54 protein-coding genes and 1 pseudogene (1 of these 55 cut by a window edge) are annotated in these 52,884 nt (G+C 35.6%); 40 read left to right on the forward strand and 15 right to left on the reverse strand.

Going from position 1 to position 52,884, the window contains the following annotated elements:
• On the reverse strand, positions 1–269 hold the 5' portion of the coding sequence (locus tag CD29_RS12340; RefSeq protein WP_036187235.1) for an MFS transporter. It extends 991 nt beyond the left edge of the window; 269 of the gene's 1,260 nt are visible here — the first part of the coding sequence; its start codon is at positions 267–269; its stop codon lies beyond the left edge, outside the window.
• Between the two features lie 227 nt (positions 270–496).
• Between CD29_RS12340 and CD29_RS12345 the strand changes: the two genes are divergently transcribed.
• The 6 genes from CD29_RS12345 (at position 497) to CD29_RS12370 (ending at position 5,710) form a co-directional block, all read left to right on the forward strand.
• Positions 497–934, forward strand: a complete 438-nt coding sequence (locus tag CD29_RS12345) for a MarR family winged helix-turn-helix transcriptional regulator (RefSeq protein WP_036187238.1) — start codon at positions 497–499, stop codon at positions 932–934.
• A gap of 59 nt (positions 935–993) precedes the next feature.
• Entirely contained in the window at positions 994–1,941 is a 948-nt protein-coding gene (locus CD29_RS12350) for a ring-cleaving dioxygenase (RefSeq protein ID WP_036187242.1), read from the forward strand.
• Between the two features lie 506 nt (positions 1,942–2,447).
• On the forward strand, positions 2,448–3,425 hold the full coding sequence (locus CD29_RS12355; RefSeq protein ID WP_036187245.1) for a ring-cleaving dioxygenase: 978 nt from the start codon (positions 2,448–2,450) through the stop codon (positions 3,423–3,425).
• A gap of 138 nt (positions 3,426–3,563) precedes the next feature.
• Positions 3,564–4,097, forward strand: a complete 534-nt coding sequence (locus CD29_RS12360) for a GrpB family protein (protein WP_036187247.1) — start codon at positions 3,564–3,566, stop codon at positions 4,095–4,097.
• Positions 4,098–4,146: 49 nt separating this feature from the next.
• Complete coding sequence (locus CD29_RS12365; protein ID WP_036187250.1) at positions 4,147–4,395, forward strand: DUF4190 domain-containing protein; 249 nt, start codon at positions 4,147–4,149, stop codon at positions 4,393–4,395.
• 136 nt (positions 4,396–4,531) lie between these two features.
• Complete coding sequence (locus CD29_RS12370) at positions 4,532–5,710, forward strand: M20 metallopeptidase family protein (protein ID WP_036187253.1); 1,179 nt, start codon at positions 4,532–4,534, stop codon at positions 5,708–5,710.
• A 62-nt stretch (positions 5,711–5,772) separates the two neighbouring features.
• Here CD29_RS12370 and CD29_RS12375 read toward each other — a convergent pair whose 3' ends face one another.
• Positions 5,773–6,102, reverse strand: a complete 330-nt coding sequence (locus CD29_RS12375) for a hypothetical protein (RefSeq protein WP_036187256.1) — start codon at positions 6,100–6,102, stop codon at positions 5,773–5,775.
• A gap of 152 nt (positions 6,103–6,254) precedes the next feature.
• On the opposite strand from CD29_RS12375, the gene CD29_RS12380 reads away from it, so the two are divergent.
• The 4 genes from CD29_RS12380 to CD29_RS12395 all read left to right on the forward strand — a co-directional run bounded on the left by CD29_RS12380 (position 6,255) and on the right by CD29_RS12395 (position 8,564).
• Entirely contained in the window at positions 6,255–6,851 is a 597-nt protein-coding gene (locus CD29_RS12380; RefSeq protein WP_036187259.1) for an O-methyltransferase, read from the forward strand.
• Between the two features lie 52 nt (positions 6,852–6,903).
• On the forward strand, positions 6,904–7,113 hold the full coding sequence (locus CD29_RS12385) for a hypothetical protein (RefSeq protein ID WP_036187262.1): 210 nt from the start codon (positions 6,904–6,906) through the stop codon (positions 7,111–7,113).
• A gap of 124 nt (positions 7,114–7,237) precedes the next feature.
• Positions 7,238–7,615, forward strand: coding sequence for an SLAP domain-containing protein (locus CD29_RS12390; RefSeq protein WP_036187265.1), 378 nt, complete (start codon positions 7,238–7,240; stop codon positions 7,613–7,615).
• A gap of 34 nt (positions 7,616–7,649) precedes the next feature.
• A complete protein-coding gene (locus CD29_RS12395; protein WP_036187268.1) occupies positions 7,650–8,564 on the forward strand; it encodes a VOC family protein in 915 nt (304 codons plus the stop codon).
• A 36-nt stretch (positions 8,565–8,600) separates the two neighbouring features.
• Here CD29_RS12395 and CD29_RS20945 read toward each other — a convergent pair.
• Positions 8,601–9,847: pseudogene (locus CD29_RS20945) on the reverse strand (erythromycin esterase family protein).
• A 312-nt stretch (positions 9,848–10,159) separates the two neighbouring features.
• Here CD29_RS20945 and CD29_RS12405 point away from each other — a divergent pair.
• From CD29_RS12405 to CD29_RS12420, 4 genes are all read left to right on the forward strand, one after another.
• Complete coding sequence (locus CD29_RS12405) at positions 10,160–10,963, forward strand: transporter substrate-binding domain-containing protein (RefSeq protein ID WP_036187271.1); 804 nt, start codon at positions 10,160–10,162, stop codon at positions 10,961–10,963.
• Positions 10,964–11,103: 140 nt separating this feature from the next.
• Positions 11,104–11,763, forward strand: a complete 660-nt coding sequence (locus CD29_RS12410; protein ID WP_036187274.1) for an amino acid ABC transporter permease — start codon at positions 11,104–11,106, stop codon at positions 11,761–11,763.
• A gap of 15 nt (positions 11,764–11,778) precedes the next feature.
• Positions 11,779–12,519, forward strand: a complete 741-nt coding sequence (locus CD29_RS12415) for an amino acid ABC transporter ATP-binding protein (protein WP_036187366.1) — start codon at positions 11,779–11,781, stop codon at positions 12,517–12,519.
• A gap of 12 nt (positions 12,520–12,531) precedes the next feature.
• Entirely contained in the window at positions 12,532–13,002 is a 471-nt protein-coding gene (locus tag CD29_RS12420) for an S-ribosylhomocysteine lyase (RefSeq protein ID WP_036187277.1), read from the forward strand.
• A 109-nt stretch (positions 13,003–13,111) separates the two neighbouring features.
• On the opposite strand, the gene CD29_RS12425 is transcribed toward CD29_RS12420, so the two are convergent.
• The gene (locus tag CD29_RS12425) at positions 13,112–13,504 is read right to left on the reverse strand and encodes a DoxX family protein (protein WP_036187280.1); all 393 of its coding nucleotides are present in this window, start codon (positions 13,502–13,504) and stop codon (positions 13,112–13,114) included.
• A gap of 358 nt (positions 13,505–13,862) precedes the next feature.
• Here CD29_RS12425 and CD29_RS12430 point away from each other — a divergent pair, with 358 nt between their 5' ends.
• The 8 genes from CD29_RS12430 to CD29_RS19700 all read left to right on the forward strand — a co-directional run bounded on the left by CD29_RS12430 (position 13,863) and on the right by CD29_RS19700 (position 22,911).
• Positions 13,863–15,170: a hypothetical protein gene (locus tag CD29_RS12430; protein WP_036187283.1), complete on the forward strand. Its 1,308-nt coding sequence runs from the start codon at positions 13,863–13,865 to the stop codon at positions 15,168–15,170.
• A 183-nt stretch (positions 15,171–15,353) separates the two neighbouring features.
• On the forward strand, positions 15,354–16,574 hold the full coding sequence (locus CD29_RS12435) for an MFS transporter (protein WP_036187286.1): 1,221 nt from the start codon (positions 15,354–15,356) through the stop codon (positions 16,572–16,574).
• Positions 16,571–17,974 (forward strand): M20 family metallopeptidase, encoded by a 1,404-nt coding sequence (locus CD29_RS12440; RefSeq protein WP_036187289.1) that lies wholly within the window; start codon positions 16,571–16,573, stop codon positions 17,972–17,974. Before CD29_RS12435 ends, CD29_RS12440 begins: the two co-directional genes overlap by 4 nt.
• Before the next feature lie 314 nt (positions 17,975–18,288).
• Positions 18,289–18,468, forward strand: coding sequence for a hypothetical protein (locus CD29_RS12445; RefSeq protein WP_036187293.1), 180 nt, complete (start codon positions 18,289–18,291; stop codon positions 18,466–18,468).
• Between the two features lie 300 nt (positions 18,469–18,768).
• Entirely contained in the window at positions 18,769–19,698 is a 930-nt protein-coding gene (gene glsA, locus CD29_RS12450) for a glutaminase A (RefSeq protein ID WP_036187296.1), read from the forward strand.
• Between the two features lie 212 nt (positions 19,699–19,910).
• Positions 19,911–21,095, forward strand: a complete 1,185-nt coding sequence (locus CD29_RS12455) for an MFS transporter (protein ID WP_036187299.1) — start codon at positions 19,911–19,913, stop codon at positions 21,093–21,095.
• Positions 21,096–21,278: 183 nt separating this feature from the next.
• Positions 21,279–21,800: a sigma-70 family RNA polymerase sigma factor gene (locus tag CD29_RS12460; protein WP_036187369.1), complete on the forward strand. Its 522-nt coding sequence runs from the start codon at positions 21,279–21,281 to the stop codon at positions 21,798–21,800.
• A complete protein-coding gene (locus CD29_RS19700) occupies positions 21,793–22,911 on the forward strand; it encodes a hypothetical protein (RefSeq protein WP_052124144.1) in 1,119 nt (372 codons plus the stop codon). Before CD29_RS12460 ends, CD29_RS19700 begins: the two co-directional genes overlap by 8 nt.
• A 263-nt stretch (positions 22,912–23,174) precedes the next feature.
• On the opposite strand, the gene CD29_RS12470 is transcribed toward CD29_RS19700, so the two are convergent.
• Positions 23,175–24,167: a lipoate--protein ligase gene (locus CD29_RS12470; RefSeq protein ID WP_036187302.1), complete on the reverse strand. Its 993-nt coding sequence runs from the start codon at positions 24,165–24,167 to the stop codon at positions 23,175–23,177.
• 264 nt (positions 24,168–24,431) lie between these two features.
• Here CD29_RS12470 and CD29_RS12475 point away from each other — a divergent pair, with 264 nt between their 5' ends.
• Genes CD29_RS12475 through CD29_RS12490 form a run of 4 tightly spaced genes read left to right on the forward strand, consistent with a single transcriptional unit; the run spans position 24,432 to position 28,719 of the window.
• Positions 24,432–24,632: a DUF3311 domain-containing protein gene (locus CD29_RS12475; protein WP_036187306.1), complete on the forward strand. Its 201-nt coding sequence runs from the start codon at positions 24,432–24,434 to the stop codon at positions 24,630–24,632.
• A 21-nt stretch (positions 24,633–24,653) separates the two neighbouring features.
• A complete protein-coding gene (locus CD29_RS12480; protein ID WP_036187309.1) occupies positions 24,654–26,072 on the forward strand; it encodes a sodium:solute symporter family protein in 1,419 nt (472 codons plus the stop codon).
• A 30-nt stretch (positions 26,073–26,102) separates the two neighbouring features.
• Positions 26,103–27,035, forward strand: a complete 933-nt coding sequence (locus CD29_RS12485) for an AEC family transporter (protein WP_036187312.1) — start codon at positions 26,103–26,105, stop codon at positions 27,033–27,035.
• 10 nt (positions 27,036–27,045) lie between these two features.
• Complete coding sequence (locus CD29_RS12490) at positions 27,046–28,719, forward strand: amidohydrolase (protein WP_036187314.1); 1,674 nt, start codon at positions 27,046–27,048, stop codon at positions 28,717–28,719.
• 36 nt (positions 28,720–28,755) lie between these two features.
• Here the strand turns inward: CD29_RS12490 and CD29_RS12495 are convergent, their stop codons facing one another.
• Positions 28,756–29,475, reverse strand: a complete 720-nt coding sequence (locus CD29_RS12495) for a GntR family transcriptional regulator (RefSeq protein WP_036187316.1) — start codon at positions 29,473–29,475, stop codon at positions 28,756–28,758.
• 138 nt (positions 29,476–29,613) lie between these two features.
• Here CD29_RS12495 and CD29_RS12500 point away from each other — a divergent pair, with 138 nt between their 5' ends.
• Positions 29,614–29,856 carry a hypothetical protein gene (locus tag CD29_RS12500; protein ID WP_052124145.1) on the forward strand — a complete coding sequence of 81 codons (243 nt, stop codon included), beginning with the start codon at positions 29,614–29,616 and terminating at the stop codon, positions 29,854–29,856.
• A gap of 956 nt (positions 29,857–30,812) precedes the next feature.
• Here CD29_RS12500 and CD29_RS12505 read toward each other — a convergent pair.
• From CD29_RS12505 to CD29_RS12515, 3 genes are read right to left on the reverse strand one after another with little or no spacing between them, the layout of a single operon-like run.
• Positions 30,813–31,136, reverse strand: a complete 324-nt coding sequence (locus CD29_RS12505) for a DHCW motif cupin fold protein (RefSeq protein ID WP_211277463.1) — start codon at positions 31,134–31,136, stop codon at positions 30,813–30,815.
• On the reverse strand, positions 31,123–32,328 hold the full coding sequence (locus CD29_RS12510) for a M20 family metallo-hydrolase (protein WP_036187318.1): 1,206 nt from the start codon (positions 32,326–32,328) through the stop codon (positions 31,123–31,125). Before CD29_RS12510 ends, CD29_RS12505 begins: the two co-directional genes overlap by 14 nt.
• A 23-nt stretch (positions 32,329–32,351) precedes the next feature.
• Complete coding sequence (locus CD29_RS12515) at positions 32,352–33,779, reverse strand: M20 family metallopeptidase (RefSeq protein ID WP_036187375.1); 1,428 nt, start codon at positions 33,777–33,779, stop codon at positions 32,352–32,354.
• A gap of 112 nt (positions 33,780–33,891) precedes the next feature.
• Here CD29_RS12515 and CD29_RS12520 point away from each other — a divergent pair, with 112 nt between their 5' ends.
• The 7 genes from CD29_RS12520 to CD29_RS12550 all read left to right on the forward strand — a co-directional run bounded on the left by CD29_RS12520 (position 33,892) and on the right by CD29_RS12550 (position 42,110).
• Complete coding sequence (locus tag CD29_RS12520; protein WP_036187319.1) at positions 33,892–35,508, forward strand: ABC transporter substrate-binding protein; 1,617 nt, start codon at positions 33,892–33,894, stop codon at positions 35,506–35,508.
• An 18-nt stretch (positions 35,509–35,526) separates the two neighbouring features.
• Positions 35,527–36,477, forward strand: coding sequence for an ABC transporter permease (locus CD29_RS12525; RefSeq protein ID WP_036187320.1), 951 nt, complete (start codon positions 35,527–35,529; stop codon positions 36,475–36,477).
• Positions 36,478–36,489: 12 nt separating this feature from the next.
• Positions 36,490–37,383, forward strand: a complete 894-nt coding sequence (locus CD29_RS12530) for an ABC transporter permease (RefSeq protein ID WP_036187321.1) — start codon at positions 36,490–36,492, stop codon at positions 37,381–37,383.
• Between the two features lie 12 nt (positions 37,384–37,395).
• Positions 37,396–38,418, forward strand: a complete 1,023-nt coding sequence (locus tag CD29_RS12535) for an ABC transporter ATP-binding protein (protein ID WP_036187322.1) — start codon at positions 37,396–37,398, stop codon at positions 38,416–38,418.
• Positions 38,396–39,367 carry an ABC transporter ATP-binding protein gene (locus tag CD29_RS12540; protein ID WP_036187324.1) on the forward strand — a complete coding sequence of 324 codons (972 nt, stop codon included), beginning with the start codon at positions 38,396–38,398 and terminating at the stop codon, positions 39,365–39,367. The genes CD29_RS12535 and CD29_RS12540 overlap by 23 nt, the downstream gene beginning before the upstream one ends.
• An 11-nt stretch (positions 39,368–39,378) precedes the next feature.
• Positions 39,379–40,713, forward strand: a complete 1,335-nt coding sequence (locus CD29_RS12545; RefSeq protein WP_036187325.1) for a CapA family protein — start codon at positions 39,379–39,381, stop codon at positions 40,711–40,713.
• 74 nt (positions 40,714–40,787) lie between these two features.
• Complete coding sequence (locus CD29_RS12550; RefSeq protein WP_036187327.1) at positions 40,788–42,110, forward strand: hypothetical protein; 1,323 nt, start codon at positions 40,788–40,790, stop codon at positions 42,108–42,110.
• 73 nt (positions 42,111–42,183) lie between these two features.
• Here CD29_RS12550 and CD29_RS12555 read toward each other — a convergent pair whose 3' ends face one another.
• Positions 42,184–42,696, reverse strand: a complete 513-nt coding sequence (locus CD29_RS12555; RefSeq protein ID WP_036187329.1) for a DUF3231 family protein — start codon at positions 42,694–42,696, stop codon at positions 42,184–42,186.
• A gap of 244 nt (positions 42,697–42,940) precedes the next feature.
• On the opposite strand from CD29_RS12555, the gene CD29_RS12560 reads away from it, so the two are divergent.
• The 3 genes from CD29_RS12560 (at position 42,941) to CD29_RS12570 (ending at position 45,154) form a co-directional block, all read left to right on the forward strand.
• On the forward strand, positions 42,941–43,471 hold the full coding sequence (locus CD29_RS12560; RefSeq protein WP_036187331.1) for an RNA polymerase sigma factor: 531 nt from the start codon (positions 42,941–42,943) through the stop codon (positions 43,469–43,471).
• Complete coding sequence (locus CD29_RS12565) at positions 43,464–44,804, forward strand: DUF4179 domain-containing protein (protein WP_036187333.1); 1,341 nt, start codon at positions 43,464–43,466, stop codon at positions 44,802–44,804. Before CD29_RS12560 ends, CD29_RS12565 begins: the two co-directional genes overlap by 8 nt.
• 176 nt (positions 44,805–44,980) lie before the next feature.
• On the forward strand, positions 44,981–45,154 hold the full coding sequence (locus CD29_RS12570; RefSeq protein ID WP_036187377.1) for a hypothetical protein: 174 nt from the start codon (positions 44,981–44,983) through the stop codon (positions 45,152–45,154).
• A gap of 59 nt (positions 45,155–45,213) precedes the next feature.
• Here the strand turns inward: CD29_RS12570 and CD29_RS12575 are convergent, their stop codons facing one another.
• A complete protein-coding gene (locus CD29_RS12575) occupies positions 45,214–45,792 on the reverse strand; it encodes a hypothetical protein (RefSeq protein WP_036187335.1) in 579 nt (192 codons plus the stop codon).
• A 261-nt stretch (positions 45,793–46,053) separates the two neighbouring features.
• Here CD29_RS12575 and CD29_RS20285 point away from each other — a divergent pair, with 261 nt between their 5' ends.
• Together CD29_RS20285 and CD29_RS12585 are read left to right on the forward strand one after the other, a co-directional pair.
• Positions 46,054–46,236 (forward strand): hypothetical protein, encoded by a 183-nt coding sequence (locus CD29_RS20285; RefSeq protein WP_140422908.1) that lies wholly within the window; start codon positions 46,054–46,056, stop codon positions 46,234–46,236.
• A 237-nt stretch (positions 46,237–46,473) separates the two neighbouring features.
• Positions 46,474–47,355, forward strand: a complete 882-nt coding sequence (locus CD29_RS12585; protein ID WP_235801831.1) for a DUF1259 domain-containing protein — start codon at positions 46,474–46,476, stop codon at positions 47,353–47,355.
• Positions 47,356–47,407: 52 nt separating this feature from the next.
• Here CD29_RS12585 and CD29_RS12590 read toward each other — a convergent pair whose 3' ends face one another.
• Genes CD29_RS12590 through CD29_RS12600 form a run of 3 tightly spaced genes read right to left on the reverse strand, consistent with a single transcriptional unit; the run spans position 47,408 to position 50,964 of the window.
• Complete coding sequence (locus CD29_RS12590; protein WP_052124146.1) at positions 47,408–48,529, reverse strand: Ger(x)C family spore germination protein; 1,122 nt, start codon at positions 48,527–48,529, stop codon at positions 47,408–47,410.
• Positions 48,510–49,622 (reverse strand): GerAB/ArcD/ProY family transporter, encoded by a 1,113-nt coding sequence (locus CD29_RS12595; RefSeq protein WP_036187339.1) that lies wholly within the window; start codon positions 49,620–49,622, stop codon positions 48,510–48,512. The genes CD29_RS12590 and CD29_RS12595 overlap by 20 nt, the downstream gene beginning before the upstream one ends.
• A complete protein-coding gene (locus CD29_RS12600) occupies positions 49,615–50,964 on the reverse strand; it encodes a spore germination protein (protein ID WP_036187341.1) in 1,350 nt (449 codons plus the stop codon). The genes CD29_RS12595 and CD29_RS12600 overlap by 8 nt, the downstream gene beginning before the upstream one ends.
• Positions 50,965–51,114: 150 nt before the next feature.
• Between CD29_RS12600 and CD29_RS12605 the strand changes: the two genes are divergently transcribed.
• Positions 51,115–51,549 (forward strand): WapI family immunity protein, encoded by a 435-nt coding sequence (locus CD29_RS12605; RefSeq protein ID WP_036187343.1) that lies wholly within the window; start codon positions 51,115–51,117, stop codon positions 51,547–51,549.
• Positions 51,550–51,565: 16 nt separating this feature from the next.
• Here CD29_RS12605 and CD29_RS12610 read toward each other — a convergent pair whose 3' ends face one another.
• A complete protein-coding gene (locus CD29_RS12610) occupies positions 51,566–52,276 on the reverse strand; it encodes a YwaF family protein (RefSeq protein ID WP_052124147.1) in 711 nt (236 codons plus the stop codon).
• Positions 52,277–52,884: the final 608 nt, after the last annotated feature.

Below are 52,884 nucleotides of genomic sequence, written 5' to 3' on the forward strand. Positions count from 1 at the left end.
AATAGAAGCCCAGTCATCAAGGTAGCCATTGATGCAAGCATCATTTTCTTTAGCCCTAATTTTTCTAATAAGGCCGCCATGAACGGACCAGCCAATCCAAAGAAAAACAAGCAAATCCCAAAGGCTACGGAAATCTCTGGCCGTTGCCAGCCAAATTCCTTTTCAAAAGGAGTTAAAAAGACTCCAGACGATGCCACCACGATTCCCGCTACAATGATGGAGAAAAATGTAACAATCAGTATAAACCAGCTATAGTGAATTTGTTTCAAGACAAACCTTCTCTCTCTATCTATGATTCTTAATTGTAACTAGTTGTGTGGTAGGTGTAAAATTGAATTTCTGATTACGGAACTCTGCTTAATGCTTTCGGGGATTAATACCTTCAATAAAGCATGATATGAATGAGTTTCACAAATTTATTTCGAATTCGAGATATTTTCCTTGCGTTTCTTTCACTTGAGATGTAAAGTGATAGTAACGAAAGGAAGTGAGCATATTGAGAAGAAATACACTAGGAACACTTATTTGGTTACGTATTGCTCGTTTTACACATCAAAGTAATTTGTTATCGAATGATTTCTTAAAACCGTTTGGAATTACAGCTGCACAGTTTGATGTATTAAATCAGATTGCAACTTATCAGCCAATTAAGCAAAGTGAGCTTGCTGTGAAAGCAACCTTATCGGAAGGTGGAATTTCACGAATGCTCACTCGCCTCGAACAAGATGGGTATATACAACGTAAGCAGGAATGGAAGACGAAATGGATTTCATTGACTTCAAGCGGGGAGGCAAAAATGCAGGAAGTCTTTCAACACCAGCTTACTTTCCAAACGACCATGGTTGATGAATGTTTGACAGAGGAAGAACAGAAAACACTTTATAAGCTCATGACGAAATTACAAAAGAATACGGAAAATAAATTGGGATGCTAGAAATCCTATTTATTTTTAACCAATCACTTGACTAGTAAACTGAAAAAGGAGAGCTAACTATGTATAAAATTCCAGGACATCATCACATTTCAATGATCACCAAAAATGCTAGTGAAAATAACCATTTTTATCGAAAAATACTTGGGTTGCGCCGAGCGAAAGTAACCGTTAACCAAGATGATCCTTCTATGTATCATCTATTCTTCGGAGATCGAACTGGGAGCCCAGGTACAGAACTTTCTTTCTTTGAAATTCCGATGGTTGGAAGAACGCATCGTGGCACGAATGCCATTACAAGAATCGGGTTACTTGTCCCAACTGTAGATAGTTTACTGTATTGGCAACAACGCTTGGAGGATTTTGGTGTCCAAACTAGCCATTTTACGAAATTCGCTAATCATACATCGATTCTTTTTGAAGATCCAGAAGGGTTACGTTTGGCTCTGATTGTTTCAAATGGGGCGAAGGTGGAACACTGGGAAACTTGGGAAAAATCAGAAGTCCCTGAAGAACATCAAATTCAAGGAATGGGTGCTGTGGAAATAACGGTAAGAAGACTTGATAAGCTAGCAAACACATTGACAGAGATTTTTGGCTACGTAGAAGTCAGCCGTACTGAGGAAGAAGCAATTTTCCAATCAGTTGAGGGCGAGCTTTTTGGAGAAATCGTCGTGAAGTATTTAGATGGTGAATCTGAAAGACCTGGGCGAGGAAGTATTCATCATTTAGCAATCCGAGTAAAAAATGATGAAGAACTAGAATACTGGGATCAACAAGTTCGTGCTCGTGGCTTCCATTCATCAGGTATTGTGGATCGATTCTACTTCAAGAGCTTATACTTCCGCGAATCAAATGGCATTCTTTTTGAAATCGCAACGGATGGCCCAGGCTTCACTGCTGATGGAGATAATATCGAAACACTAGGTGAAAAATTAGTTTTACCACCATTTTTAGAAAACCGCCGTGCGGAAATTGAAGCAATTTTAAAGCCGATTGAGGAATATTAATAAAATCAATTTTATTGGACAAAAGAGGCGGAAAAAGCGGTTGACCTGTCTAATAAAAGGGCTCTAATGGACAAATGCAGCGGAAAAGTGATCGAGTTGTCCAATAACCGGACTTTATTGGACAACAGAGGCGTAAAAAGCGAGTGAGTTGTCCAATAACTAGGCTTTATTGGACAGAAGAAGCAGAAAAAGCGAGTGAGTTGTCCAATAACTAGGCTTTATTGGACAGAAGAAGCAGAAAAAGCGAGTGAGTTGTCCAATAACCAGGCTTTATTGGACAACAGAGGCGTAAAAAGTGAGTGAGTTGTCCAATAACCAGGTTTTATTGGACAGAAGAAGCAGAAAAAGTGAGTGAGTTGTCCAATAACCAGACTTTATTGGACAACAGAGGCGTAAAAAGCTAGTGAGCTGTCCAATAGACGAGCACCAGTGGACAAAACAAGTCGAATACGAAGCAGAGCTGTTCAAAACAGCCCAGTTCCCTAAAAACCAAGGAGGAAAATAAAATGAACCATTTAAAAGGTATTCACCACGTAACAGCAATTACAAGCAGTGCAGAAAAGAACTATGAATTTTTCACATACGTTTTAGGAATGCGATTAGTGAAAAAAACAGTGAACCAAGATAGCATTCAAACTTATCATTTATTCTTCGCGGATGATAAAGGTAGCGCGGGAACAGACATGACGTTCTTTGACTTCCAAGGCATTCCGAAAGGCGTGCATGGTACAAATGAGATTTCGAAAACTTCATTCCGTGTTCCAAGTGATGCAGCATTAGATTATTGGGTAAAACGTTTTGATCGCCTTGAAGTGAATCATACGGGTATAAAAGAGCAATTTGGTAAGAAAACTCTTTCATTCGTTGACTTTGACGATCAACAATACCAACTAATTTCAGATGAATTCAATACAGGAGTGGAATCTGGTACACCTTGGCAAAAAGGTCCAATTCCATTAGAGTATGCGATTACTGGTTTAGGTCCGGTTTTTGTTCGAATTGCTAACTTTGATTACTTAAAAGAAATGCTTGAAAAAGTCCTACTATTTAAAGAGACAGCACAAGAGGGTTCATTCCACTTATTCGAAGTAGGAGAAGGGGGCAACGGTGCTTCTGTCATTGTGGAATATAACACGGTTCTTCCTCAAGCACGACAAGGATACGGAACAGTACACCATGCTGCATTCCGTGTGGAGGATACGGCAGTATTAAATGAATGGACGGAGCGTCTGAATAAATTTGGACTTCCAAATTCAGGATATATCGATCGCTTCTTCTTTGAGTCATTATACGCAAGAGTGTCACCACATATCTTATTTGAATTTGCGACAGATGGGCCTGGATTTATGGGGGATGAACCTTACGAAACACTTGGGGAAAAATTATCTTTACCTCCATTCCTAGAGCCAAAACGTGAACAAATCGAAAAAGTTGTTCGTCCTATTGATACAGTGAGAAGTACAATCGAATTTGTAAAAGAATAAATCGATAAACCGCTAGAGAGCAACGCGATATTCTCTAGCGGTTTTATATATAAAGAAGGGAATCCGCTCTACATAGCGAAGTAAGGGATAGGTCAGCAAAACTGGTTTGATTATGTCTGAAATAAAGGGGACGTTTGTATGAAACTAGGGTTAAAAAATAACGAAGTAAGAATTGTACCGTTTGATGAGGAATGGAAAGTTGAATTTTCAAATGTAAAGAAAGAAATTCAATTAACCTTAGACATCGATGAAAGTCGCATAGAGCATATTGGAAGTACAGCAATCGAGGGGATGAGTGCAAAGCCGATTATTGATATTATCCTTGGTGTTGATGATCTTAAAAAAATCGATCAAGAGATGGAAAGAAAGCTTCGAACAATCGGTTTTTACCGTCTGCGTGTAGAAAGACCGAATGAAGTAGTTTTTGCAAAATTTAAAGATGACACTTTCGAAACCAAAACACATTTTATTCATACCGTAGTTTTTAAAGAGGAATTGTGGGAAAATCTAGTCTTTTTCAGAGATTACTTAAATTCAAATGATGAAGAAAAAATTGCTTATGCTAAACTTAAAGAAGATTACTTGCGACAAGCTCACGCAATAAGTATTGCTGAATATACAGATTATAAAGAGGGATTTGTTAAGAGGATTTTTTCTAAAAGGAAACTGTAAAATTAGATGAGACTATCGAGGATCAAATTACTTAATAAAGGGTGTTTTTATGAGTAATCAAGAGCAAAATTTATCAACTAATGGTTTTGCTATTGGATCTTTAATAATAGGATGCTTATCAATTATCGGACTAATATTTAGTCAAGACGGAAGACTATTATCTATCATGGGTATACTTCTGGGGATTATTGGTTTGAAAGAAGTTAAACAGTTCAAACAAAAGGGAACAAAATTAGCTTTGGTAGGCATTATCTTAAATTGCATTGGGTTAGTAGGCGGCATTGCAATGAAATTATAGCATGCGATTGTTAAATGAGAACAATCGCTTTTTTAATTGGTAATGGAAGCGGTGACCAAAAATCCCATAACAATCCAATGAGTATTTGTATATACTATGGTGAATAAGCTTTTACCAATTAAAAGGAAGTGTTCGATTGCTTACCGAATGGCTTCAAGAGGTTGAAGATGTGTACGATCAAATGGTTGCTTGGCGAAGACACTTGCATGAGAATCCGGAATTACCCTTTGAAGAAGAAAATACAGCGAGAATGGTCGGTGATATTTTAGCTGGATATGGTATAGAGGTTCGGCGGAATGTCGGTGGTTATGGAGTCGTTGGAACTTTAAAAGGTGCAAATACTGGACCGACAATCGGACTTCGTGCAGATATGGATGCATTACCAATTCAAGAAGAAAATGAAGTCTCCTATAAATCACAAGTCCCAGGTGTCATGCATGCTTGTGGTCATGACGCACATACCGCAACATTGTTAGGTGTGGCAAAAATTTTAAGTAGACATCGTGATGAACTGGACGGAACGGTAGTATTTATTTTCCAACCTGCTGAAGAACAATCACCTGGTGGAGCAATAAAAATGATTGAAGACGGCGCACTAGAAGGGATAGATTTTATTTTTGGCAATCATGTACTATCTTCTATTGAATTAGGAAACTTTGCAGTGCCAAAAGGGAATGCAACAACTTCACTTGATACATTTACATTAACAATTCAAGGAGTTGGGGGGCATTCATCCGCTCCACATACGGCGTCAAATCCCATCGTAATTGGGTCTATCATGGTTAATCAAAGTCTTATTTTTTTAAATCAAAGATTAAATCCTGCGGAGCCTATAGTTGCTGCCTATACAAATTTCAACTCTGGAGTTGCGCAAAATGTAATTCCTTCTGAGGCGATCCTTTCTGGTACGATCCGCACCTTTAATCAAGCACAAAGGGAAAGAGTAGAGCAATATTTCAAAGAAATTATTGATTATGTTACAAAATCATATGGAGCAACCTATAAAATAGATTACAATAAAGGCTACCCAGCGTTGTTTAATACAGAGAAGGAAGTTGAAATTGTTAGAGAAGCATTGCACATTAATGGATTAAACTTAATCGAAGTTCCGCCAGTCATGGCAAGTGAGGATTTTGCTTACTACGTTCAAAAAATTCCAGGAGTTTATTTTTTCACAGGATCAGCTACGGAAGATCCAAACACTCGATTTCCGCATCACCATCCACGCTTTAATGTTGATGAACGCGCGATGAAAAACTCAGCAAAAGCATTCTTAAGTATTGTTGATCATTATTTAGTTAAAAAACTTACTTGAAATTTAACACAAGGCAAGTAAACATGTTAGCTGTATACTTGCCATAATTATTGTCACTCAAATCAGTTCTGTCTTTCTTTAATCTGATTACGAATCCTCTGAAGCTCCTCAATAGATAACTCACCTAGAGATTCTTTGATTTCATCTTCAATTAATTGTCTATTTTTTTCCTTGTATTCGTTCCACCAATCACGCAGTCCATCGGTATTATCAATGATAAATTCAACATCAATGACCTCATTTTCATCATCCGACATATAGTTTAATACGGCTGCTAACATGCGAGATAAATCATCGACTGAATGTCCTTGTTGCTCTTGTTGGTGCGAATTAGGTATTATTATTCCTTGCTCCATATCTGCATCATCAGGTTGACTAGACTTTCGTGGCATTTTTACTCTCCTCGTTTTTTCTCATAGTTTCTTTATTATTCCCGTTAAAATCAAAGACAACCCTACGAATTCTTATATTTCCACTTTCCAAGAGGAAATATGGTGAAAGTATGGAATTTGAACAATAGAAATAAGGAAAGGGGATATTATTAATGGTAAAAACAAAATATCGCTCAAATACATATATTCCAGAGCTAGTTCAAGCTACCAAAAAATTAGCTAAAAGCAATGGATTTGAACATTCTTGTTCAGATGAAGCAGGAAGATTATTAGCTGTCCTTGTGGGGCAAGTAGCGAAAGGGAAAATACTTGAGATTGGAACAGGTTTTGGAGTAGGAAGTTCTTGGATTCTTTCAGCCATTTCTCAAGCAGTACAGTTCATCTCTGTAGATTATTCTAAAGAAAAAATTGACATTGTTGCTAACTCAATCAACCATTCTCAAGTGGAATTTGTGTATGGAGATTGGAAAGATGTCATTCCAAAAGGTCCGTTTCAATTTATATTTGCTGATGCACAAGCTGCAAAAGTGACAGAAGCGCAAGTTTTGATTGACACATTAAATGTCGGAGGAATGATATTTATGGACGATTTTACTCCTGAAGAACACTTTCCGGATGAGTGGAAAGGGAAACCTGATAAAGTTAGGGAGTTCTGGTTAAATCATCAGGAACTAATCGTCACAGAAATTTATTTAACACCTAAAACATCTGCTATACTCGCAACAAAAATAAAACCACACGGAAATTAATGGCCATTATATGATCCACCTTTTCGCACATATTACTAGTGAGGTGATCACAGTGACTAAGAAACGAGACAAACAAAGAATTAATGTGGAATTAGGTGGTATGGATTTATTCGGGACAACTTCTAATGCACCAGTTGGAGGATACCAAGCTTCTGGAGATATTGAAAATGCTGGGCGATTAGATAAGGGCTTCAAAAAAGTTGAAGACGAAGACCGAACACCAAAAGCTTCACTCAAAGAAGGTAACCAAGAAGGATATTAGTGTAAACATAATTATTGCTTAGTGAGCTTTCCCACAGGGGTGGGAAGGCTCTTTTTTGCTATTCAACGCAGTTTCAACTCGAACAACTTTACATATGATACACTTACCTTAAGGGGTGAGATCTATGCAAAAATTACAATTTGAAACTTCTTGGGATAAGGCATTAGCTGCCGAGGACAGACAGCAAATCGAAAAGCTTTTTCATAATACAAAGAAATTGAACAGTTCGGAAATTTTATTCTCTCGAATACGCGTTGCAATCAATCATAAGGATGAGCTTCTTGTGACAGTACTCGTTCATAATTTTTCAGATCGTCCGCTAGATTTTATTAACAAACGATTAATTTACAGTATTCAAGGAGAAGTTATTGGAGACAGCAAATTTACACTTCCAGCCCTTGTAATCCAACCTCGTGTAAGCATACCTTGGACGTTTATCTTCCCAAAAGAAACCTACACAGAACAACCTTCATATGAAACAGGTCAGATTACAATACAATAATCTAATAAAAACATAAGTTAAGGTGGAATCACGGATGCCAGAAGCAAACAAAATCGTCCCTCATTTATGGTTTGACAAAGAAGCAAAAAAAGCAGCGGAGTTTTACACTTCATTGTTCCCAAATTCAAAAATTACAAATGAAATAACACTAAACGATACACCGTCAGGAGATGCCAATATCGTTTCGTTTGAACTGTGGGGACAGGAGTTTATGTCCATTAGCGCGGGTCCATACTTTAAGTTCAATCCTTCGCTTTCTTTTACGGTGAATGTAAATCCGGAGAAAGTACCAAACGCGAAAGAGTTCATTCAAAACATTTGGAATAAATTATTGGAAGGTGGCGAAGTGTTAATGCCACTACAAAAATATCCATTCAATGAGCTGTATGGATGGGTTCAAGATAAGTATGGATTGTCATGGCAATTATCACTGGCCAATCGAATAGGAGAACGAAGACCTCCGATTATGCAGTCCCTCATGTTCGTAGGTGAAGTGTGCGGTAAAGCAGAGGAAGCAATGAATTTTTATTTATCCGTATTTAAAAATTCAGAGCAAGGTTTTTTTGCACGCTATCCAAAAGGTATGGAACCAGACAAGGAAGGTACCTTGATGTACTCTGATTTCCGATTAGAAGATCAATGGTTTATCGGGATGGATAGTGCCCATGAGCATGCTTTTAGCTTTAATGAAGCAGTCTCTTTTATCGTTAACTGTGATACTCAAGAGGAGATTGACTACTACTGGGACAAACTCTCTGCAGTCCCTGAAGCGGAGCAATGCGGTTGGGTAAAAGATCAGTTTGGCATCTCGTGGCAGATTGTCCCAAGCAACATGAACGACATCATGAGTTCATCCACACCAGAACAGCTTGCGCGTGTAAATCAAGTCGTTTTGAAAATGAAAAAACTTAATATAGCTGAAATTCAGAGAGCTTTTGAAGGGAATTAAAGCATTAAAAAGAGGCCAATCTTCTTGATCTGGCCTCTACTCTTTTAACGGCTTTAACGCATGTGAATGGTCGATGAAAATAAAAGCATCATATCTACTGCCTACTCGAGAAGGCACATAATTACCATAAGCCTCATATGCGGGATGATAAACAACACCAATCGCCCGGTGGCCAATCCAGTCATTAAACAGTTCTCTATTTTCATCGATAAAAAGTAAAATCTTGTCTTCCTGACCTGCAGCATGAAGCTGTCCTTCCCACATACTTAGTTTGGAAGGGGGTACGTTAATTACTTCTAAAGGGTCTCCCCATCGATCTGCAGCAATTACCGTTCCTTCATACGTACCAAATCCAATAGCAAATGTATTAGCCTTCCCATATTGCTCTCTAATAATTTGCCCGACGTTTATCATTCCATCGTCTTTCATATCTGTTTCGGAAGCATCACCAATATGTGTGTTATGCTCCCAAATGATGATTTTGGCATCTTCTCCGTGATATTTCAATATTTCATTAATTGCTTCAACCATGTGGTAATCTCGCGTATTCCAAGATTTTGCATCCTGCATCATTTCCCGATAATAGGCTTCTGCATTTTTTGCGACTAGTGCATTCATAATTACATTTAAATCTTCCTCATGTTCGTCGGAGTACCGTTCTTCATTATTTCTCAAAGAACTTAACAAGCTCGATACCTCACTGATACATTCATCTGTAAAATGCGCAGTTGAGAGTGCATAGTGTTCTGGCATTCTATTGTAAGGCTCAAAACAGGTAAAAGCTTTCTTTGCGTACTCTAAGTCCACATTGTATTTTGGATTTTCTGATAAAAAATTTAACACTTCATCGATCGATTCAAAAAGGCTTAGAGGTCAATTCCATAAAATCCTACTTTGTTATCCAAGGTCATATTTTTCATTTTTAGCCACTCTGTAAACGATTCAATTTCTTCGTTTGCCCACATCCAGGTTGGCCAGCGATGAAAAGACTTCATGAGCACACTCCTTGCAGAATCACCCTCATGTCCAAAGCCCTTTACATAGCGATTTACAGCTTGTACAGACGGCCAATCTCCTTCAACGGCAATGATTGTAAACCCTTTTTCTTCAATCAGTTTTTTAGAAAGTTCAGCACGGATTGTATAAAATTCCGATGTTCCATGGGATGCTTCACCAATCATCACAATTCGGGTATCGCCGATTGATTCTACGATTTTTTCCAAGCTTTCGTCGTTCAATGGAAGGGAGTTGTCTTTAATTGCATCGATTAACTTTCTAGGCATATAATATCTCCTCTCGAAATTAGCTTACCCAATTTTCCAGAGTAGAATATTGGGAAATTTCAGGAAAATAATAGGTGGTTCAAGCAAGAGAAAATGAATTCTAAAAAGATAAAAGAAGTTGAGCATTTTAATAGACTCTTGATTCATGATATTTATTAATTTTGTTGATCATTTAGTCACTTTGCAAAACTTAGTATAACTAATATTCAATTTATAAAGATTATTTAAAATTATTGTTGAAAAATAATATTACATGTAATAATATAAATCTTATAAAAAAACTAGGTTTTAGATTTAGGGAGGAAATTTATTTTGAAGAAATGGTTATCGGCAATTCTACTTACACTTTCTGTAGGAGCATTAGCAGCGTGCGGGAATAATGAAACAACAACTGAAACAGATAGTAGTAGTACAAACAAATTAGAACAAATCCAAGAATCAGGAGTAATTACAATTGGGTTAGAAGGAACGTTCCCTCCTTTTAGTTATCATGATGAAACTGGTGCTTTAACTGGTTTTGAATATGAAATTGCAGCTCAAATTGCTGAAGATCTTGGCGTAGAAGCAAAATACGTAGAAACAAAATGGGATTCTTTAATTGCAGGTCTTGATACAGATAAATATGATTTTGTTATTAACAACATCTCGATTACAGATGAGCGTAAACAAAAATATGAATTCACTATTCCTTATATGGAATCAGTTGCGACTTTAGCAGTTCACTCTGATTCTGAAATTAGTAGTTTAGAAGACTTTGCAGGGAAAAAAGCAGCACAAACAGTTACAAGTAACTTTGCACAAGATGCTCGTGATTTAGGAGCGGAAATTGTTCCTACAGAAAACTTAACCAACTCAATTGAACTAGTTTTACAAAAACGAGCTGACGGAACAATCCATGACCGTGTTACGTTCCTAACTTATTTAAAACAGCAACCAGATGCACCAATCAAACTAATTGATGGTAAAACAAGTTCTTCCGAAATTGCTTTAATCTTAAATCAAGATAATGAAGAATTCCGTGAGGCGTTAAATGATATCATCAAAAAACGAATTGAAGATGGTACATTTGCAAAAATCTCAGAAAAATATTTCGGTGAAAATGTAATGTATCAATAATATCGGGTCAATCGGCTCTTCATAGGCCGATTGATTTTTCTCTTTTTTCTTCAATCTCATTTTGTAACGATAACAAAGTGGCAAAATGCTAGGCTTTTAGTTGCGAAGGCGAAATCTTAAATTAGAAAGGAAGATTTAAAATGAGCCGTGAACTTGAAATCGTATTAAATTCAATTTGGCCCGTTTTAAAAGCTGGTCTTGCTGTAACAATTCCATTGTCACTTATTTCTTTTGCGATAGCATTAGTGATCGCCGTTATTACGGCTCTAGTCAAATTATCGAATTTCAAAATTTTAAAGTTAATTTTCAGTACATATGTATGGATATTTAGAGGGACACCTTTACTCGTACAATTATTTCTTGTCTTTTACGGATTACCAAAGGCGGGAGTTACATTAGATCCTTGGACGGCGGCAATTATTACTTTCTCATTAAATACAGGGGCGTATGCTTCCGAATCGATTCGCGCGTCGATTTTATCCATTCCCAAAGGTCAATGGGAAGCTGCCGAATCACTTGGGATGACTTATTGGCAAGTACTAAGAAGAGTTATCGCTCCACAGACAGTTCGAATTTCATTACCACCAGTTACGAATGATTTTATCGATCTTGTAAAGGGAACTTCCCTAGCTGCAAGTATTACAATTGCAGAGATGTTTATGATTGGTCAACAAATTGTGGCATTTACATATGAGCCTTTAGCTATTTATGCTCTTGTTGCGGTAATTTACTTAATGTTTGTTTCAATTTTAACGTTCATTCAAGGTAGATTAGAAAAGGTTGCTTCTAAGTATATTTAAAGAGGGGTGGACAACATCGTTACGTTTAAAAAAATGAATAAGTCTTTTAGTAATCATCACGCTTTAAAAGACATCAATATACAATTCAATAAGGGAGAAACAACGGTTATCCTAGGTCCATCCGGCTCCGGAAAATCAACCCTTTTAAGATGTATCAATTTGCTAGAAATCCCTCAAACTGGTACTCTAGAAATAGATTCATTTAAAATTGATTTCACTCAAAAACTATCTCAAAAAGATAAGTTATTAATTCGCCAAAATACAGCTATGGTGTTTCAATCCTTTAATTTGTTTCCACATATGACAGTGCTCGAAAACGTCATTGAAGGTCCGATTACGGTATTAAAAAAGGACAAATCGAGCATGATTCACATTGGCGAGCAATTGCTTGAGAAAGTCGGATTGTTACACAAAAAAGATAGTTACCCATCCCAATTATCCGGAGGTCAACAGCAGCGAGTGGCGATTGCTCGTGCACTAGCCATGGAACCTAAGTTTCTTCTGTTTGACGAACCGACAAGTGCACTCGATCCAGAATTAGAAGGGGAAGTATTAAAGGTGTTAAAAGCATTGGCAGAAGAACAGAAGTCGATGATTATTGTGACGCATAATTTAAACTTTGCCCGGGTTGCTGCAGACCGGATTTTATTCCTTGAAAACGGAGAAATCCTTTTTGATGGAAGAACAGACGAATTCTTTAATAATACAGAGAATGAACGGATCATATCATTCATCCAGTCAATGCAATTTATATAGGAGGAGATTTAAATGACAAAAGAAAAAACAAATGTTGAAAGCTTTGATTTAGATCATACAAAAGTTGTTGCACCGTATGTACGACTTGCTGGTGTGATTGAGGGAGAAAACGGCGATGCTGTTACGAAATATGATCTTCGTTTTAAACAGCCAAACAAAGGGCATATGGAAATGCCAGCTCTACACTCTTTAGAACACTTAATGGCTGACCGTATTCGAAACCATTCTAAAAAAGTGGTTGACCTATCACCAATGGGTTGCCAAACTGGCTTTTACTTATCATTTATTAATCACAATGATTACGAGGATGTATTAAATATTCTAGAAAAAACGTTACAAGACGTATTAGAAGCAACTTCAGTACCAGCGTGCAATGAAGTACAATGTGGGTGGGCAGCTAGTCACAATTTAGAAGGTGCGCAAAGCTTAGCTAAAGAATTTTTAGAAAAAAGTGCGGAATGGCATATTGTATTTTCAGAGTAAACCGCAAAGGAAAAACGAACTATTTATGAAACTCTAGTGTTTCCTAATAGTTCGTTTTTATATTTATGGACAACCCTTGCTCAAAAAATCTAGGTAGTTCTTTTCATTTTTATTTTGCTAATTTTTCATCAACTGAAATTGGTGAACGATCTGCTATCATGAAGTAAATACCTAGTGCTACGTATACAACCTCTAATTCATATCCAGCATAAGTTCCATCGCCGAATAATCCTAGTGATAATTTTGCTGTGAAAATTGCACCAATCATGATGATTACAAAGATTGCTCCAATGATACGAGTTCCAAGTCCAAGAATTAATAATAATCCTCCAACTAATTCAACGATAGCAATAACATAAGCAAGACCACCCATTAAACCAAGTGATTCAAAGTATCCTACTATATATTCAATCCCACCTTGGAATTTAACAACCCCGTGATAAAAGAACATAAAACCAAATACAACCCTAACAATTAGAGATGCCCATTGTTGTTTTGTCATAATAAAAATCCTCCTAAAATTTATCTTTTGTAATTTAGTTGTAAAAAGTAAGTGTTGGGCGAATAATAAAGTGATCTACCGATGAAGTAGGTCACTTAATATAATTACTTTTCGTAACTTAGTTTATTAAAGTAATCTAACAAATTCTATAACTCGTACGAAAATAAAGAGAAAGATAACAATTTCGACAAAAAAATGTTACTAATGTACATAAGACCGATGTGATAAATTTAATATATTTGGGACAGGGTGTCCTGCCCCCTTTCCCGGAAAAGAGGTTAGCGCATTTTATATTGGCATGCTAGTATGGTTTTATGGGGACTTGTCCTTTTGTCCCATACTAAAAGAAGGTGAGATTATGTATAAAGTTGGCGTTGTTGGGCCGAAACGGTCTGTTGATAGAATAGTATACTACGTTGAACAAATGAATACCGACTTAACTTTTCTGGAGTTTCCTTATAATATAGTCCACGAAACAATTGATATATTAGAAAAACATCATCAAGAAGTTGATTTTTGGTTATTCTCAGGGAATATACCTTATACTATTGCTCAACAATCTGAGCATTTTTCAAGGGAACGCATGCATTATATTCATATAACGGTAAATTCTTTTTATAGAGGGATGTTAGAGCTTAGCCATAGCATTGGAAAATTGGCAAAACGTGCAAGTATTGATACGCTAAGTGTTCTTGAACAGGATTTTCAAAAAGAAATTGACCAATTAGAGAACTTCTTAAATGACCTCTATATTAAGCATTTTGAACCGAAAACGTCTATTAATGAAATTATTGAATACCATGCAGATCTTTGGGAGAAAAAGAAGATTGATATTGTATTAACTGCGTATCCTACTGTAGAACAAGCATTACAGGAAAAAGGGATACCAGTTTATTGGATTGGGCCTTTGCAACAGGATATTTATCATACGTTACAACTGTTCAATGAAAAAATCCGTACCTTTTATTATAAAGAAACACAAACGACGGCATTAATATTACTCGTGAAAAACTTTGAGTCCATCAAAACTTCCAATGATAATGGATATGCCATTCATTTTTTACAATTGAATTTAATGAAATGGGTATTGCAAATTTGTGAGAAAATAGATGGGTATTTCATAGATGAAGGAAATGGCAGGTTTATCATTTTTAGCTCACGTGGAATCGTTGAGCGGAATATAAATACCATCTATGAAATGCTCCACTTAATAGAAATTGAGACAGAACAACCTGTATTCGTTGGCATAGGCCATGCAACTACAGTTTTCTATGCAGAAAATGCAGCGAAAAAGGCGATGCAACATGTCTTGGAAAAGGGAACAAAGGAAATTATCATTATGGGTGAGGATGGAATAATTACGGAATACAATAAAAATTCACCTCAAATTACATATACGAGCCGTTCCCAAAGTTTGGAGATAATTGAGAAACTGAAACAGGCAACAATTAGCCCGAAAATGTATAACAAAATAGAGGCAAAATTAAGTGAATTAAAAATTGATTCTTTTAGCGCCAAAACATTAGCAAAGGAATTACATATGACAGACCGTAATGCCCAGCGAATCCTATCGGAATTATATGCTGCTGGTTTAGTTGAATATTGTGGAGTTGAGAACCGAAATACGAGAGGTCGTTCAGCAAAAATTTATAAATTAATTGGCTGAATAGGGAAGAATATTTTATTATATATCGGTTAAATTAAACTTGAAATTAAGAGCATTTTCATAATCAATATGAAAATGCTTTTTAGTTTCTCATTGTAAGTGAAAAAAATCTTGTGTATCAGAATTTTTCAAAATATAATAAGTGAATATATTGCGAAATTTTCGTTAAAAGGAGGCTGTTACATGACTGAAGCAATATTGCAGAAAAAAACAAGAAATACATTGTTAATATTACTATTTTTAGGGTGGGCATTAGGTAATCTTGACCGTTATGTTATGAACTATGCCATTGTACATATTGGAAAGGATTTATCATTAACCAATACTGAAACAGGTTTAGTATTAAGTTCTTTTTTCCTCGGGTATGCCTTAATGCAATTACCTGGTGGGATATTGGCAGATCGATTTGGGGCAAAGCGTGTATTGTTAATTGCTGTTATTGTCTGGTCGATCTTTACAGGTCTAACTGCTATCGCATGGGGCTTAGGGATTATGGTAGTTATTCGGTTTTTATTTGGTATTGGAGAAGGAGGATTCCAACCTTCTGCTTCCAAATTAATAACGACCTATTATCCAAAAAATGAGCGTAGTAAAGTAATGTCCATAATGCTTTCTTCAAGTGCTATTATGGCGATGTTAGTGCCAATAATTTCCGCAGTTCTATTAATATCAATTGGTTGGCGAGCATTTTTTGTCATTGCAGGTGCGCTTGGTGCAATTATTGCAATTTTATACTGGAAAGTTATCCCGAAAGATCCTGTGGCTGTAAAAACGGAAGATACTCCAAATATAAAAGGTATTTTAGGTAAATTGTTAAGGATGCCATTTATGTGGAGTTTAGTCATTTCCTATTTTACAATTTACGCTGTGAACTGGGGATTGAATTCTTGGTTACCAAAGTATTTAACGGATGTCCGTGGCCTCGATTTACTGTCCATTGGTTCTTTACAACTGATTCCAGGTTTTATAATGATAGTATCTATGATTCTAAGTGGATATATCATTGATAAAATTGATTTAAGAATTTCAAAATATATTGGTGCATTTTTTGCGCTGTTATTAGCAGTATTTTTACTTCTTATGTTTAATGCAAATTCTATTACGCTATTCATCGTCTATCAATGTATTGTAACGTTTGTAATGACGTTTGTTGTATTACTACTTCCATCCTTTATTCTAAAAAACATTCCTGCAGAGTATTCAGGGTCCGCCATGGGGATGGCCAATACAGGAGGTCAGTTAGCTGGGTTTGTAACACCTGCATTAATCGGTGCAATGGTTGATGCATTTGACGGTTCTTATAATGCTGCTGTTTGGTTGCTTGTTTCGATTTCTGTAATTTGTGTGCTTGCCATTTTATCCATTGTTAAAAAAGATGAAAATATAGAGGGGAACATAGCATGAGTACAAAGAAAGAATTTGATGTAAAAGTATTACTTGATGAAAAGAAACAATTCTTTACTTCAATTAGTGATCAAATTTGGGAACACCCTGAATTACATTTCCAAGAAAAATTTGCGGTTGGAAAAATGGAGGAAGCGCTACTAACTGAGGGTTTTAAAGTGGAAAAAAATATCTCAAACTTGGAGACCGCTATTATGGGTAGCTATGGTGACGGTCCGACAGTCATTGCATTTTTAGGCGAGTATGATGCACTACCTTACTTAAGTCAGGAAGGTGGTAAAGCCGAGCATAGTCCTATTCAAGAAGGTGGGGCTGGTCACGGTTGTGGGCATAACCTACTTGGTGTAGGTGCGTTCGCTGCTGCAGTTGCAGCGAAGGCATACGTAGAACAAACAAATGCCCCATTTACTATTCGTTTTTATGGATGTCCTGCAGAGGAAAATGGATCGGGAAAAGCGCATATGGCAACACAAGGGGTATTTGATGATGTCGATTTAGCGATTTCTTGGCATCCGAACTTCTTTAATTCAACTATGCATTTGAGATCGTTAGCAAACTATGCTGCTGTATTCAAATTTAAAGGAAGAAGTGCCCATGCTGCAGCGGCCCCGCATCTTGGAAGAAGTGCTTTAGATGCTGTAGAGCTTATGAATGTTGGTGTGAACTATTTACGTGAGCATATTATTCAAGAAGCAAGAGTTCATTATGCAGTGACTCACACAGGCGGTACATCACCAAACGTTGTTCAACCTTATGCCGAGGTTTCTTATTTAATCCGAGCGCCAAAAAAAGAACAAGTCGTTCAAATCCATCAGCGTATTCAAAAGATTGCTGAAGGTGCAGCGTTAATGACGGAGACGACTGTTGAAGAACAGTTCCAAGGGACGGCATCTGATTTAATTCCAAATGAGACTCTTGCTAGAGTGATGCAATCGCAATTAGATGATGCTGCCCCAATTGAATTTAATGAGGATGAACTAGGATTTGCTGAAAAAATTTATGAAACTTTAGATTCGGAAAGTAAAGCAGCTGCTCACAGGATTTTTACACCAGAACAGGTGCAAGAATTAGGGGATAAGCGTTTATCTAATGTTGTAACTCCAATGGCTCCGGAGGCGATGTTATACGGCTCAACAGATGTTGGTGATGTGAGCTGGATTACGCCAACTGTGCAATGTACAACAGCTTGTTTAGTAATAGGTACGCCACTACATACATGGCAAGTCGTTTCTGTTGGAAAAACTTCAATAGGGCATAAAGGGATGCTGTATGCAGCGGAAATTATGGCTACGACTGCAATTCATTGTATAGAAAATCCTTCAGTGATTGAAGAAGCGAAGGATGAGTTGAAAAAGCGCTTGAATGGTGAAAAATATACTTCATTAATCCCTACGAAATAGCATTAATAAAGAGATGTTCCGAACGATGGGACATCTCTTTTTATAGCAAGACAATTCAGGTATGATTTGGGTGATGAAGGACATTTGCGCCAGGAAATCCAATGGAAATGTCTTCATAAGGGTGATGAAAGACATTTGCGCCAGGAAATCCAAAGGAAATGTCGTTCATAAGCGTGATGAAGGACATTTACGCCAGGAAATCCAAAGGAAATGTCGTTCATAAGGATGATGAAAGACATTTGCGCCAGGAAATCCAAAAGAAATGACGTTCATAAGGGTGATGAAGGACAGTTGCGTAAGGAAATACAGTAGAAATGACGTTCATAAGGGGAATGAAGGACATTTGTGTAAGGAAATACAGTAAAAATGTCGTTCATAAGGTGGATGAAGGACATTTGCGCTTGGAAAAGGTCATCATAAGGCAGATGAAGACCGTTTGCGGTAGAAAATCCACTAGAAAAGGTCATCATAAGGCAGATGAAGACCGTTTGTGATAGAAAATCCACTAGAAAAGGTCATCGTAAGGCAGATGAAGACCGTTTGTGATAGAAAATCCGCAAGAAAAGGTCATCATAAGGCAGATGAAGAGCGTTTGCGGTAGAAAATCCGCAAGAAAAGGTAATCATAAGGCAAATGAAGACCGTTTGCGGTAGAAAATCCGCTTCAAAGTGTCTTTATAAAGACAATTACACCAAAAATTCCACTAGAAATGCATAGCTAAAGTTACCACAATCTAATAATATTGGCTTAATAGAGAATAAATAGATATCAGAAAACATATAAGAGGTGAAACAATGATCCAAACAATTTTTGAAAATGTGAAAAGTGCTCCCGATTCCGGACATTTAGCGTCTTATATTCCTGCTTTAGCAAACCAGTCAAAGGATCTGTTTGCTGCATGCTTGGTGGATGGAAAAGGCGAGGTATTAGAATTTGGGGATATAGATTATTTATTTACACTACAAAGTATCTCAAAAGTAATGAGTTTTATTGTGGCAGCAGAGCATCTAGGGGTGGATCGAATCCTTGAGAAAGTGGATGTTGAGCCAACAGGTGACCCTTTTAATTCCATTGTACGTCTAGAGGTTGCTGAAAAAGGGAAACCATTTAACCCGATGATTAATGCCGGGGCAATTACGGTCGCATCTCTACTACCTGGTGAAACGGTTGAACTTCGTGTAAATGCGGTTCGTGAGTATTTATCGAAGATTACAGGACATGAACATTACGTTAACCAAGAAGTATACAAATCTGAGCTCGAAACAGCTTACCGAAATCGAGCAATAGCTAATTATTTAAAAGCAAACGATTATCTTGTTGGTACCGTAGAGGAAGCACTAGAAACGTATCTTCAGCTTTGTTCTCTTGAAGTATCAACACAAGATTTGTCGAAATTCGGCTTATTCTTATCCAGTGACGGGAAATTTGCAAATGATAATAAAAATCTAATATCCCGCAAAACTGCCCAGTTTTCAAAAGCGCTTATGATGACTTGTGGATTGTACAATGCTTCTGGTAAATATGCTGCAACCATTGGATTTCCTATGAAAAGCGGTGTATCAGGAGGTGTTTTATGTACCGTACATAACGGAGAGCTAGAAAACTTAAACGGCCATATCGGAATAGCTGTCTTTAGCCCAATGATTGATGAAATCGGTAATAGTGTAAAAGGAATGGATTTCTTAAAAAAGCTATCAGACCAATATAAATTGAGTGTTTTCTAATAACCAACATTGGGACAGCATAAGTCGCTGTCCTTTTATTATTTCTTCTCGGCCAAATTACGCATTGACATCTCTAAAAATAGCGTTATGCTATACATACATTTCTTAAAAGATTGTAAACTTAGCAGATTAATATATTTTTCAATACTGTTAAAAAATAATCTTAAGTACTATAAATCATAAACGAAATTAATGAAAAAGAAGGGAATACCGTGGATAAGCCAAAATTATGGACGAAGGACTTTATCATTGTAACCACAGTCAATTTTTTCATAACTCTAGTGTTTTATTTATTAATTGTTATTATGGGTATATATGTTGTAGAGCATTATAATGCCTCGACAAGTCAGGCAGGGCTAGTAACTGGGATTTGCATCGTAGGAGCACTTATTGGCAGAATTTTTATAGGAAGTCAAATTGAAAAAATTGGACGTAAGAAAACACTATATATTGGATTAGCTTTATATACGATCACAACTGCAATGTATTTTATTCAAATAGATATTAACTTCCTACTTGTAATTCGTTTACTGCAAGGGATCGTGTTAGGTGTTGCTTCTACAGCAACAGGAACAATTGTTGCACAAATTATTCCAAGGACTAGAAAAGGAGAAGGTATTGGCTATTATAGTATGAGCTCACCCCTAGCAACCGCTATTGGTCCTTTCATTGGATTCCTGATGATTCAACATGCAAGCTTTAATATGATTTTTGCACTTTGTGTTGTAGTTACTATTATTAGTCTTGTTACAGCATTTTTCTTATATGTTCCGAAATTAGAAGACTTCTCAACAACAGAAAAAGAACTCAAACGATTTAGCGTATCGAACTTCATTGAAATAAAAGCAATACCAATTGCCATCATTACTCTCGTAGTGGCATTCTGTTATTCGAGCATACTATCATATATTAACTTCTATGCAATTGAGATTGATCAAGTAGCCACAGCAAGCTTCTTCTTCCTTGTATATTCACTCGCAGTACTACTCTCTCGACCTTTTACCGGTCGTTTGTTGGACATGAAAGGTGCAAACTATGTAATGTACCCAGCATTTATCCTCTTTACTATTGGATTATTTCTTTTAAGTATAGGAAACAATGCGATAGCACTATTAACCGCTGGAGCACTAATCGGTTTGGGGTTTGGGAATTTGCAATCTTGTACACAAGCAATTGCTGTGAAGATTACTCCGCCTCATAGAATGGGGTTAGCCACATCAACGTTCTTCATTTTCCTTGATGCGGGACTTGGCTTTGGACCCTATTTACTCGGATTCTTCATTACATTCATGACCTACGGAAACTTATATGGGTTATTAAGTGGGGTCGTATTGTTGTCTTCGATTCTATATTTCTTCCTGTATGGAAAGAAAGAAAAGCAGTTGGCAAATGAATAGCCCTATACAAAAATAAAGTGCCCGAAATTAAACGGGCATTTTTTTTATGGTCGTTCAATATGTCATAACGCTTATTACACAAAACAATGAAAACACAACTCCATGAAATTTTTTTATCTTTTTTAAAGCCAAATAATCAACTTAATTGTCTAATAGATAGATCAACAAAAGAGGGTGAAACTCATAAATCGTTTAGTGAAAAAAGCGCAAAAAGGTGACGATCAAGCCTTTCTAAAGATTTTTCAGCATTTTCAAGAAGATGTATATCGGATGGCTTATGTATACATGAAAAATCAAGAGGATGCCTTAGACGTCGTACAAGATGTAGCCTATCAATCATTTAAAGATATTCACACATTAAAGAATCCAGAGTATTTGAAAACTTGGTTGATTAGAATTACCATCAACTGCGCAATCAATAACATCAACAAAAGGAAGAAAGTCGTTCTTTTAAATACGCAACATGAGGAATTCTTGGATTCTGGGGTGGATGAAGATTTACCGCTTACCCTGACGCTGCAAGATGTCATTGAATTACTACAAGAGGACGAGAAAAGTGTTGTTATGCTTCGATTCTATCAAAATTATACTTTTAAAGAGATTTCACAAGCATTGGAGATTCCACTGGGTACAGCGAAGTCGATTCTTTATAGGGCCTTACAAAAACTTCGCCATAAGTTAAAGGAGGTTGATTTTTATGAGTAATCGTTTTAAAAAGGAAATTGAGAAAATAGACATTCCAAAGAATTTACATGAAAGTGTACAAAAAGGTATACAAAGAGCAAAACAAGAAAACCAAAATTCAGAGCCTCAAACGATTACTTCAAAACGTCAATTCAAACCTTACTTTGTCTCACTTATTGCAGTTGCATTGATTGGTATTTTACTGTTTCCAGCATTTCAATCATTAAATTCTGAGAAAGAGCCATCCCACGGGTCAATTGTTAAAGAGCAATTCACTGATGGCGACTACGAGCTAACTAAAGACATGCATGAAATGATTTCAGATTACATTATTGAACAAAGTCAACATCAATATGAGTCTACTGATGCACAATTTGAAGTTCATAAGGTTTATGGTACTTTGCAAGAAGGGGACACACTTACTGTGTTTTTATGGTCTTTTTATAATCGGTTCAATCTGGAAACAAGGGATGAAGTAGTATCAGGTGCATCTCGTCCAGTGACCATTACATTAGAACGAGAAGGTGGCGAATATAAAGTAATTGATTATAAAGAACCAGAAGATGGCAGTCTCTTTGTGGAATCAATTGAAAATATGTTTCCTGATCGATACGTAGAAGAAGCACTAAAGCAACCAAGTAATATGGAACAATTATTTGAACAAATGAAAGAGAAAGTGAATGTTTGGTTAGAAGATGAGGAAAGTGGAAGTAATCAAAATACTACCAATCCCGAATCTGAATCCACCATTTTTGATTTGAGATCAGAAGAAGCGAAGGCTTATTACGAATTTCAACAGGACCTTAATACAGATCATCTTTATGGACTAAGCCCAATAAACATAGCCAGATTATATATTTTTGCAGGATATGAGAAAAAATACGATGTACAATATGCATTATATACAGATAGGGAAGAATACATTATGTGGTCAAAAGAAGAACATATAGAGATTCCAGAATCTGAACGGGGCTCTTTTGAATTATATAGAAATATCGAAGAAGGAACATTCATCGAAACAAGTGACCATACAGGATATATTAAATTCTTTATAGAAGGAGAACTTATGGGCTTCCAAATGATAAAAAATGAAGATGGCATTTGGCAAGTGTCATTTATGCCGCTTCAATAAATAATAATAGGTTGGTTGCTCTTTCTGAATTATAGGGAGCACCTACTTTTTTAGTTCTAGTATTTCGTTTTTTGCTGCAAATTGAAAAGTGCACTTCCGATAATCACTGAAATCACGATACGACATAATCGGAAATATGCGCAAAGTGCACATAATATTGAATATGTCGTGTCCTGATTTTGTCAGGGGAAGAAATGGGATAGAAGAATCGTAACCAAAAAAATCGACCCAAGCCAAAATAAATTGCTTGGGTCTTTTATTCATTAATATATCAACTTCAAGAATTCTTCTTTTGTGATGCCGCCGAAATAATGTGCAACGTCAATGCTACCTAGTTTTTCAGCTAGGCTATCGCGGCTATACTGAACGCCAGTTAATAATTCTTCGATTTCAGATACCTCGCCAACACCGAAGAAGTCTCCGTAGATTTTGATTTCCTCAATGATCCCTTTATTCACCTCTAAACGAATATCAATTCCGCCAGAAGGGAAGCGTTCGGTCTTTTGGATATTAAAGCGCGGTGATTTCCCGTAGTTCCATTCCCAAGTTTGGTAGCGTGTGCGAGAAATTTCGTGGATTTTTTCCCAGTCTTCCTCTGTTAACTCATAATAATTAATTTGTTCTTCGCCACCAAATATTGATTTTAAAATTTCCAGTTTAAAATCCTCAATCGTAATGTCTTCTTTTAAGAAAGGCTTAATATTCGTTACGCGAGAGCGAACCGATTTAATACCTTTAGATTCGATTTTATCTTGCTTCACTTTTAATGAGTCAACAACCGAGTCAATATTCAGGTCGAACATTAAAGTACCGTGGCTAAACATACGGCCCTTTGTTGCATATTGGGCATTTCCTGAAACTTTACGGCCTTCTGCTAAAATATCATTTCGGCCAGATAGTTCAGCTTGTACACCTAATTTTGCTAAAGCATCTACAACAGGTTGCGTGAACTTTTTATAGTTATGGAAAGACTCACCGTCATCTTTTGTGATAAAGCTAAAATTTAAATTCCCCAAATCATGGTAAACCGCACCACCACCAGATAATCGGCGTACTACGATGACACCATTATCCTCTACGTAATCTGTATTAATTTCTTCGATTGTGTTTTGATTTCTACCGATGATAATAGAAGGTTGATTAATATAAAAAAGTAAATACGAATCCTTATCTACATCTAAATTCCTCAAAATATATTCTTCAATTGCTAAATTCACTCGTGGGTCTGTAATGCCTTTATTATCAATAAAATACATAAAAATTTCTTCCTTTCTAAATTGAATCACTTTGAATAACACAACTCTGACTCAAGATTACCACAATCAGCTAAAATCATGTACCAAGAAGTAGATGGTGCTATAATTTCTCTTTGAATAATATTTAATGCTAATTAATTCAAAAATCTTGTTGACTAATCAAAATAAGATTTATATAATTCTAGTTAATTATAAATCTTTAGAAAATTGACTAACAACTGGTACGGACATCATAACAAGTGCGTAGAGAGGAGGGGGAACGTCGTGAATCAATTCTTAAACATTTTCATTGGCTTAATCATTCCTGTTGTAGGTTTACTTAGCGGAATCATTGCTTTTAGCAACTCAGATTTCTTTGTTTTTGGATTTCCAATATTATATTTCTGGGTGTTCATCTGGTTTGTTTTAACGTCGGTTTGTATTTCTATATCATGGCATTTCTTTGATTCAAAAACTATTGAATAAATCGGTTGGGTGGGATGATTAATGGCAACAGCGATATTTATAGGAATTATTATTTTCTCGATAGTATTAGCACTTGGTTCACGAGGTAAGTCCAAAAAAGGGGATGCGGGCGATTATCTAGTTGGTGGTCGTTCATTTGGTGGTATTATTCTTTTCTTCTTAGCAGTAGGTGAAGTTTATAGTATAGGAACAATCATTGGTTTCCCAGGTGGAATCTATGCAAATGGGGTAACTTACGGGCTTTGGTTCTTAGGTTATATCTTGCTAGCGTATCCAATTGGTTACTTTTTATCTCCTTTAATTTGGAGAGCAGGTAAAAACTATAATGCCATGACAGCACCAGATTTATTTAAAAGTCATTTTTCAAGTAGGTCATTAGAATTAATCGTTGCTGGAACGTATTTAATCTTTTTAATTCCATGGGCACAGCTACAATTTGAGGGGTTAATTGTTGCACTAAATGCTCTAGGATATGAATTGCATCCTGCATTAGCGGTGTTTATAGCAGGTTCCATTGCTTATATTTATATCTCCATTTCAGGTATAAAAGCACCCGCAGTCATTTCAATTTTAAAAGATATTTTATTATTTGCAGCAATAGTCATTGTTGGATGGGCAGCATTTTCATCATTAGGTGGGGTAAATAACTTATTCACAGCAGCTAAAGATCAAGGTGCATCCATTACATTTGGTACAACGGGGCAAGTTACATTCTCCGTGACAACAATTATTTTCCAAGCAGTGGCGTTTTACTGTTTACCATTCATCATTAACGTTGTATTTACCAGTAAATCAGAAAAAACGATTAAACGTGCACAAAGATTTATGCCTTTATACATGTTAATGTATCCGTTCTTAATCGCAACATCTTATTATGCATTAGTTGCATTACCAAATATTGAAAAACCAAACCATGCATTTATTGCAACCGCTATTGAATTATTACCATCATGGGTTGTTGGATTAGTAGCTGCAGGTGCGGCATTATCAGGATTACTTGTACTATCTGTTACTGCATTAGTAGTAGGCGGAATCTTTACTCGAAATATTTTAACGGGTATACCAGAAAAGTCTCAGAAAAAATGGTCTCAAGGTGTTATCTTAGTTTACTTATTACTTTCGATGGTACTTACAGTGTCATTCCCAAGTTTAATGTTAAATCTTATTAACACTGCGTATTTTGGCTTTGGACAAATTTTACCAGGTATCCTTGCGATTTTATTCTCGAAACGTGCTACTGCAGCAGGTGTGAGCGCAGGTATTATCACAGGTGTCGTAGTTGCATTAAGTTTACACTTTGGACAAATCAGCATCTTCTCAATTAATAACGGATTAGTCGCATTATTCTTTAATATTACGGTTACAGTTGTTGTCAGCCTTGCAACATCTAAAAAAGTAAACTTACTTACACCAATGGCAACAATGCGTACGCCAAAATAGCGGAGGAATCAGCTTTAGGATGTGGATTAAATGGAGTTTTCCGTAGTTTTTGAATCAATCATATTGATTGGTTTAATGATCTTAATAGGGGTCGTTTTAGCAAATTTTACCCCTATTAATGACCATACAAAGAAACTATATACAATGATCATTGTCAATGTGGCAATGCCCTGTATTATTCTCTCTAGCATATTTAAAGTAGAGATTGATCAGGAAATCTTAAAAAATATTGTTATTGTTTTTATATTTTCATTGCTTATTAATATCCTAGGCATTGCAGTAGGATGGTTTGGTGCCTCGTTTTCAAAGAAATATAAGCCCTATCGTAGAGAAATTGCATTATTATCTGGACTTGGAAATACCGGTTTTATCGGAATCCCTTTATGTGCCACGATTTTAGGTCCAGAAGGCGCATTATACGCAGCCATTTTTGATGCAGGTGTAGATTTAGTTATTTGGACAGTAGGGGTTATGATTCTTCAAAAGTCTACCTCGTTTTCTTTCTCTACATTAAAAACGATGGTCAATATACCAACAATTGCTATCGTTTTAGGTCTTTGTTTTGCCTTTGTAAACTTCAGACCACCAGAGCTTTTTGTTAACTTGTCCAACCATTTAGCTGCTTTAGCTTCACCACTTGCAATGTTTTATATTGGATTGTTGATCAGGTCGATTAAAAAGGAACAATTTATCGAGTCTAGAAATAAAGTTAGTTTTCCTACAATTATAAAACTCGTTGGGTTACCTTTAATCGTTTTCGTGCTATTACAAGTCATTGACATGGACTTAACGATTTCACAAACGATTTTAATTCAAGCGATGATGCCTGTGCTAACATTAGCATCTATTCTATTTACAAAATATGGTGCGAACGATAAGTATGGGGCCATTACGACGGTGACTTCTACAATTATTTCACTTATATCAATACCAGTTTTAATCTATTTACTAACTGGATTTTAGGGGGGACAGTATGGTGAAGGTTGATTTACTACTTAAAAATGCAAATGTCCTAACATTAGATGAACAAAATTCTCGTGCTAATGTTATAGGTTCATATGATGGGAAAATAACTGGGGTTTGGAGCTCTGAAGAATTTCAACAAATTAAGGAAACGTTAGATTATGCTGAACAATTCGAAGAAAAAGATCTTAATGGTGCAACTGTGCTACCTGGTTTCATCGATACACATAACCACATATTAATGTATGGAATCACTAAATCTCAGGTGGACTGTTCGCCAAATACAAGTAAAAACATTTCTGAACTCATCACGAACTTAAAAAAGTGGGATAATGAACACCCAGGTTCTGATTGGATTTTAGGTTTTGGCTACGATGATACATTATTAGAAGAAAATAGACATCCGACGCGTGAAGATTTAGACAAGGTAAGTACGACTCGTCCAATTTACGTGAAGCATATTTCAAGCCACTTTGCCGCTGCCAACACGTTCGCACTTAAACTAGCAATGCTTGATGCAACGATTGTTGATCCAGAAGGGGGTTTCTTTGGACGTGACGAAAATAATGAATTAAACGGCGTCCTGTATGAGCCAGCCGCTATGAATATGGTATTCAAACATGCACCTGTTCCATCGAAAGAGGAACTAATTAAGCTGATTGAACTTGCCGCAAAAGACTACGTTGCTCAAGGGATTACAACAAGTTCTGAGGCTGGAATTGGATTTACCTACGGGGCAGATGAATATGATATTCACATGGAAGCGATAGAGAAAAAGTCAAACCCATTAAAAATGAGATTAATGATTTTAAATAGTCTTTTGTTGAAAGATGGAATATTTGAAAACTATTCAGCGAAAGAATTAAATGAAAAAATCATTGAAGACTCCAAGGGGATGGCAAAACTTGATAGCGCGAAACTATTTCAAGATGGCTCCATCCAAGGATATACAGGTGCTTTACGTAAAGGCTATTATAGTAATGAAAGTGAATATGGTGAACTCATTTTCAGTCAAGAAACTTTAAACGAGATGGTTATTGATTTCCATAATCGAGGTTTCCGTATTGCAACGCATGGGAATGGAGATCGTGCAATCGATTCTATTATTCAAGCGTATCAAAAAGCGATTAATTTAAATCCTCGCCAAGATCATCGCCATCGTATTGAGCATGTTCAAACTGCTACAACTGAAGATTTAAATGAAATGAAAAAATACGATATTGCAGCATCTTTCTTTATCAATCATGTTTACTATTGGGGCGACCGTCACAAAAACATCTTCTTAGGACCAGAAAGAGCAGAAAGAATGAATCCGTTAAAAGAAGCAGATGATTTAGAGCTATTGTATACGTTACACTCAGACTGCCCAATTACAGCAATTTCACCATTGTTCTCAGTGTGGGCTGCAGTGAACCGCGTAACGAAAGCTGGGATTATTTTAGGGGAAGATCAAAAAATAGATGTCATCTCCGCGCTAAAGTCCATGACCATCTTCGGAGCAAAACTTAATTTTGAAGAAGATGAAATCGGATCAATTGAAGTAGGCAAATTTGCTGATTTTGTTGTGCTAGAGGAAGATCCAGTATCTATAGATCCAATGAAGATTAAAGACATTCGTATTCTAAATACAATCATCAATGGTAAAGTCGTTTATCAAAATAGCGAAGCCAATATTTTAGTGTAGTGAAAAAACCACCGTTATCAAAGGATAACGGTGGTTTCATTTTCTAATTCGTTTCGACCTAAAATGTAGCGAATACATATTTGGGTTATAGTCAGAAATACAATATTCAACTATGTTTCCATCTACGTCGTAAACAAAACGTTCTAGTTGGAGTGTACTTTGGCCGTTTTCTAAGTTTAATAAGTTTGCATCTTCTGGGGTTGGAACATTGCTAGTAACAATTTCCTCAGAGTCATGGAGTTCTATATTTAATACATTTTCTAATAAATCATAAATTGTTCCTTCATTTATATCTAGCTTTGCTAGTTGTTCACCAATTTCAATAGGGTAGTATTGAGTTTCTATCGCAAGAGGGACTCCATCTGCATATCGGATCCGTTTAATTAGATAGGCCTCGACTATTCCAATTGCATCTTTAAGCTCGCCTGAAACCATAATGCTTCGGTTCTCTATTAGTTTAGTACTAGGTTTCATTCCCATACTTTTAATAATGTCGGTAGTACTCATTAGATTTCCATACCAAAAATGTATAGGTTTTTTGGAGATGAATGTCCCTTTACCATGAATTTTTTCAACAATGCCATCAATAACTAATTGAGAAATTGCTTCTCGAACAGTACTTCTACTAACATCATATTCTTCCATTAATTCTCGTTCGCTAGGTATTTTTTCTTTGAAATGCCCTTGTTGTATTTTCTTTTCAATAATTTTCCGAAGTTGAATGTGTAATGGGATTGGGCTACTTGGATTAATCATAGTTGCATTCCTCTCTAAAAAATAATGATGATCTATAAAGAAAGTAATACTTATATAGATATTACCATTTTTATGAAAATACTACTATAGATAACAAAAGTGAAAATTATGCCATGGTAATACTGCTTTTAAACTGTAATGCATCTTCTAGATGATTGGGAAACACGTGTAATCAGTCATGCAGACGCGGAAGAAATGGGCTTTTACCAAGAAAAAGCGAAGCAAAATGAAGCTTTTGCAAAAGCTGTTATCCTTTTAAAGCGTGTCCATGAAATTTTAAGAATCATCGTAAAGGATATTAAAGAAACGTTGAAAACAGAGGATGTCAGTGAAAAAGTAATTCAGCAGTTTCCTACTGTTAACAATAAACGAAATTCATAGTAGGGAAGAGGAACGATTACCTTTTTAATGGATAAGGAACATATGAAAAGAGGTAGGTGCATAATTAAAATCATATTTTAAAAACAAAAGATGCTAGAAACGGTACCTAATCGAAGTAATAATGGTAGTTTGAGTAAGATGTTACCAGGATCAGTTTTTCGTAGAGGCGGATGAAGACCATTTGAGCTGGATAATCTTTCGGAAAAGGTCTTCATAAGGTGGATGAAGACCATTTGAGCCAGAAAATCTTTCGGAAAAGGTCTTCATAAGGTGGATGAAGACCATTTGAGTCAGAAAATTGCCTGGAAAAGGTCTTCATAAGGTAAATGAAGACCGTTTGAGCCAGAAAATTGCCTGGAAAAGGTCTTCATAAGGTAAATGAAGACCATTTGAGCTAGAAAATCTTTCGAAAAAGGTCTTCATAAGGTGGATGAAGACCATTTGAGTCAGAAAATTGCCTGGAAAAGGTCTTCATAAGGTAAATGAAGACCGTTTGAGCCAGAAAATTGCCTGGAAAAGGTCTTCATAAGGTAAATGAAGACCATTTGAGCTAGAAAATCTTTCGAAAAAGGTCTTCATAAGGTGGATGAAGACCATTTGAGTCAGAAAATTGCCTGGAAAAGGTCTTCATAAGGTAAATGAAGACCGTTTGAACCAGAAAATTGCCTGGAAAAGGTCTTCATAAGGTAAATGAAGACCATTTGAGCCAGAAAATCGCCCGGAAAAGGTCTTCATAAGGTAAATGAAGACCGTTTGAGCCAGAAAATCTTTCGGAAAAGGTCTTCATAAGGTGGATAAAAGATCTTCATTAACCAGATAAAAACAAGCATAAGTATAAATGCATTCATAAACACTTAAACCCCGAATGATTCTGAAAACGAATTAGTGTTTTCATAAATCGCTCGGGGTTTTATGTGATGGGAAATCCATCCAATCCTTATAATACAAAGAAGTTACTAATCTACAATAAATAATAATGCGCCAGTAGTTGTAGAAGAACGGTGTGGATCGGCATTGTCACCTACTTGGTAACTTTGGTTACTCTTTAATGTAAATACTCTACCATCTTGTAATTCTGTTTGTAGTTCGCCTTTTAAAACAAATAATATATGGCCCTTACTGCACCAATGGTCGGCAATATAGCCTGGAGTGTATTCCACTAACCTAACTCGAATTGAACCATGATTAATAGTTTGCCAGATTGCTTCGCCTGTTAATCCTTTATGAATCGTTTTTTCAACCTTATCCCAATCTGTTGTTGAGAAATTAAGCATTTCCATATTCATAGAATATATCTTCTTTCATCAATGATAGTTTTTGTATGACTTCTTTTAGTAGGGTAGAGCCTTTTTCGATATCCTTCCATTCAGAAAATTCATCCGGATGATGACTAATTCCATTTTTACTAGGAATAAAAATCATTCCTGAAGGGCAGATGTTCGACATAGACTTTGCATCATGAGTAGCACCGCTATACATAATCAAGTTACTAAAACCTAATTGATCACAAGATTCTTTAATAACTTGTTGTAGAGTCGTGTTCATCTCATTTGGAATTTTTGTAACAGTTCGTTCAAAGTCAAAGTGAAGATTATTATGAGAAAGATACTTCTGAAGCCTGTTTTCTGCTTCAACCATATTTTCGTAACGATCTCCTCGAATTTCAACGACCATTTCAATTTCCCCCGGAACAACACTAGGTAAGTTAGGCTTAACGTGTAATTCCCCGATAGTACAAACTATTCCTGAGATAGAGTTTGGTAACTGATTAGCAAACTGTATAAAAGGGGACGCCTTGACTAATGCATCATTTCGTTTATTCATAGGGGTTGTTCCTGCATGCCTTGCATCACCGTAAATATTAATCTTTGTTCTAATAATTCCAGCTATGGCATTAACGATACCTATCTCAATCTGTTGATCTTCTAATATATTTCCTTGTTCAATATGAAGTTCAATGAATGCTTCGTAGGCTTTTGTATTACGGGCATTTGCTATTTGTTCACTAGTCAACCCTACTTGAGATAGTATCTCCTCATTTTGTGGAATACTGTACTCCCCAGTGAAAACACGACTACCAAACGTTCCGCCAAGTGGATTTGCTTCTTCAGCGACAAAAATAATTAGTTCAATGGACTTTTCTGGTTTGAAGTCTTCTTCAATCCAACTTTCTAAGCATTCTAACGCCGCTAATACTCCTAGTGCTCCATCTAATAATCCACCATTTTTCACTGTGTCCATATGAGATCCAAAAGCAATTGTTTGATCGGTTTTCCCTTTATAGCGAATGAAACAATTTCCAATAGAATCCCTGTGAACTTCTACAGGATACTTCGAAACTAATTCGATAATCCAATCAATCGCAGCTTTTTCTTCAGATGAAAAAGCGAGACGATTAAAACCATGACTGTCAGCTGTTTGGAAATTTTGTTTTAAATATTCGAATCTATCATTTAATCGTTGAAAATTCATAGTTTCACATCCTAACTAAACTATTAAAAATAAGGTTTTACTTCTTTTGGAATAGGGTTTTGATATGGATATTTACTGATATGATTTTTAAATTCTTCTTGAATTGGTTTCAATAATTCAGGATCCTGGAAGATTTTTATTGCCGTATCAGCCATAACTGCTCCCGCACTGATCATTCCTTTAAAGGCAAACGTAGAGTTACTTTGAGAAACCATTTGCCATGAATGGAAAGGGGTACCGTTTGCAAAGCAAGCAGTTGTTAATTGTGCTGTAGGGACTGTCCAGCTGACATCTCCAACATCCGTTGAGCCAAACATAATATCATTACCACCTCCACTATATGGAGAGATAAAATCACAAATTGGCTTTTCATTGAATTCGTCTTCATTTCCTTCAAAGCCAAAACTTTGGTTAGTAATATGTGCATTATCTTTTTGTTCTTCAGTAAGACTATTCCAAATTTCAGTCGCAAATTTAGTTTCTTCTTCGCTAGGTATTGGTGCACCTACCTTTTCAAGTGATTGATGTAATAATTTCTCTAATGCGCGGTTAGGTAGAAAATTTGAACATGCCTTTTGGAAATTTAATTCAACTGTAGTATCTGTCATATAAGTTGCACCAGTTGCAATACGTTTAACTCTTTCAAATATCTCTTTACATTCCTTCATTTGTGGCGCACGTACTAAGTATAATATTTCAGCTTCTGATTGAACAATATTTGGCGAAGTTCCGCCAGTATTTAAATACGCATAATGGATTCTTGCATTAGATGTAACATGTTCTCTTAAATAGTTCGCCCCCACATTCATAAGCTCTACGGCATCTAATGCACTTCTCCCTAAATGAGGTGATATTGCTGCGTGAGATGAAGTACCGCGGAATTTAAAGGAAGCTTGAATATTTGCCAATGAAGGTTTGCTCATAATTCCATTAATAGATGATGGATGCCATGTTAATGCAAGATCAAGTTCATTGAATACACCCGCACGTTGCATAAACGTCTTTCCTGAACCGCCTTCTTCTGCAGGGCAGCCATAGTAAATAATTGTTCCACTAATTCTATTTTCTTCTAAATAGTTTTTAAGAGTAATAGCAGAAACTATGCCTCCAACGCCCAGTAAATTGTGGCCACATCCGTGACCATTCTCCATGTCAGGGTGGGGTTCTTTATAACTAATACTTTCTTTTTGACTTAAATTAGAAAGGGCATCGAATTCCCCTAAAATACCAATAATCGGACTTCCGTTACCGAAACTTGCTTTAAAAGCTGTCGGGATATCAGCTAAATTATTGGTAATAGTAAATCCGTTTTCCTCTAAAAAGTCTTGCTGCACTTTACTTGAATAATGCTCTTGGAATCGCAATTCTGGATGAAACCAAATTTTTTTTGAAAGTGAAATAAACTCTTGTTCTTTCTTTGTAATTAAATCAATTGTCTTCAAAAATCGCACCTCCAATATTTAGAATTGTCAAAACATATTGACAATTGAGACAATAATACAATATATTTTACTAAATAGCGAATTATTTGTGTAAATTGTCGCTAATAAAAGGGGGAAGCAAATGAGAAACTTAAAGTCTATTTTATTGTTAGTAGTCTTATCGGTTATTGCGTTAATTATTGTCGGATGTTCAGGTCAAGAGAACGGTAGTACGAATACGGATTCGAATTCGAATCCTAATCCTTCAAATAATTCAGGCGAAACTGATACTACTGCACGAACTGAAGGTGGGGTATTAGAGTTTGCATTTAACGCACAACCACCAACATTAGATCCTTTAGCTACAACAGCTACTGCAACTCGAGATTTTGCTAGAACAATGTTTGAGGGATTAGTAACGTTTGATAGTAATTATCAAATTCAACCGTTATTAGCAGAAAGTTTCGAAGTTAACCAAGAAGAAAATCAGGTAATCTTTAAAATTCGTAAGGGTGTGAAGTTCCATAACGGGAAAGACCTTACTGTAGATGATGTTGTTGCATCAATGGAAAGATGGGCAACAAAATCAGCACAAGCAAAATCTTTCTTACCTGGAATCACATTCTCTGCTCCAGATGATGAAACAGTTGTCGCTCAATTAGAAAAAACAGGATTTGTTGATATGTACATTTTTGCAGACCAAACACAAATTGCTGCAATTATGCCTAAGGAAATCGCACAGCAAGAGGAAGTAAAAGAGTATATCGGTACAGGTCCTTATAAATTTGTTGAATGGAAACAAGATCAATATATTTTAGTTGAGAAATTCGATGAGTATGTATCGCCAGAAGGGGAACCAGATGGCCTTGCTGGGAAACGTGAGGTCTTTGTTGACCAAATTAAGTTTAATATTGTTCCAGATTCAATTACAAGAGTAACAGGTTTACAAACAGGGGAATATCACGTAGGAAACTTCATCCCTTATGATAGTTTCCAAATGCTTGATAGTGACCCAAATGTTGAAATGAAGATCGTAGAATCAAGCATGGGTGGACTAGTATTCAACAAAGCTAAAGGAGTATTTAGCGATATTAAAATGCGACAAGCAGTTGCGGCCGCATTAGATATTGATGCAATTAACTTTGCAGCTTACGGGGATGAAAAGTTCTTTAGTAAGTCACCACAATTAATGCTAGAGTCTCAAATTGATTGGTATACAGATGCTGGTTCTGAAAACTATAACCAAAAAAATATTGAAAAAGCTAAACAACTAATTGAAGAAGCTGGATACAATGGCGAAGTGATCCGCATTATAACTTCTCGTGAATATGAAGACTATTATGCGTTCTGTGTTGTTGCACATGAGCAACTAAAAGCTATTGGTTTAAATGTAGAGTTAGAGGTTTATGACTGGGCAACAGTATTAGAAAAACGTCAAAATCCAGATATTTATGAGATTTTCGCAAGTGGTTGGGCATTACGACCAACTCCAGTACAATACCCGTTCTTAGATTCAGCTGGAGCATGGCCAGGTTGGACAAATAGCGAAGAAATTGATTCTGCAATTTTCAACATTCGTAACGCACAGTCAGCTGAAGAAGCAAAAGAGCATACTGTAAAATTACAAACAGCATTCTGGGATTACGTACCGATTATTAAAATGGGTAACAGTATGGAAATCTCTAGTTATAGAAGTAATGTCCAAGGATTTGACTATTTCATTGGGCCAGTTTTATGGAATGTAAGCATTGAAAAATAAAAGTAGAGAGGTGTTAGAATGATAAATTACGTATTTAAGAGAATTTTATCAGTAATACCTGTATTACTTATCGTAGCCGTAGTTGTTTTTTCTATCACCTATTTAACGCCTGGAGATCCAGCGCGAGTAATTTTAGGGGCAGATGCAACGGAAACTGAAGTGATTGAACTCCAAGAGAAAATGGGTTTAAATGATTCGCCTATCGAACAATTCACTCGTTGGTTCGGAAACTTACTACAAGGTGATTTGGGCGATTCATACTTTATGAATAAAAGTGTAATGGCAGCATTCGCTGATCATTTTATGCCTACACTGTCTCTTGCTTTAATGGCTCAATTGATTGCGATCCTAATCGCTTTACCTCTAGGGATATTTGCAGCGGTTCGAAGAGGTAGCGTTCTCGATCAAACAGTAATGGGTATATCATTAATCGGTATTTCAGTACCAAGCTTTTTATTGGCGCTTATTTTAGTATTAATCTTTTCGGTGAATTTAGGATTATTACCAGTAGCTGGATATCAGCCATTAACAGCCGGGCTAGATATGCATTTAAGGTATTTACTGATGCCTGCCGTAGCTCTAGGGGCTATGCAGGCAGCCCTTATTACACGGATGACAAGGTCAGCAATGCTTGAGGTATTTAATAATAACTATATAAAAACAGCCCATTCCAAAGGTGTTAAAGAGAAAAAAGTATTATTCAAACATGCTCTACGAAATGCAGCATTACCTATCCTAACGGTTATAGGTCAAACGTTTGGAGTTTTAATAACTGGAGCAGCAGTAGTTGAAACGGTGTTTAACATTCCGGGAATAGGACAGTTAATTATTAACTCGGTTGAGCGACGAGATTTCCCTGTAATACAAGGTGTTGTTTTATTAATTTCAATTACGTACGTTTTACTAAATCTTATTATTGATCTTTTATACGGAGTATTAGATCCAAGAATTAGACTAGATAAAAAGTAGAGGAGGGAGAGAATGCAACAAGTATCAATCAATACAAAGGATCTTAAAAAGAGAATGTACGCTGAACAAAGGAGTTTGTGGATCAAGCGTTTTTTCTATAACAAAATGCTTGTTTTTGGAAGCCTCCTCCTTATCTTATTAGGGTTTCTAGTGTTAATTTTACCCTTTTTCATAAAGAGTGATCCGTTAGTAATGGATACAGTGAATCGTTTTAAAGCTCCAAGTTCAGAGCATTGGTTCGGTACGGATAGCTATGGCCGAGACGTATTTTCTCGTGTGATTTATGGAGGAAGAGTTTCGATTATTATCGGTTTAGCTGTCACGTTAATTTCAGGCTTTTTTGGATTAGTAATCGGTGTTTGTTCGGCTTACTATAGATCCTTAGATCATATTTTAATGCGTTTTTGTGATGGATTAATGGCATTTCCGGCGATTTTACTTGCAATTGCGATTATGGCAACAATGGGGCCGAACAGTTTCAACGTAGTTATTGCCTTAAGTATCGTATTTACACCTTATGTAGCTCGTGTTGTAAGGTCATCAGCTATCGTCATAAAAGAACAGACATATATTGAAGCTTTGAAATCTCAAGGAGCAAGTGCGTGGAGAATATTAGCATTACATATTGCTCCTAACACAATCTCTCCACTAATTATTCAGTGTACGTTTATCTTTGCGGATACAATTTTAACTGAAGCAGCCTTAAGTTTCTTAGGGGCGGGAATACCAGCACCGGAACCAAGTTGGGGCAATATTTTGTATGATGGAAAACTAGCGATTTTTAATGCTTGGTGGATGACTGCATTTCCAGGTGTCGCACTATTGTTAACAGTTTTGGGACTGAATCTTTTTGGTGATGGTTTAAGAGATCTTCTTGACCCTCATACGAATAAGGCGAAGAAGTAGAGGAGGGGTTAGATGGAGAATGATATTTTGTTAGAAGTAAAAAATCTATGTACCTATTTTTCTACCGAAAAAGGAAAGCTTAGAGCGGTCGACCATATTTCATTTTCCGTAAAGGAGAAAGAAATTGTTGGAATCGTTGGAGAATCAGGCTGCGGAAAAAGTGTTACTGCGGAATCGATTATGCGTTTATTAGATGAAAAAAATCTCGTTTCTTATGAGGGTGAGATTTTGTATAAAGGAAATAATCTACTTTCGTTAAAGAAAAATGAAATGCAAGAAGTTCGAGGAAAAGAAATAGCGATGATATTTCAAGACCCAATGACTTCTTTAAATCCAGTTTATACAATTGGAAACCAGATAGTAGAAGGTATACTTACACACCAAAAGATTAGTAAAAAAGAGGCAAAACAAAAGGCAATTGACTTACTTCGCTTCACAGAAATCCCATCACCTGAAAAGCGATTTGACCAATACCCCCACGAATTATCTGGGGGTATGAGACAACGAGTAATGATTGCCTTAGCCCTTGCATGTAATCCAAAACTATTAATTGCTGACGAGCCGACAACAGCTTTGGACGTAACAACTCAATCTCAAATACTTGATTTACTAAATAAATTAAAAGATGAGTTGAACATGAGTACAATTATGATTACTCACGACTTAGGCGTTGTAGCTGAGCTATGTTCTCGTGTAATTGTAATGTACTTAGGACAAATTATTGAAATTGCAAATGTAGAAGACATTTTCGATTCTGCTCAACATCCATATACAGAAGGCTTATTAAATTCCATTCCACATATCGATGGGGATCGGAGTAAAAAGCTAAATGTAATTCAAGGTACGGTCCCGACTTTAGACAAAGTTCCAGTAGGTTGTAATTTTGCTGGTAGATGTCAATATGCAACAGATAAGTGTAGAGAAGTTGAGCCAGAGCTAAAAGAAGTAATGGATAATCACTTCGTCAAATGTTGGAACTATGAGCTAATAAGAAAAACTAATAAGGAGGAGAATGAAATTGCAACCCCTTATTGAAGTAAAAAACCTTAAAAAATATTTTGAAATTAACAACGGGATTGGAAAGAAAAAGAATGTTGTTAAAGCGATAGATGATGTAAGTTTTACCATTTTTAAAGGAGAAACTTATGGTCTAGTTGGTGAGTCAGGTTGCGGGAAAAGTACTACAGGCCGTACTTTATTAAAATTAATAGAAGCGACTAGTGGAGAATGTATTTATAACGGAAAAAATATTCTGCAAATGAAAAATAGGGAAATGGCAGAGGTTCGTAGAGATTTTCAAATGGTTTTCCAAGATCCCTATTCTTCTTTAAATCCTAAAAAAAGAATTGGCCAAATATTAGAAGAATCATTGATTATTCATAAAATTGGCGATAAAAATTCACGTACAGAAATGACCTTGGAAATTTTAAAGAAGGTAGGATTTCAAGAAGAACATTACTTTAGATATCCGCACGAATTTTCCGGTGGTCAAAGACAGAGGATTGGACTTGCTAGAGCCTTAATCTTAAATCCACAACTAATTATTTGTGACGAGCCTGTCTCTGCATTGGATGTATCAATACAGTCACAAGTTATTAATCTATTACAAGAAGTGCAAAAAAGCTTTGATTTAACTTATTTATTTATTGCCCATGATTTAAGCGTTGTACGACATATTTCTGATCGGATTGGTGTGATGTACTTAGGGAATATAGTTGAAGAAGCTCAAACCGATGAGTTATTTGAGCGTCCACTACATCCATACACACAAGCATTAATCTCAGCAGTGCCAATTTCTCATCCAAAACAAGCAAGAGAGAAAATAAAGTTAAAAGGTGAGATTCCGTCTCCATTAAATCCACCTTCTGGATGTGTTTTTCATACGAGATGTCCATATGCTACAGAAATCTGTCAATCACAAAAACCAGATATGAGAACATTTTCTTCCGGTAGAAGAGTTGCATGTCATTTGGTAGAAGAATAAGGGGGATCTAAATGGGATACACAATTGCGTTAACAGGGGATAGTATTATTGCACGTCCAGTTTCACAATATCAAGATGAGCCTACTCAAAAGTTATACTCTTTAATAAGAGAGTCGGATGTATCATTTACAAACATAGAAGTGGTAGCAAGTGATTTTGTAGGAGATCCAGCAGCAAGAAGTGACGGTGCACATTTTGGCGTTGCAAGTAGTAATCTAGACGAACTACAAGAAATTGGCTTTAACTTATTTAGTAGTGCTAATAATCATGCATTAGATTATGGTGTTAAAGGTTTACTAACAGCTATAGATAATATGAAGCAACGAAAAATGCATTTTTCTGGTGTGGGTAAAAACTTAGCTGAAGCTAGAATGCCAGTCTATTTAACAACAGATAATGTTACGGTTGCACTAATATCTTGTAGTTCAACATTCTTTGATGAACAAGCTGCAGGGGAACAAAGAAATCATCTTCAAGGAAGACCTGGTTTAAACCCGCTTCGTTTTGAAGTTGAGTATATTGTGAAGCCTAGCCAATTTGAGGTGTTAAAAGAAATTCATGAAGAACTTGGATTAAAAGGACAACAAGAGAAATTTGCAAAATTAGGATTTGACCGTGAAGTAATTAAAGAAGGTGTCCTAAAATTCAGCGATAGTAATCATCGTGTCATAGGATCGCTTAATGCAAAGTTCAAGGAAGGGCCAAAAACAACAATTCAATCGAGAGCAAACCCAAAAGATTTAGCAGAAATCAATGCATGGGTTGCAGAAGCAAAAGAACGAGCAGATATAGTGATTGTTAGTATCCATGCCCATGAAGAATTCGAAGTAAGAGAAAAAGCAGACCATTATATACATGAGTTTAGCCGTTCTGTTATCGATCATGGAGCAGATATTGTAGTAGGACATGGACCGCACTTATTAAGAGGAATTGAACTATACAATAACAAACCAATATTTTATAGTTTAGGTAATTTTATCGGTCAAAATGAATTGATTGAACAGCTCCCTGAAGATTCTTATAGACGATTTAATGTACCTTCAAATATACTACCTAGTGAATTATTTAATATTCGTTGTGACTACGGCAAAAAAGGTTTCCCAGGGGATCCGGTATTTTGGATAAGTGTTATGCCGTATCTTGTATATGAAGAAAATCAAATTAAGGAAATTCGCTTGTATCCATTAGAGTTAACAAAAGGAGAAAAGGGATATCAACGGGGAAGACCGATGTTAGCTAGTGAAGGGAAATCGGAAGTAGTATATAAAATATTAAGTGAGTTATCGCTAGATTACGGAACGAAAATAATTAAAGAAAATAGCGAATTTTTTACTATCAGATTATAATATTCAAGAACGAAGATTGAATTTTATCAATTTTCGTTTTTATTTTATAACGAGATTAGAGGTAGTTTATTGGAATGTCAAATATCATTGCCGTAATTGGCTCTCCTACTTTAATAGAAAAAATAAAAGCATTATCAAATACTGTGCCGGAAATAGAGTTTCAATACTTTTCTTACGGTTCTATTTTTGAGACAAAAACAATTATTGAAGAAGTAAGTACTTATATTGATACTTTCTTATTTACTGGAATAATTCCTTATAAATTAGCACAAGAGCAGCTCAAACGACTAAATAAAACAGGCTATTTCCTAGACTTAGATGAATATTCAATTGCTTTGGGAATATTTAAGGCGATTCAAGAAAAACAAGATATTCGTTTTTCTATCGATTACACATCTAATGTGAATCTTGATACCATTTTCGCAGACTTGAATATTGATCCAGAAAAGGTTTATAAAGTCGATGGGTTTTTATTCTTCGAGGATGAAGGAGATGATTATGGAATTGAAATAGCAAAATTCCATGAACGTCTGTTAAAAGAGAACAAGATACAAAAAATTATAACTTGTTTAAGTAGTGTTAGTAATTATCTTAAGGAAAGAGGAATTGAACATATTCGAATAACTCATTCTACTACGGTTATTTTGAACATGCTTAATATAATCAATACACAGAGTAGATTAGAGGAAACTCGTGCGGCACAAACAATTATTGCTAAATTTAAGATTCAAAATTATGAATCGGAAGTATCAGAAAAGGGTACTTATTATGTTGAAAGTAATATTTTGGAGCTAAATCGCATTTTGCTTGAAATAGCTAACAATACATTTTCTACCTTACAACGTAATAATAGTGATGAGTTTACACTATATGGAACTTACGGTTCATTCATTAATTTTACGAGAAATATGACTGATTTTTCATTCATAGATGAAATCGAAAAACTAGTTAATATACCTATTGGAATCGGATTTGGTACAGGTTATACAACGAAAGATGCTGAGAATAACGCAATGCAAGCGCTAGGTATTTCTATTAAAACTGATGAATTACAAGGCTATTTGATTACTCAAAAAGGTGAGATTATTGGACCATTAGAAAAAGGAATGTACAATCCAGATCAAACAAACAACGATAGTCAAAACAACTGGATCATACGAGCATCTGAAAGTGGTATTAATAAGCAAACATTAAAAAGAATTTACCAATTTGATAAGCTTAACGAATTTAAAGGATTTACTTCCGCTGAACTATCAGAGTATATATTAACGAGTAAACGAAGTGCAGAACGGTTTATAAAAGTATTGTTAGAAGAAGGTTTCATACAGGAAACAGGACATGAAATAACAAATGGAAGAGGTAGACCCTCTAAAATATATAAATTAAAATACGAATGATTCATGAAAAAAAGAGTTAGTTATCCATCACTAGATGGGTAACTTAACTCTTTCTTTGTATAAAGGATATACTTTATGCTTGATGACTAACATGTAAAGGTGGAGGAATTAGCCAACCCTTTGTTTTATTTAAACGAAGTAATTTACCGCCTAGCTGTGCTTTTGCCATATGGAACTGTCCATACATGAATGCAATATCTTCGCGAGTACTCATACCCATTGCAGTGCTACAAGCAACTAATCCGGCAGCAATATCTGCAGAAAGTTTAGCGCTGATTTCTGGGTCCATAAATTTTGCGCCAGCTGGAATATCCTCAATTCGAGCAACTGGACGTTCAGGTGGAGCAGGCGGTAATGCAACCCCATTGATCTTAAGAATATCTTTTAAAACTTGATTTTCTTGTTCCGCACCCATAATTGCTTCTTCCAGTAATTTTGCTAAATCCTGGTCTCCTGTGTGATTATATAAAGTTTGATAAGCCGCGATTAAACCATTGTTACCTAAGACATGAGTCCATATTGCGAAAATTTCTCCATAATGTAGTGGTTCGTCTTTTGGATTGTTATTACTTCTTAAAATACCCATATTTGCACTCCTCGTCCAAGTAATTTTCTTAACAAAACTAGGTTGACCAACTGGGCAGAATTTATTCACAACAAAAGTTTTATTTCAATTTAACTATTGCCAATAACAGGGAATGAATTAATAATCATATGCTAAGGGAATATTCCTTTAGTTTTTTTATGGAAAAAAATTTTTAACTACTGTGAACCAATTGCCATGGAATTCTCTCTAATAGGTGTGTAAAAAGATAAAGGAGGATTTAAGCGTGAATGCTGAAATGTTAGTAAAACGTGCACAACTAGGCGACAAAGAAGCATTTGTACAATTAATAAAAGACATGGAATCGTCGCTCTATAAAGTGTCGAAAGCCATTCTTTTATCGGATTCCGAATGTTTAGATGCTGTGCAAGAAACCATTTTAATTGCTTATACAAACTTACACCAAGTAAGAGAACCGAAATTTTTTAAAACCTGGATTACTCGTATTTTGATTAATGAATGCAATAAAATTCGTAAAGTCCAAACCAAAGTTGTAAAAATGGATGTCTACCTCGAACCTTCCATCAGTGAGCAACGAGAAATTTTTGTGGATCTTCAAACAGCCATTGACAGTTTAGAACCAGATTTAAGAACGGTCATTACTCTGTATTATTACGAGGATTTGTCTATCAAAGAGATTGGTACAATTTTAAATATAGCTGTGGGTACTGTTAAGTCTCGTTTGAATCGTGCGAGAGCAAAACTAAGTAGTTTAATCGAAGGACATAAGGTGGAAGGGAGATTACTTCATGAATAAGAGAGTAGAAGAACTGCTTCAATCTTGGGGAAATGACAAGGAACAGGTACCAGATTTCTTTTCAAAAGGCATTGATGATGTATTAAATAGTCTACCTGGTTCTAATATTAAAGTCGATGAAAAACCTAAAAGAATTAAATGGTTAGGCAAAGGTTTAATTGCTGCTTCAGTTCTTACATTCGGTGTAATCGGATCTGGATTTGTCTCTCCAGCGATGGCGCAAGTGTTGAAGGAAATCCCAATTATCGGTTCCATCTTTGGAGGCTCATCTGATACGTCATTACAAATTATCGAAGAACAAGGCCTTGCCTCCCAGTTAAATGAAACGATTACTTATAACGGTATCTCTCTTACAATTACTGAAGCATTTATAGGTGGCGGTCGTATTGCAATAGCCTACACAATTGAATCTGACGACATAGTATTACAAAACATTAACAATGAACAAGGAGTACCGTTATCCTTTGATGCAAAATTAAACGGACAACAATTTGATTATATTTCGGAATTTGAGCAAAGTGTAAACAATGGAATCGTCACAGGTATTATTAATATGAACTACGGCCTTAGTTACAGCTTAATTGACCAACCTACTTTATTTTTAAATGTGAATGAGATTGCTGGTGTACAAGGTTCATGGAATTTTGAATTGTTATTAGGAAATGAGGCAACATCAGAGGTAACAGAAGGCTTTGCTCCATTAGTATCTGCAACTTGGGATGATGCAACTTTTGTTGTAGAAAGAGTTGAATTTACGCCGGTGCAATCGCAAGTGATTTTTGACAGTACTATGCCAAGACAAGAGATGGGGCTCTATTCCTTTAATATTTTCGATGAAAATGGTACCTCTCTTGGATTTGGCGGTGGCTCTGGTGGAGCAGTAAATGAACTTGAAAATGGCATGGTTAATTTTAGAGAAACTGTTTTACTTCCAGGGTATGAGGAAGCACCGAATGGAATAATCATTGAAATTACAAAAAACAAAGGTGGTTTGGCAGATCCTTCAAATTATTTAGAAGTTAAAGTACCATTGCATGAAACTGAACTTCCTCACTCAATTAGTTATTCAGATGGTAGTAAATTAATAATCACAGGCTATGAACAATTGGAGGATAAAACAATCGTCCATTACGATATTGAAGGGAAGCTAAGCTTACAAAATACATTCCTTATGCTTACTAATAGTAAAGGTGAAGGTATCATTGAACTTGTGGAGCCTGAACGAACAAGTTTAGAAAAACTTTCTTTCAAACGAGAATTTGAAAAATCAGAAGGTCCGGTCACACTTAGCACCTCAATGGAAAAAGTAAATACAATTCAATGCAACTACTAGAAGTTGAGTTAGACAATCAATGACGTTTCATGTAACAGGTGGAGGTATCTCCATCTGTTTTTATGTAGAACCAAGTTAGAAATTCACTTGTATTTATAGATGAATAACGTACAGATTTTTAGGAACAATAATGAATGGCAACAATTCGCCAACTAACAATGATGGAGGGATATCGAATGAGTGTACGTGAAGGTTTGATCCCAACTATATTAGGTACTGCGGTAACAGCTGCTGGATTTGCTATGACAAAAAGTACGGTTGCCAATAAAAAATATGCTAATACGGTTTTAGGTTTTGGATTGGCCCATATCGTGTTAGGAGCAATTGACCTAGTAGAACATCGTCGTTAGTGAAAAAAGAGCACACTTTGTGCTCTTTTTTCATTGAAAGGGCTCTTGGCCGTGCCAACTTAAGTACCTGCCTGAATTTGGCTAAGGGCTTCATTCATTTGAGCTTCATTTGCCTTAACAGTATCGCTTTCTTTATCTTCTTCACCACGATATGTTACTTTTATATTCTCATGCATATAAGATGCAAAATTGCCTAAAGGTGTACCTTCGTTGTTCTTCTCTATTACGTAAGTTTTTAATAGCATGGCTAACATATATTCATGATTTTGTGGATCACCTAAATATCTTGTTGATTCATAATCAGAAATGATATCATTCTTGAATTGCTCAACTTCTTCAGGGGATACTTCATAATTCTCCATAAAAGATTCTACTTTCGATATCTTTTCTGATGCTGTGCCTTCGCTTGAAACTATCAGCCCGATTTCATTTTGCCATGAAACAGCACCTTGACTAGTTTCACTTGTCGTTTCACCGTCAGTACTACCACCTGTTTTTGAGTCAGTATTAGTACCAACATTCGTATTCGTCTCGGTTTCCACGTCATTTGTTGTTGTATTAGTATCATCATTTCCACCACAACCTGCGAGGCCAAAAATAAATAAGAATGCTGTACTAAATAGAAGCTTTTTCATCATATCAATAATCCTTTCATCTATGAATTTTCATAGTTTTAGTGTGTTTCAATGATGAAAAATGATACATCAGTTTAGTTTTTTATCTTCATGAAACGATTATCTGGAGATTCTATTCTTTAAAACTCTATAAACCCCCAACTGTATAGGCTAAAATCTTACTATTATCAACTCATCGAACATATTAATTTAACTAATTAGGATAAATGCGCAGTCTATTATTCTCCTTTTGCATACTATACAGGAACGAAAGGAGGGATTTTAATGCAATATTACAGATATAATGACTACGACGACTATGATTATGACGGTTATGGAAGACGCCGAAGACGTAGAAGAAGACAGCATTATCCGTTTTACCCATTCTTCCCGATCCAAATTTACCCTTATCCTTATCGCCCATATCGTCCGTACTATCGACCTTACAACCGTCCATACGGCTACTAATATAAGAAGGGCACCATCAACAAAAGCCTACGAGTTGGTGCCTTTTTCATTTTTATTACAGGGTATTAGTATAGCAATCCGAGGTATTAATCCAACTTTTGTTATTAATAAAGAATAATTTCAAATTTAGACAACTATCTAAAATGAAAGTTTGCACATTCTCAATTTACATTACTGCCTAAAGGGGAAATTAGCCTAAAAAATATAAGGAAGGGAAATCACAATAATATGTATAACATGCACGATCATTCAATGAACCACGCAGAAAACGTTCGGCCAAGTGATCTTTGTGTAAGATTTGCAAGAATTTTAGATTCGACTCCTTCGGTTATTAACGGTGTATGCACAGCAACTCGCTCAAGGACAAACATCCGTCCTACAGTTTTAGGTAGAGCTGCAGAATCGTTCATGTTTGTTCCGCAAGCTTATTCGTTTGAAAATATGGATAAGAAGGGGAGAGCTTTATGTCTTGGAGAAACTGTTCTACTTGAGGAAGAAGTTAACCCATTTATGTCACGCTTAAGAGAATGTGGTATTAAGGTGACTGCTTTACACAATCACTGGATATTTGAAAAACCTAGACTAATGTACATGCACTTTCAATCCATTGATGAACCGTTAGAATTTGCTCGTAAAGTACGCAATGCAAATAAAGTATTAACAGATTTGAAAGTAGGGGGTTCAAATCACGGATATTCTCCTAAGAGCGATCGAGCAAAAGAAATTTGTAATCGATTCAATCAAATTCTTGGAGGAATGGAAACGTTTGAAGATGGCGTTTGTATGGTAATGGATTCCCGTTTAAACATTATCTCCCGCATTATGGGGATTCGAAGTCGTTCGTTCCTAACACTCCCACAAATGTTCAATTTCGAATCCTTTACTCCAGACGGTAAAGCGCTTTGTAGTGGGGAGACAGTAATTCTTCAGGAAGAAATCAATCCATTTATTTCAAAACTTCGAGAAAGTAATATTAAAGTAACAGGATTCCACAATCACTGGTTATTTGAAGATCCAAGGTTGATGTATATTCACTTTGTTAAAATTGACAATCCAATTCGATTTGCAAAAGATGTAAGGGATGCATTAGATGTATTGACGGACCGAATCGTTAAATAGCAGAAGAAAACCTAAGTCAACAATTATGACTTAGGTTTTTCATTGATAAATACTAACCAAGTTGTCCGGTTCCCATCAAATTAAAGTGGATCTTAATTTCGATTTTTGCATTTTTGTATGCTTTTTTCCAGTCCTCATAGTCCATTAATTGATTGTGCAGTTTCGTTCCTTTATAATTCAATCCAAAACCAATTGGGTCAAAACCACCTTCTGTAAGTTTCGATAAGAACTCTTTCCCGTCCTCAGTTGCTTTTGCTTCTGCCCATTGAGTGTATTGATCCAAGTTTTCGATGTCCAATGGATTTTTAGACTCCGTAATTAATCCCTTTGCATCAAAATCAATTTTAATAGTAACTGTCCCATCCGTATTCTCAATGACTTCGTAGTCCATGTTAAATCTATCTAATTCAATCATGAATAACTCATCTTCATGTTCTACAATTAAGTCGGCTTTGACCGCTCTATTTAACAGTATGTTAAAAATTTTCGTATCCATCGAGTCCAATTCTAGAAATGTTTTATTCTCGCCAATGACAATTGCTTTGTCAATTAAAAATTGACCTTGTTCAATTTCAATAATTGGAAGAACAGGTTCAACCCCTTTTTCTGAAAACTGTCGCCTAAATTCAAATAAATAAGTGGTGATTATATAAGGACTTTCATTCGCATTTAAATCAAAGTAATTATAAAGCGATGGGTAAGCAGCTGTTTCTGTTTTAGGGACCATTTGTAATACCTTTTCAGCTGACGGTCTACCAACCATAACCCATGAAATCAGTTGAATGTCTGGACGCCTCATAAGAAAGTCTAACATATCTGTTATATGTAGTTCTTTTATGGCATCTTCCCCGAGAACGATAACTTTGAGGTGACCAAATTCTAATCTTTTATCGACTTTTGTCTCTAACAACCGGATCGCATCTGTAATTGATTTACCTTCCTCAGAAACATAAATATAGCTTGGCTCAGGGTTATCTTTTACTGTGCCAGTTGGATTGAAAATTTTAAGTGACACTTTGTATGGCTTCTCAGAATTCTCGGAGGAATCTATGCCGATTCCAGCAATAAAAGCACTTTTCTCAATTTCTTTAAATGAACATCCGGACAGAAAACAAAGAGCCAAAATGAACAAAATAAACTGATATTTTTCTAAACTAGGATGTTTTCTTCTCATGATGCTTGAATCTCCTTTTTACAATCCATAAGACAAGCATTAAACAAGGAACTAAAAACAAAAATGAAACGAAAAAATAGGTTGTAAAGAAATATAAATTTAATTCATTAATGAGCTGTACAGCGATAATAGTAATAATTGAGAAAATAGAGATAACTATAAATGGAATAAATTGGATACCCCTGATTTTAAGTTTGTTAAAGTTAAAGACTGACTTTAGTAATTCAATGGTTACGTGCCAATGGATTAAAAGACTGATGACCGAAAAAGCTAGGTAAAACAGTAGAAAAATAAAAACGACACGCTCAATGACACCATATTTCAATCTCATTGAATCAGCGGTTGAAATCCACGGATACATCATCGTGTCAATATTTTCAAAACCTTGAAAGCCGATGGGTATAAAATAGGTAGTAAATAATACACCAGCACCAATTATTGTAATTATGAAAAGTTGTTTCCATCCAAAGGTCTGTTTAACAGTGAAGAATTGGTTGAAAATGATCAGGTTCATAACACCTAAAAATAAATATAATGCCGCAGCAAAAGGGAATATTTGTGGAAAAGTATTAATAAAAGTATAGGCAACTTTTATATATTGCCATTCTATATGGGTATTAAAATAACCTATTAAAAAAATAAACAAAATGAGAGGCATGGTAATGACAAATATAATTTCAATTGTATAAAGAACCTTCTCTGCCTTCATAAAACAGCCAAAAGTAACAAATAGCAAAATCGTGATAGTGCCCATGATTAAAGAAGTTTCAGGTGTTAAGAATCGAATTAATAGAATTGTATACGTAATAAGAGTGATTAACCCAGCTACAAACCAGACAATGACAAGAACAAATGTAAATATGATTGAAAACCATTTGGGCATTGTTTGTTTTAACATATCTGGCAATGTTTTTCCGGGAAAGGAATTAAAAAAATTCGTAAAAAAGTAAATACAACATACCCCTACAATAAGAGCTAACACCATTGATAAAATTGCACCATCTTTTCGATTTTGAAAAAGAACAACAGGGACTGATGTAATAATATTTGCGAACATATTTATAAGTACTAAATAATAATAATATCTACTCATTTAGAACGTCTCCTCGTTCGTTCTTTTTCCTATAATTGTAGAATCTCAAATATGGTTCACCGAAACTGTTTAAGTTTACTAAATACATAAGGAAGCCAATTGCAGCAAGAACGACACCGGCTAACCCAAAAATAGAAGCAAAAATGATTAAAGCTAATCGTACAGTTCTAACCGCAAAGGACATTTCGTTGATTGGAATAACAAAAGTCGAGATAGCTACTGCAGAAATGATAATAATCATGATGTTTGAAGTAAGGTTCGCTTCAGTAGCCGCTGTCCCTAAAATTAAACCTCCTACGGTTGTAGCAGTTGCAGACATAGCCTTAGGAAGACGAATACTTGCTTCTACTAACAGTTCCATAAAAAAGAGCATAAATAATACTTCGATGTATGGCGGATAAGGTACACCTACACGACTACCTGCAATGGTCAGTGCTAGCTCAACCCGCAGAATCTCAGGGCTGTAAGAAGTTACTGCTACATAAAGCCCAGGTAAAAGAATGCAAACTAGTAGTCCTACATAACGGAGAGCTCTTAAAAAATTTGATATCCAAAACGAGTGGTAATTATCCTCCATAGATACCATAAAATCGAAAAAGACTGCTGGAGCTACTATAGCGAGAGTAGAACCTTCCATTAAAACGATAATTTTTCCTCCGGCAATGTTATAAATAGTTCGATCTGAACGCTCAGTTAATAATGTTGTTGGAAAATAAGAAATCAATTTCGCTCTGTTGTTTATATGGCTAATCAATTGTGAAGAAGACTGTATTAATTCCTTATCAACAGATGAAATTCTCTCTCTAAACTTTTTCAAGACAGTTTTGTTTACTTTCTCTTTGTCATAGAGAAGGGCGTACTTTTGCTTATTTAGCTTCCCTACTGAAGATAGTTCGACTGTAAGTGAAGACTGTTTATATTGATTTCGAATAATATTAATATTGGTTGTTAGATCTTCGCTAAAGCCTAATTGTGATCCGTGAATGGTTGGTTCTATGTTTACTTGTTGAACTTGGTCTACATGAGTTTTACTTAGATTTAGAATGAGAAACTTATCCTTGAGGGCGACTAAGACGCTTCCGGAAAGAAGGTTAGTAAGAATTTCTTCTTGTTTTTGAAAATCTAGTTGCTGTGGTAGCGATTTTAAATAGGCTTCAAAGTGATCTTCAGTAGGCATTTCAAAGAAAGGTTTAATTATTACCTTTTGAATCATTTCAACATCAACAAGAGAGCTGATGTAATAAATAAAGGAGAGTTTATCTTCAATCTCTAATGTCTTTTGAGCTAGTTCATTCGTATTGTTAAGCTCTTGTTTGAGCCAAGTGATTGTTTCATTAAACATGCCATAACTCCCCTTAAAGAACTAATAATAAAATGGTTACCAATAAAGGTGATTTTTATAAGGAAGTTCCATGTTGTTTATTGGAATTCAAGATTTTGGGCAATAATATTTTGGAAGGCAATATAAATAAATTTGGGCCGAGGTATATATATGAAATTTTATCTTTTAGGTGAAGACAATGAGAAAGTAGAAATCGAGGTATTATCAAGAACGCATCCCAAAAGTACAGACTTTTGGGATGGAAATTGGATTGATTCAAACATACACGTGGAAATTCCAGGATATACTGTTCAATTTATGGCTTGTTTAAGAACAGATGAACTAAGTTACTTTCTTGATGGACTGAATACAATGCATAAGATGCTAAAAGGTAAAGCAATACTCGAGAATCTAGAAGAATATATACATTTTGAATGTGAGATGAACAACCTAGGCCACATAGAGTGGAAAGGGAAAACCTGTTATCCCAATGGTTTCGGTGCGGAATTAACGTTTGAATTTAAATCAAATCAAAGTTATCTAGAACAGATTATCCGGGATTTGAATAGGATTTTAGCCGTATTCCCTGTAATCGGAAAGCCTTAATTATTTATTCTTGTAATCATTTTTTTCTTTTTGAGTGTTTGATGAAAGGTAAATACAAAATGAAAAACAATATTACTGCTATTGCTTCTAAAGATAAAATATACCAAGGGTAGTCTCCTAGAAAGTCCAATGCAGAACTTGTTTTTGGTTTTCCAGCTAAGAACATATAATTTCCGCCTGTTACTATGTTTGCAATAAACGCTATAAATGCAACAATTTGCAAAAATACTAGTGATTTAAAAATAGAAGACAATTGAATACTGTACTTCATTGTCCAAACATAGAAAAGACAAGTCCAAATGATTAACATGTGGTTTATAAAGAAGTGGAAAAATCGTAAATGTGGAAAGTTATAAAATAACTCTGGTGTAAGAAGTGCTTGGATGGCTCCAGCTATCCCTATGAAATATACTATCTCAAATATTGTCTTATGATTTGTCAGCAGTAACAAAATACAAAGAATCAGACTGACCGAACACAACTGCAATGGAAGTGCGTGTGATGGGTTCCAAAGCCCATGTGAAACAAGCCATGTGTGATACCCAATTTCAAAAAATAAAATAACTGACACGAAGACCCAACGTACGATCTTCTCGTTTAATTCATTTCTAAACAAGTGCAACACAATAATACCAATAAAGAAAATAATAATTACAAGAATATGAACTAAGGAATACGAGTTAAATGGATTATCGATTGGCGTGCTTTCGAAAAATGCATTTATCATTTAATCACCTCATATTATTCCTATGTATTTGCACAAGTAATTACTTCAACATAGAACAAAAATATGCCTTCAAGTTAAAGTAAGTTTTATCTATTATATAAGTAGAAGGTGAAATGCTTTGTTTATTTTAGACTGTGTGGAAGAAGTGTTATAAAAAAGCGTGATGGTTAGTGCAAGTGGTTATTAATCTGCAAATATATTATTCCAATCACTCTAATGTATAACGAAAATGTAGAATAGTCATTATATAGTGTGAAATAGAAAATAACGTATAAAACTATATTTGAATTAAGATAAAAAATATTTTCAAGTTTTTATTGACTATCTTGTATTAACTTGATATTATTTTATAGCAGTCGCAAATGACGGATGTTATGTTAAAATATTAGAATCAAAAAAATCTTGACCTAGAATTTTATTATGATATAATAAAATTCCTGTCGTTGATAACGACGGTGAGATTGGTAAGTGACAGTGAATAAAGTTTTTCAAAATAAGTGTTGACATTCAAGTTAATATTTGTTAACATGATAAATGTCGCTCAAACGACATATGTAATAATGAACCTTGAAAACTGAACAACAAAACGTTAATGAATTAAACGTTTC

The sequence above is a fragment of the Ureibacillus manganicus DSM 26584 genome (assembly GCF_000772945.1).
Classification (GTDB): Bacteria; Bacillota; Bacilli; order Bacillales_A; family Planococcaceae; genus Ureibacillus; species Ureibacillus manganicus.

Excerpts from the sequence above, each read along its gene's own strand:
- CD29_RS12350 (WP_036187242.1), top strand. The coding sequence starts at position 994 with ATGTATAAAATTCCAGGACATCATCACATTTCAATGATCACCAAAAAT.
- CD29_RS12355 (WP_036187245.1), top strand. The coding sequence starts at position 2,448 with ATGAACCATTTAAAAGGTATTCACCACGTAACAGCAATTACAAGCAGT.
- CD29_RS12360 (WP_036187247.1), top strand. The coding sequence starts at position 3,564 with ATGAAACTAGGGTTAAAAAATAACGAAGTAAGAATTGTACCGTTTGAT.
- CD29_RS12365 (WP_036187250.1), top strand. The coding sequence starts at position 4,147 with ATGAGTAATCAAGAGCAAAATTTATCAACTAATGGTTTTGCTATTGGA.
- CD29_RS12375 (WP_036187256.1), bottom strand. The coding sequence starts at position 6,102 with ATGCCACGAAAGTCTAGTCAACCTGATGATGCAGATATGGAGCAAGGA.
- CD29_RS12380 (WP_036187259.1), top strand. The coding sequence starts at position 6,255 with ATGGTAAAAACAAAATATCGCTCAAATACATATATTCCAGAGCTAGTT.
- CD29_RS12390 (WP_036187265.1), top strand. The coding sequence starts at position 7,238 with ATGCAAAAATTACAATTTGAAACTTCTTGGGATAAGGCATTAGCTGCC.
- CD29_RS12395 (WP_036187268.1), top strand. The coding sequence starts at position 7,650 with ATGCCAGAAGCAAACAAAATCGTCCCTCATTTATGGTTTGACAAAGAA.
- CD29_RS12410 (WP_036187274.1), top strand. The coding sequence starts at position 11,104 with ATGAGCCGTGAACTTGAAATCGTATTAAATTCAATTTGGCCCGTTTTA.
- CD29_RS12420 (WP_036187277.1), top strand. The coding sequence starts at position 12,532 with ATGACAAAAGAAAAAACAAATGTTGAAAGCTTTGATTTAGATCATACA.
- CD29_RS12425 (WP_036187280.1), bottom strand. The coding sequence starts at position 13,504 with ATGACAAAACAACAATGGGCATCTCTAATTGTTAGGGTTGTATTTGGT.
- CD29_RS12430 (WP_036187283.1), top strand. The coding sequence starts at position 13,863 with ATGTATAAAGTTGGCGTTGTTGGGCCGAAACGGTCTGTTGATAGAATA.
- CD29_RS12435 (WP_036187286.1), top strand. The coding sequence starts at position 15,354 with ATGACTGAAGCAATATTGCAGAAAAAAACAAGAAATACATTGTTAATA.
- CD29_RS12440 (WP_036187289.1), top strand. The coding sequence starts at position 16,571 with ATGAGTACAAAGAAAGAATTTGATGTAAAAGTATTACTTGATGAAAAG.
- CD29_RS12445 (WP_036187293.1), top strand. The coding sequence starts at position 18,289 with ATGACGTTCATAAGGGGAATGAAGGACATTTGTGTAAGGAAATACAGT.
- glsA (WP_036187296.1), top strand. The coding sequence starts at position 18,769 with ATGATCCAAACAATTTTTGAAAATGTGAAAAGTGCTCCCGATTCCGGA.
- CD29_RS19700 (WP_052124144.1), top strand. The coding sequence starts at position 21,793 with ATGAGTAATCGTTTTAAAAAGGAAATTGAGAAAATAGACATTCCAAAG.
- CD29_RS12470 (WP_036187302.1), bottom strand. The coding sequence starts at position 24,167 with ATGTATTTTATTGATAATAAAGGCATTACAGACCCACGAGTGAATTTA.
- CD29_RS12480 (WP_036187309.1), top strand. The coding sequence starts at position 24,654 with ATGGCAACAGCGATATTTATAGGAATTATTATTTTCTCGATAGTATTA.
- CD29_RS12485 (WP_036187312.1), top strand. The coding sequence starts at position 26,103 with ATGGAGTTTTCCGTAGTTTTTGAATCAATCATATTGATTGGTTTAATG.
- CD29_RS12490 (WP_036187314.1), top strand. The coding sequence starts at position 27,046 with ATGGTGAAGGTTGATTTACTACTTAAAAATGCAAATGTCCTAACATTA.
- CD29_RS12495 (WP_036187316.1), bottom strand. The coding sequence starts at position 29,475 with ATGATTAATCCAAGTAGCCCAATCCCATTACACATTCAACTTCGGAAA.
- CD29_RS12500 (WP_052124145.1), top strand. The coding sequence starts at position 29,614 with ATGCATCTTCTAGATGATTGGGAAACACGTGTAATCAGTCATGCAGAC.
- CD29_RS12505 (WP_211277463.1), bottom strand. The coding sequence starts at position 31,136 with ATGGAAATGCTTAATTTCTCAACAACAGATTGGGATAAGGTTGAAAAA.
- CD29_RS12510 (WP_036187318.1), bottom strand. The coding sequence starts at position 32,328 with ATGAATTTTCAACGATTAAATGATAGATTCGAATATTTAAAACAAAAT.
- CD29_RS12520 (WP_036187319.1), top strand. The coding sequence starts at position 33,892 with ATGAGAAACTTAAAGTCTATTTTATTGTTAGTAGTCTTATCGGTTATT.
- CD29_RS12525 (WP_036187320.1), top strand. The coding sequence starts at position 35,527 with ATGATAAATTACGTATTTAAGAGAATTTTATCAGTAATACCTGTATTA.
- CD29_RS12530 (WP_036187321.1), top strand. The coding sequence starts at position 36,490 with ATGCAACAAGTATCAATCAATACAAAGGATCTTAAAAAGAGAATGTAC.
- CD29_RS12535 (WP_036187322.1), top strand. The coding sequence starts at position 37,396 with ATGGAGAATGATATTTTGTTAGAAGTAAAAAATCTATGTACCTATTTT.
- CD29_RS12540 (WP_036187324.1), top strand. The coding sequence starts at position 38,396 with ATGAAATTGCAACCCCTTATTGAAGTAAAAAACCTTAAAAAATATTTT.
- CD29_RS12545 (WP_036187325.1), top strand. The coding sequence starts at position 39,379 with ATGGGATACACAATTGCGTTAACAGGGGATAGTATTATTGCACGTCCA.
- CD29_RS12550 (WP_036187327.1), top strand. The coding sequence starts at position 40,788 with ATGTCAAATATCATTGCCGTAATTGGCTCTCCTACTTTAATAGAAAAA.
- CD29_RS12555 (WP_036187329.1), bottom strand. The coding sequence starts at position 42,696 with ATGGGTATTTTAAGAAGTAATAACAATCCAAAAGACGAACCACTACAT.
- CD29_RS12565 (WP_036187333.1), top strand. The coding sequence starts at position 43,464 with ATGAATAAGAGAGTAGAAGAACTGCTTCAATCTTGGGGAAATGACAAG.
- CD29_RS12570 (WP_036187377.1), top strand. The coding sequence starts at position 44,981 with ATGAGTGTACGTGAAGGTTTGATCCCAACTATATTAGGTACTGCGGTA.
- CD29_RS12575 (WP_036187335.1), bottom strand. The coding sequence starts at position 45,792 with ATGATGAAAAAGCTTCTATTTAGTACAGCATTCTTATTTATTTTTGGC.
- CD29_RS20285 (WP_140422908.1), top strand. The coding sequence starts at position 46,054 with ATGCAATATTACAGATATAATGACTACGACGACTATGATTATGACGGT.
- CD29_RS12585 (WP_235801831.1), top strand. The coding sequence starts at position 46,474 with ATGCACGATCATTCAATGAACCACGCAGAAAACGTTCGGCCAAGTGAT.
- CD29_RS12590 (WP_052124146.1), bottom strand. The coding sequence starts at position 48,529 with ATGAGAAGAAAACATCCTAGTTTAGAAAAATATCAGTTTATTTTGTTC.
- CD29_RS12595 (WP_036187339.1), bottom strand. The coding sequence starts at position 49,622 with ATGAGTAGATATTATTATTATTTAGTACTTATAAATATGTTCGCAAAT.
- CD29_RS12600 (WP_036187341.1), bottom strand. The coding sequence starts at position 50,964 with ATGTTTAATGAAACAATCACTTGGCTCAAACAAGAGCTTAACAATACG.
- CD29_RS12605 (WP_036187343.1), top strand. The coding sequence starts at position 51,115 with ATGAAATTTTATCTTTTAGGTGAAGACAATGAGAAAGTAGAAATCGAG.
- CD29_RS12610 (WP_052124147.1), bottom strand. The coding sequence starts at position 52,276 with ATGATAAATGCATTTTTCGAAAGCACGCCAATCGATAATCCATTTAAC.